Source organism: Deinococcus marmoris DSM 12784 (assembly GCF_000701405.1).
GTDB classification, from domain to species: Bacteria; Deinococcota; Deinococci; order Deinococcales; family Deinococcaceae; genus Deinococcus; species Deinococcus marmoris.
The window spans coordinates 1-57,055 of the sequence record NZ_JNIV01000015.1 but is presented as its reverse complement, the minus strand read 5'-3'; the positions used below and the strand labels follow the sequence as shown (position 1 = coordinate 57,055).

At 64.5% G+C, this 57,055-nt stretch carries 49 protein-coding genes, 1 other RNA gene and 2 pseudogenes (1 of these 52 cut by a window edge); 20 read left to right on the top strand and 32 right to left on the bottom strand.

Annotated features, from left to right (window positions below; genetic code table 11):
* Positions 1 to 170: RNase P RNA component class A (gene rnpB, locus Q319_RS25370), an RNA gene on the top strand (it extends 270 nt beyond the left edge of the window).
* 98 nt (positions 171 to 268) lie between these two features.
* Here the strand turns inward: rnpB and Q319_RS0105395 are convergent.
* Together Q319_RS0105395 and Q319_RS0105390 are read right to left on the bottom strand one after the other, a co-directional pair.
* Positions 269 to 532: pseudogene (locus Q319_RS0105395) on the bottom strand (DMT family transporter); the annotation flags it as partial.
* Positions 529 to 843, bottom strand: a complete 315-nt coding sequence (locus Q319_RS0105390; RefSeq protein WP_029481029.1) for a DMT family transporter — start codon at positions 841 to 843, stop codon at positions 529 to 531. The gene Q319_RS0105390 and the pseudogene Q319_RS0105395, both read right to left, overlap by 4 nt.
* Positions 844 to 942: 99 nt before the next feature.
* On the opposite strand from Q319_RS0105390, the gene Q319_RS0105385 reads away from it, so the two are divergent.
* Positions 943 to 1,539, top strand: a complete 597-nt coding sequence (locus Q319_RS0105385; RefSeq protein WP_029481028.1) for a TetR/AcrR family transcriptional regulator — start codon at positions 943 to 945, stop codon at positions 1,537 to 1,539.
* On the opposite strand, the gene Q319_RS0105380 is transcribed toward Q319_RS0105385, so the two are convergent.
* A complete protein-coding gene (locus tag Q319_RS0105380) occupies positions 1,531 to 1,908 on the bottom strand; it encodes a DUF423 domain-containing protein (protein WP_051655131.1) in 378 nt (125 codons plus the stop codon). The genes Q319_RS0105385 and Q319_RS0105380 overlap by 9 nt on opposite strands.
* A 450-nt stretch (positions 1,909 to 2,358) precedes the next feature.
* On the opposite strand from Q319_RS0105380, the gene mraZ reads away from it, so the two are divergent.
* From mraZ to Q319_RS0105350, 6 genes are all read left to right on the top strand, one after another.
* Complete coding sequence (gene mraZ, locus Q319_RS0105375; RefSeq protein ID WP_029481026.1) at positions 2,359 to 2,787, top strand: division/cell wall cluster transcriptional repressor MraZ; 429 nt, start codon at positions 2,359 to 2,361, stop codon at positions 2,785 to 2,787.
* 3 nt (positions 2,788 to 2,790) lie between these two features.
* Complete coding sequence (gene rsmH, locus Q319_RS0105370) at positions 2,791 to 3,759, top strand: 16S rRNA (cytosine(1402)-N(4))-methyltransferase RsmH (RefSeq protein ID WP_051655130.1); 969 nt, start codon at positions 2,791 to 2,793, stop codon at positions 3,757 to 3,759.
* The gene (locus tag Q319_RS28165; RefSeq protein WP_211252329.1) at positions 3,756 to 4,259 is read left to right on the top strand and encodes a hypothetical protein; all 504 of its coding nucleotides are present in this window, start codon (positions 3,756 to 3,758) and stop codon (positions 4,257 to 4,259) included. The genes rsmH and Q319_RS28165 overlap by 4 nt, the downstream gene beginning before the upstream one ends.
* Entirely contained in the window at positions 4,250 to 5,605 is a 1,356-nt protein-coding gene (locus Q319_RS0105360) for a peptidoglycan D,D-transpeptidase FtsI family protein (RefSeq protein ID WP_029481023.1), read from the top strand. The genes Q319_RS28165 and Q319_RS0105360 overlap by 10 nt, the downstream gene beginning before the upstream one ends.
* A 523-nt stretch (positions 5,606 to 6,128) precedes the next feature.
* Positions 6,129 to 6,776, top strand: a complete 648-nt coding sequence (locus Q319_RS28100) for an RlpA-like double-psi beta-barrel domain-containing protein (RefSeq protein ID WP_029481022.1) — start codon at positions 6,129 to 6,131, stop codon at positions 6,774 to 6,776.
* Positions 6,777 to 7,150: 374 nt separating this feature from the next.
* Entirely contained in the window at positions 7,151 to 8,356 is a 1,206-nt protein-coding gene (locus tag Q319_RS0105350; RefSeq protein ID WP_029481021.1) for an ABC transporter permease, read from the top strand.
* Positions 8,357 to 8,704: 348 nt separating this feature from the next.
* Here the strand turns inward: Q319_RS0105350 and Q319_RS0105345 are convergent, their stop codons facing one another.
* The gene (locus Q319_RS0105345) at positions 8,705 to 9,205 is read right to left on the bottom strand and encodes a DinB family protein (protein WP_029481020.1); all 501 of its coding nucleotides are present in this window, start codon (positions 9,203 to 9,205) and stop codon (positions 8,705 to 8,707) included.
* A 97-nt stretch (positions 9,206 to 9,302) separates the two neighbouring features.
* On the bottom strand, positions 9,303 to 9,761 hold the full coding sequence (locus Q319_RS25365) for a hypothetical protein (protein ID WP_029481019.1): 459 nt from the start codon (positions 9,759 to 9,761) through the stop codon (positions 9,303 to 9,305).
* A 1,053-nt stretch (positions 9,762 to 10,814) separates the two neighbouring features.
* Here Q319_RS25365 and Q319_RS0105335 point away from each other — a divergent pair.
* Positions 10,815 to 12,155, top strand: coding sequence for a hypothetical protein (locus Q319_RS0105335; protein ID WP_029481018.1), 1,341 nt, complete (start codon positions 10,815 to 10,817; stop codon positions 12,153 to 12,155).
* A 418-nt stretch (positions 12,156 to 12,573) separates the two neighbouring features.
* Here Q319_RS0105335 and Q319_RS0105330 read toward each other — a convergent pair whose 3' ends face one another.
* From Q319_RS0105330 to pilC, 18 genes are all read right to left on the bottom strand, one after another.
* A complete protein-coding gene (locus tag Q319_RS0105330) occupies positions 12,574 to 16,080 on the bottom strand; it encodes a tetratricopeptide repeat protein (RefSeq protein WP_162178623.1) in 3,507 nt (1,168 codons plus the stop codon).
* Positions 16,077 to 17,111, bottom strand: a complete 1,035-nt coding sequence (locus tag Q319_RS0105325) for a hypothetical protein (RefSeq protein WP_029481014.1) — start codon at positions 17,109 to 17,111, stop codon at positions 16,077 to 16,079. The genes Q319_RS0105330 and Q319_RS0105325 overlap by 4 nt, the downstream gene beginning before the upstream one ends.
* 210 nt (positions 17,112 to 17,321) lie before the next feature.
* Positions 17,322 to 19,298, bottom strand: a complete 1,977-nt coding sequence (locus Q319_RS0105315) for an AIPR family protein (RefSeq protein WP_029481013.1) — start codon at positions 19,296 to 19,298, stop codon at positions 17,322 to 17,324.
* The gene (locus Q319_RS0105310; RefSeq protein WP_029481012.1) at positions 19,295 to 20,287 is read right to left on the bottom strand and encodes a PD-(D/E)XK motif protein; all 993 of its coding nucleotides are present in this window, start codon (positions 20,285 to 20,287) and stop codon (positions 19,295 to 19,297) included. Before Q319_RS0105310 ends, Q319_RS0105315 begins: the two co-directional genes overlap by 4 nt.
* Positions 20,284 to 22,881 (bottom strand): Z1 domain-containing protein, encoded by a 2,598-nt coding sequence (locus Q319_RS0105305; RefSeq protein ID WP_029481011.1) that lies wholly within the window; start codon positions 22,879 to 22,881, stop codon positions 20,284 to 20,286. Before Q319_RS0105305 ends, Q319_RS0105310 begins: the two co-directional genes overlap by 4 nt.
* The gene (locus Q319_RS0105300; RefSeq protein WP_029481010.1) at positions 22,874 to 24,046 is read right to left on the bottom strand and encodes an ATP-binding protein; all 1,173 of its coding nucleotides are present in this window, start codon (positions 24,044 to 24,046) and stop codon (positions 22,874 to 22,876) included. The genes Q319_RS0105305 and Q319_RS0105300 overlap by 8 nt, the downstream gene beginning before the upstream one ends.
* Positions 24,018 to 25,781: a DNA (cytosine-5-)-methyltransferase gene (gene dcm / locus Q319_RS25360; protein WP_162178622.1), complete on the bottom strand. Its 1,764-nt coding sequence runs from the start codon at positions 25,779 to 25,781 to the stop codon at positions 24,018 to 24,020. The genes Q319_RS0105300 and dcm overlap by 29 nt, the downstream gene beginning before the upstream one ends.
* A gap of 102 nt (positions 25,782 to 25,883) precedes the next feature.
* The gene (locus Q319_RS25355; protein ID WP_156039181.1) at positions 25,884 to 26,684 is read right to left on the bottom strand and encodes an endonuclease III domain-containing protein; all 801 of its coding nucleotides are present in this window, start codon (positions 26,682 to 26,684) and stop codon (positions 25,884 to 25,886) included.
* 229 nt (positions 26,685 to 26,913) lie between these two features.
* On the bottom strand, positions 26,914 to 27,129 hold the full coding sequence (locus Q319_RS0105285; protein ID WP_029481008.1) for a hypothetical protein: 216 nt from the start codon (positions 27,127 to 27,129) through the stop codon (positions 26,914 to 26,916).
* Positions 27,126 to 27,899 (bottom strand): DUF2726 domain-containing protein, encoded by a 774-nt coding sequence (locus tag Q319_RS0105280; RefSeq protein WP_156039179.1) that lies wholly within the window; start codon positions 27,897 to 27,899, stop codon positions 27,126 to 27,128. The genes Q319_RS0105285 and Q319_RS0105280 overlap by 4 nt, the downstream gene beginning before the upstream one ends.
* Entirely contained in the window at positions 27,896 to 28,588 is a 693-nt protein-coding gene (locus Q319_RS0105275) for a LexA family protein (protein ID WP_051655128.1), read from the bottom strand. The genes Q319_RS0105280 and Q319_RS0105275 overlap by 4 nt, the downstream gene beginning before the upstream one ends.
* A gap of 114 nt (positions 28,589 to 28,702) precedes the next feature.
* Positions 28,703 to 29,131, bottom strand: a complete 429-nt coding sequence (locus Q319_RS0105270) for a DUF2511 domain-containing protein (RefSeq protein WP_029481005.1) — start codon at positions 29,129 to 29,131, stop codon at positions 28,703 to 28,705.
* Between the two features lie 62 nt (positions 29,132 to 29,193).
* The gene (locus Q319_RS0105265; protein WP_162178621.1) at positions 29,194 to 29,565 is read right to left on the bottom strand and encodes a DUF2511 domain-containing protein; all 372 of its coding nucleotides are present in this window, start codon (positions 29,563 to 29,565) and stop codon (positions 29,194 to 29,196) included.
* A gap of 126 nt (positions 29,566 to 29,691) precedes the next feature.
* Positions 29,692 to 31,539 (bottom strand): TniQ family protein, encoded by a 1,848-nt coding sequence (locus Q319_RS0105260; protein WP_029481003.1) that lies wholly within the window; start codon positions 31,537 to 31,539, stop codon positions 29,692 to 29,694.
* Positions 31,536 to 32,642, bottom strand: coding sequence for an ATP-binding protein (locus tag Q319_RS0105255; RefSeq protein WP_029481002.1), 1,107 nt, complete (start codon positions 32,640 to 32,642; stop codon positions 31,536 to 31,538). Before Q319_RS0105255 ends, Q319_RS0105260 begins: the two co-directional genes overlap by 4 nt.
* Positions 32,643 to 34,709, bottom strand: a complete 2,067-nt coding sequence (locus Q319_RS0105250; protein WP_029481001.1) for a DDE-type integrase/transposase/recombinase — start codon at positions 34,707 to 34,709, stop codon at positions 32,643 to 32,645. It abuts the gene before it with no gap.
* Entirely contained in the window at positions 34,706 to 35,434 is a 729-nt protein-coding gene (locus Q319_RS0105245; RefSeq protein ID WP_029481000.1) for a TnsA-like heteromeric transposase endonuclease subunit, read from the bottom strand. Before Q319_RS0105245 ends, Q319_RS0105250 begins: the two co-directional genes overlap by 4 nt.
* A gap of 673 nt (positions 35,435 to 36,107) precedes the next feature.
* Positions 36,108 to 37,328, bottom strand: coding sequence for a type IV pilus assembly protein PilC (gene pilC, locus Q319_RS0105240; RefSeq protein ID WP_029480998.1), 1,221 nt, complete (start codon positions 37,326 to 37,328; stop codon positions 36,108 to 36,110).
* A 57-nt stretch (positions 37,329 to 37,385) separates the two neighbouring features.
* Between pilC and Q319_RS0105235 the strand changes: the two genes are divergently transcribed.
* The 4 genes from Q319_RS0105235 (at position 37,386) to aguB (ending at position 40,442) form a co-directional block, all read left to right on the top strand.
* Positions 37,386 to 38,027 carry an L-threonylcarbamoyladenylate synthase gene (locus Q319_RS0105235; protein WP_051655127.1) on the top strand — a complete coding sequence of 214 codons (642 nt, stop codon included), beginning with the start codon at positions 37,386 to 37,388 and terminating at the stop codon, positions 38,025 to 38,027.
* Positions 38,024 to 38,569: an SMC-Scp complex subunit ScpB gene (scpB, locus tag Q319_RS0105230; RefSeq protein WP_156039178.1), complete on the top strand. Its 546-nt coding sequence runs from the start codon at positions 38,024 to 38,026 to the stop codon at positions 38,567 to 38,569. The genes Q319_RS0105235 and scpB overlap by 4 nt, the downstream gene beginning before the upstream one ends.
* 136 nt (positions 38,570 to 38,705) lie before the next feature.
* On the top strand, positions 38,706 to 39,464 hold the full coding sequence (locus Q319_RS0105225) for a DUF4388 domain-containing protein (RefSeq protein WP_029480994.1): 759 nt from the start codon (positions 38,706 to 38,708) through the stop codon (positions 39,462 to 39,464).
* 72 nt (positions 39,465 to 39,536) lie between these two features.
* Entirely contained in the window at positions 39,537 to 40,442 is a 906-nt protein-coding gene (gene aguB / locus Q319_RS0105220; RefSeq protein ID WP_029480992.1) for an N-carbamoylputrescine amidase, read from the top strand.
* A 193-nt stretch (positions 40,443 to 40,635) separates the two neighbouring features.
* On the opposite strand, the gene Q319_RS0105215 is transcribed toward aguB, so the two are convergent.
* Positions 40,636 to 41,700 carry a C40 family peptidase gene (locus Q319_RS0105215; RefSeq protein WP_029480991.1) on the bottom strand — a complete coding sequence of 355 codons (1,065 nt, stop codon included), beginning with the start codon at positions 41,698 to 41,700 and terminating at the stop codon, positions 40,636 to 40,638.
* A gap of 241 nt (positions 41,701 to 41,941) precedes the next feature.
* On the opposite strand from Q319_RS0105215, the gene Q319_RS0105210 reads away from it, so the two are divergent.
* Entirely contained in the window at positions 41,942 to 43,228 is a 1,287-nt protein-coding gene (locus Q319_RS0105210; RefSeq protein WP_029480988.1) for an MFS transporter, read from the top strand.
* Between the two features lie 76 nt (positions 43,229 to 43,304).
* Entirely contained in the window at positions 43,305 to 43,466 is a 162-nt protein-coding gene (locus Q319_RS28095) for a hypothetical protein (RefSeq protein ID WP_169739084.1), read from the top strand.
* Positions 43,467 to 43,527: 61 nt separating this feature from the next.
* Here Q319_RS28095 and Q319_RS0105200 read toward each other — a convergent pair whose 3' ends face one another.
* Entirely contained in the window at positions 43,528 to 45,276 is a 1,749-nt protein-coding gene (locus Q319_RS0105200; protein ID WP_029480987.1) for an SLC13 family permease, read from the bottom strand.
* Between the two features lie 281 nt (positions 45,277 to 45,557).
* Here Q319_RS0105200 and Q319_RS0105195 point away from each other — a divergent pair, with 281 nt between their 5' ends.
* The 4 genes from Q319_RS0105195 (at position 45,558) to Q319_RS0105180 (ending at position 49,290) form a co-directional block, all read left to right on the top strand.
* Positions 45,558 to 46,148, top strand: a complete 591-nt coding sequence (locus Q319_RS0105195; RefSeq protein ID WP_029480986.1) for a 3-isopropylmalate dehydratase small subunit — start codon at positions 45,558 to 45,560, stop codon at positions 46,146 to 46,148.
* On the top strand, positions 46,141 to 47,193 hold the full coding sequence (gene leuB / locus Q319_RS0105190) for a 3-isopropylmalate dehydrogenase (protein ID WP_029480984.1): 1,053 nt from the start codon (positions 46,141 to 46,143) through the stop codon (positions 47,191 to 47,193). The genes Q319_RS0105195 and leuB overlap by 8 nt, the downstream gene beginning before the upstream one ends.
* An 87-nt stretch (positions 47,194 to 47,280) precedes the next feature.
* Positions 47,281 to 48,033: a fumarylacetoacetate hydrolase family protein gene (locus Q319_RS0105185; protein ID WP_029480983.1), complete on the top strand. Its 753-nt coding sequence runs from the start codon at positions 47,281 to 47,283 to the stop codon at positions 48,031 to 48,033.
* Between the two features lie 57 nt (positions 48,034 to 48,090).
* Positions 48,091 to 49,290: a trans-sulfuration enzyme family protein gene (locus tag Q319_RS0105180; protein WP_051655132.1), complete on the top strand. Its 1,200-nt coding sequence runs from the start codon at positions 48,091 to 48,093 to the stop codon at positions 49,288 to 49,290.
* Positions 49,291 to 49,477: 187 nt separating this feature from the next.
* On the opposite strand, the gene Q319_RS0105175 is transcribed toward Q319_RS0105180, so the two are convergent.
* On the bottom strand, positions 49,478 to 50,239 hold the full coding sequence (locus tag Q319_RS0105175) for a hypothetical protein (RefSeq protein WP_029480981.1): 762 nt from the start codon (positions 50,237 to 50,239) through the stop codon (positions 49,478 to 49,480).
* A 215-nt stretch (positions 50,240 to 50,454) separates the two neighbouring features.
* On the opposite strand from Q319_RS0105175, the gene Q319_RS0105170 reads away from it, so the two are divergent.
* On the top strand, positions 50,455 to 52,185 hold the full coding sequence (locus Q319_RS0105170) for a hypothetical protein (RefSeq protein ID WP_029480980.1): 1,731 nt from the start codon (positions 50,455 to 50,457) through the stop codon (positions 52,183 to 52,185).
* A gap of 181 nt (positions 52,186 to 52,366) precedes the next feature.
* Here the strand turns inward: Q319_RS0105170 and Q319_RS0105165 are convergent, their stop codons facing one another.
* From Q319_RS0105165 to Q319_RS0105140, 6 genes and pseudogenes are all read right to left on the bottom strand, one after another.
* Positions 52,367 to 53,200, bottom strand: a complete 834-nt coding sequence (locus Q319_RS0105165) for a phosphatidate cytidylyltransferase (protein WP_029480979.1) — start codon at positions 53,198 to 53,200, stop codon at positions 52,367 to 52,369.
* A gap of 106 nt (positions 53,201 to 53,306) precedes the next feature.
* Positions 53,307 to 53,858 (bottom strand): ribosome recycling factor, encoded by a 552-nt coding sequence (frr, locus tag Q319_RS0105160; protein WP_029480978.1) that lies wholly within the window; start codon positions 53,856 to 53,858, stop codon positions 53,307 to 53,309.
* Positions 53,859 to 53,978: 120 nt separating this feature from the next.
* Positions 53,979 to 54,686, bottom strand: coding sequence for a UMP kinase (pyrH, locus tag Q319_RS0105155; RefSeq protein WP_029480977.1), 708 nt, complete (start codon positions 54,684 to 54,686; stop codon positions 53,979 to 53,981).
* Positions 54,687 to 54,810: 124 nt separating this feature from the next.
* On the bottom strand, positions 54,811 to 55,608 hold the full coding sequence (gene tsf, locus Q319_RS0105150; protein ID WP_029480976.1) for a translation elongation factor Ts: 798 nt from the start codon (positions 55,606 to 55,608) through the stop codon (positions 54,811 to 54,813).
* Between the two features lie 101 nt (positions 55,609 to 55,709).
* The gene (gene rpsB / locus Q319_RS0105145; protein ID WP_029480974.1) at positions 55,710 to 56,504 is read right to left on the bottom strand and encodes a 30S ribosomal protein S2; all 795 of its coding nucleotides are present in this window, start codon (positions 56,502 to 56,504) and stop codon (positions 55,710 to 55,712) included.
* A gap of 224 nt (positions 56,505 to 56,728) precedes the next feature.
* Positions 56,729 to 57,055, bottom strand: a pseudogene (locus tag Q319_RS0105140) (IS4 family transposase); the annotation flags it as partial.

Here is a 57,055-nt window from a genome sequence, read left to right as displayed (position 1 = left end):
GTCTGGTAAACCCCATCCGGTGCAAGACCCGAGAGTGCGCGAGGAACGGCCCGTTCCATTGACCGCCAGGATGGTCGCAACGAGGCGCGGCGGCGACGCCCGCCCCAGAGAGATGGCCGAATAGTCACGCTAGTGATGGACAGAACCCGGCTTACAGTTCCCCCGCACCACCCGCCGCCTCTTCCTTTCCGGGAGGGGCGGTTTCTTTTGCTGGTTTGCTTCCCCCTGCCAGCTTCAGCCCGATCAGTGCGGCGATCAATAGGCCAATCAGGATCAGCCGCGCCGGGCTGAGGCTTTCCCCGAACAGCACCGTTCCCATAAAGACCGCTCCCACGGCTCCGATCCCGGTCCAGATGGCGTAGGCGGTGCCCAGCGGAATGGTCTTCAGCGCCCGCGACAGGAAGTCAAAGCTGAAATAGGCACAGACCAGAAACACGTAGAAGAACGCGGGGCGCGTCTGCTCCAGCTTCAGCGCGGTGACAAAGCCGATTTCCAGAAAGCCTGCCAGAATCAGCCAGTGCCACCCGGTCACGGAATCACCCGCAGGCCGATAATCAGCAGCACCACCGTTGCTAGCAGCCCCAGCCGCAAGGGCGTGGCCGACTCCCGGAAGTAGAAGATGCCCACCAGCGCCGTTCCCACCGCGCCGATCCCGGTCCACACGGCGTACACGGTGCCCAGCGGCAGGGTCTCCAGCGCCATGCTCATCAGTTGAAAGCTGGCAATGGTGAACAGCAGGAAGAAGGCGGTGGGCCATTTCTTCTTGAAGCCGTCGCTGAGTTGCAAGCAGGTGGTAAAGCCGATCTCGCACAGTCCGGCCAGCAGCAGGGCAGTCCATCCCACGGGGGTCTCCTTCGCGTTTTTAGCAGCAGCGTGCTAAATGCGTGCAATAGAAATACCACAATTTCAGGGTTATCGCAAGAGTGTGCTAAAACAGTAGACATGCCCCGCATCGTCAACCACGATCAGCGCCGCGCCGAACTGACGGCAGCGGTCTGGAGCCTGATCCGCGAGGGGGGGCTGGCTGGGGTGACCATCCGCAACCTGTCGGAACGCAGCGGGTGGTCCAGTGGGGCGATTCGCCACTACCTTCCCAACCGCGAGGCCATCCTGAATTTCGCCGCCCAGCAGATCGGTGAGCGTGCGTGGCAGAGGCTCCGGTCCATTCCAGCCAATGACGATCCCTTTCAGGGCTTTCTGAACCGTCTGGAAGTCACCCTGCCACTGGACGAGGAGGGCCGGGTGTGGCTGGAAGTCTGGCTGGCCTTCGTTGGCGCGGCGGTCAGCGATCAGGACTTTGCCGACGCTCAGGGCGTGCTGTACCGCGATCTGAACGCCATTTTTGTGGAGGCGTTCACTGGGTTTGCACGGCACGGCTGGCTGCCCGCGCACACGCCCCAGGCGGCGGCCACCGAGATTCACGCCCTGCTGGACGGCCTGAGCGTGCATCTGCTTTTACACCAGATCACGCCGGAGGGGGCACGCACGACGCTACAAACGGCGCTATCGCGGATGCTGATTGATCCCGGCTCAGCCTGAGCGCCGGAAGTCCACCGCTGCCAGCACGAATCCGGCGATCAGCAGCACGCCGCCAATCGGGGTCACCGCGCCCAGCCACTTCAGGCCCGTCAGCGCCAGGATGTACAACGTGCCGCTGAAGATGACCGCGCCCGCCAGCAGCAGCACGGGTGCGCGTTTCTGTGCGGACTGCGTCCCCAATACCAGCAAGGCCAGCGCGGCGTACATCTGATAGCGCACCCCGGTTTCAAAGTTTGCCAGCAGCCCTGGCTCCAGCGTGGCCTTCAGCCCGTGCGTGGCAAAGGCCCCCAGCGCCACGCCCAGCGCGGCCAGAATGGCCCCGGTTTGAAACGCGGGCAGTGAGGCGGCGGAACTGGCGGAACGGGTCATACGCATGTCGCCAGCTTAGGCGCGTGACGGTGGGGATTTGTCCTGACCGGTGGGGGAGAGGTGGGAACCGGGCGGCCCGTTCCTGACCCACTGCAAAGGTGCCGATCTGCCCTCTGGAGCGGCATTTTCTGGCCTGTGTCGGCCCTAAAGCCGCTGTGTCCCATTTGAACGCTGGGGCGGATGGGTGGGAAAACAGGGGAGGATCGGGGGGAATTCGGGGGAAATTGTGGGAACAGGTGGTAATTCGTGGGTGGGCTTGTTACACTCCTTAAGACAGCCTGAAGCTCTTCACATTGCGCCTTTCAGGTTGGAAGGCTGGCCCTGCCCTTGCGCCTGCCCTGTGGGAGCGGGTGGGAAAAGCCGAACTCGGCTTCTGAGAAGGACGCTTCAGAAGACAGGGTGCAACAAGAAGACCTGTTTGAAAAGAGGGAACAAGGAGAGGAGAAGGATTTGCCGTTCGGAGAATATCCCTACACCATCGACGACAAGGGGCGCGTGGTCATGCCACCGGCCTTTCGTGAATTCGTCGAGGACGGCATGATTCTGACGCGCGGGATGGAGGGCTGCCTGTACGTCTTTCCGCTGGCCAGTTGGCGGCGGGTAGAAGAACAGCTTGAGGGCCTGCCCCTGACCGACGCCGAATCCCGCTCCTTTGTCCGTTTCTTTTACTCCGGGGCCAGTAAGGCGCGGCTGGACAACCAGAGCCGCGTCTCCGTGCCCCAGCCCCTGCGAACCTTCGCGGCCCTGGACGGCGACGTCGTCGTGGCGGGCGCACCGGGCCGTCTGGAACTGTGGACCCCGGCCCGCTGGGACGCCGTCATCAGCGCCGTTCAGGACAATCCCCCCAAACCCGATTTGCTCATCAACTTCGTGGCGTGACCCATGAATAACAATAGTTCTGACCCCTCCCGCAACCCCCCTGACGAAACCGCCTCTGCCACCCTCTCTACACCCCTGACCCACACCCCCGTTCTGGCCGCCGAAGTGCTGGCGGCGCTAGACCCTGCTCCCGGCAAGACCATCGTGGACGGCACGCTGGGCGGCGCGGGCCATACCCGCCTGCTGCTCTCGGCGGGCGCGACCATCTACGGCATCGATCAGGACCCCTTCGCCCTGGCCCGCGCCCGTGAGGCGGGGCTGGATGGCCTGAATGTGCTGGAAGGCAACTACCGCGATATGCAGACGCTGCTGGCTGACGCTGGCGTGGCCCAGGTGGATGGCGTGCTGCTCGACATCGGCGTCAGCTCGTTTCAACTAGACGATACGGACCGGGGCTTCTCGTATCACTCCGAAGCCCCGCTGGACATGCGCATGAGCCAGTCTGGCGAGAGCGCCGCCGAGGTGGTCAACACCTACCCGGAAGAGGAAATTGCCTCGATCATCTACGAATTCGGCGAGGACCGCCTGTCGCGCCGGATCGCGCGCGGTATCGTGTACGCCCGCGAGAAAGCCCCGATTGAGACCACCGTGCAACTGGCCGAGATCGTCAAGCGGGCCTACCCTGGCTTCAGCAAGGGCATCCACCCGGCGCGGCGCACCTTCCAGGCGTTGCGGATTCACGTCAACGACGAACTGGGGGCGTTGCGTGACGGTCTGGCCGCTGCCGAAGCCCTGCTCAGGCCCGGTGGACGGCTGGCCGTGATCAGCTTCCATTCCCTGGAAGACCGCATCGTCAAGCGCTTTCTGCTGGGAAGCTCTAGCCTGCGCCCGCTGACCAAGCGCCCGGAAATCGCCTCCGAGACTGAGCAGGCAGGCAATCCACGCGCCCGCAGCGCCAAGCTCCGCAGCGCCGAGAAACTTGCGCCAGAAGAACTTGGGCCACAAGAAGTGGACCCGGAGGCGGCGGCGTGACCTCACTGCGTCCACCCTCTCTGCACCAACCCACCCTGCATCCACGCCTGGACAGCATGGACCTGACCGAGGCCACCTGGCGGGGCCGGGCCATCCGCTACGTGGCGATCTATCTGGCACTGGCGCTGCTGCTGGTGGGCGCGCGGTCCCTGACCCGGGACATTCGCCCGGAGTTGCGCGTCGCCCAGGACCAGGAGGCCAAACTGCTGATTCAGCGCAACGATCTGGCGGTGGCGGTCCAGACGCTGGAAAACCCGCAGCGCATCCGCGACTGGGCCTTTGCCAACGGCATGGTTCGCTTTGCCGAGGCCGCCCCCAAGGAAAGCCAGGCCATCCTGCCGTTGCCGCCTCCGGGCCAGGGGGACGCCCCGGTCAGCCCAGCCCAGTCCCAGAATGCCCAACCTCGGAATGCTCAGTCCCAGGAGACCCAGCCCGATAACGCCGTGTCCGACAACGCCGTACCCAACAACACCGTGGAGGTGAGAACGCTGTGGAGGTAAAGATTCGTAACCGCTCCCGAGTCATGCAGTTTCTGGCGACGCTGCTGGTCCTGAGCCTGGTGTGGGCCTACGCGCAACTGGAGTGGAACGCGCCGCAGGGCGTCAAGCGCACGCTGGTGCAATCTCGCGGTACGATCACCTCCAGCGACGGCAAGGTGCTGGCCCAGAGCGTGGACGGCAAGCGCGTCTACCCGCAGGGCCACCTGGCTGGACAGGTGCTGGGTATGATGGGCACCACCAACGGTCTCGAAGGGCTGGAGTACGCCTATGACCGCCCGCTGGAATCCGGGCAGAACCTGCGGCTGACCATCAACACTGGCGTGCAGGCCGCCGCCGAGTCCGCGCTGAGCAAGGCGATTCCGGTCCATCAGGCGGATTACGGCTCGGTGGTGGTGATGGAAACCCGCACCGGGCGCGTGCTGGCCGCCGCCAGTTACCCGGCGTTCAATCCCAACAACTGGCGCGACTTTCCGCTGGAGGCCCGGCGCAACCGCCCCTTCCTGGACGTCTACGAGCCGGGTTCGGTGGTCAAGGGTCTGGTGGTGGCCGCCGCGATCAACGAGGGCCTGACCACCCCGAAGACCTCCTACGAGACGCCCATGAACCGGCACATCGGCGGGCGCTGGGGCAGCGTGATCCACGACGCGGTGGACCATCCCGACATCCTGACCACCAGGCAGATTCTGCGCTACAGCAGCAACGTGGGCATGAGTCACATCGTCGAGAACTTCGGGTCCGATAAACTGCGTGACTATTACACGAACTTCGGCTTCGGCAGTTACCCGGACATGCCCGTGGTGCCTGCTGCCACCGGGCAGCTTCAGCCGCTGCGCAAGTGGGACGATCTGGTGCGGGTGACCAGCGCCTTCGGGCAGGGCATGAGTACCACCACCCTGCAACTGGCCTCTGCCTACAACGCCCTGGCCAACGACGGCCTGTACCTGCCGCCCCAGCTTATCGAGGGCGCGGCGGCCAGCGGTCAGCGGCGTGAGGTTCTGCGCCCCGAGGTGGCCCGCACCACCCGCACCATGTTGCAGGCCGTGATCGAGGAGGGCATTCCGTATCAGGCCGGAGTCAAGGGCTACGCGCTGGGCGGCAAGACCGGCACGGCCCAGGTCGTGGTGGACGGGCGCTATTCCTCGACCATCTACAACAGCGTCTTCACGGGTTTCTTCCCGGTCGACGCACCGAAGGTGACGGTGGTGGTGATGGTCCACGGCGCGAAGATCAATCATCATGGGTCCATGCTGGCCGCACCCATCTTTAAGGAAATCTCGACGGAAGTGCTGTCGAGCTGGGGGGCCGCGCCAAAAGTGGAAAAGCCTGAAGCCACCAAGAAGCAATAGTGCTACCGAGCAGCGGGGTGGATGTGCCTAAAGTTACCCACCTCGCTGGTTTCATGGACAGAGGTTGTTGAGAGCCTGATTTTATCGGCAGGTGTAGATGTAGCTGCGTGATATCCCGAACCCTGTCATAAGGCGCTAAAGTGTGGTTTTTTTCATAAAAAAGGCGAGGGGAATCAAAACCCAGCTTGAATCTGATTGAAAATTTATATATCCGTGTCACCAAAAATGAGAGCAACGCGGCTGAATTGATCTCCGGCTCATTGAAGGATTTCTCTCCTGGCCGCCATCCTCCGTCTTTTTTGAACCTGGCAGAAGATTTGTGTTCTGATTTGTGAGACTGAAGACAGGTCAGGCTCATAAGCTGGTGATGTTGGCCCTCTAGGCTCTCTCCTGAGGTCGGGGGTGTCTTGACTGCTGCCCTCAGACTTGTTGATCAACTCCCCCCATTCAGTACCGTGCGTTCTGTCTGCCGGCAGCGCACCGGAGGCGGGCAGCTTTACTGCCCAAGCCTCAAGGAGAACATATGGTTTCAAAACTCAATCGCTGGACCTTTGGCGTTCTGTTCAGCCTCGCGGGCCTGGCCTGCGCCACTCCTGCCCTGCCCGCCAGCTCTGTTGCCAGCGACGCCGTTCGTCTGGCGATGGTGGTCACCCCGCCGCCTGCCCCCGTGGTGGTGCGCGCCCCGGTGCAGGCGGCCCGTCCGCAGCCCGCGCAGAACACGGTAGCCCAGAATGCTGCTGCCCAGCAGGCCCAGGCCGCGCAGGCCCGCGCCGCCGCCGTCGCCCAGACGCAGCGGCAGCAGGCCCAGCAGGCTGCCGCGCCCGTGGCCGCCATCACCGCGCGGGGCAGAACGGCGGTCGTGCGCGCCACGGCTTACAACAGTCTGGCCGCCCAGACCGACAGTACGCCGTTCATCACGGCCACCGGCACCCGGACCCGCCCCGGCGTGGTGGCCCTGAGCCGCGACATGCTGCGTTCCTTTCCCTACGGCACCCGGATTACCATCGAGGATCTCAGCGGGCGCTACAACAACCTGCTGCGGGGCCGGACCTTTATCGTCGAGGACACCATGGCCGCCCGCAAGACCGGCAGCCTGGACATCTGGATGGGCAGCCGCCGCGACGCCCTCAACTTCGGCGCACGTCAGGTGCGGATCACGGCCCTTCGCTAAAACTCTTCTCCAGATTTGAAAGCCGTCCATCTGGGCGGCTCTTTTTTGCCCTGACCAAGGACGCAATTTACGCGCTGATGCAGAACTTCGTCTGTCATCCTGTGCGGCTGCGACGGTGCATTGTCTGCCAACTTAGGGCTGGTGGGATACTGCGCTCGTGCGGCTGGCCTGGGCAACGCAAAGTGCTGAGTCCAGGCGGTCCTCTGCCCTTCACTGCTTTGACGGGTCCGCAAAAACGTGCCGGTCTATCCCAGTCTCAACCGGGCTGAACGCAGGCGGCACCACGCGCACAGACTCCGAATCTCGGTTCGTGCGTGTTTCGCTGGCCCGCCGTGCCCCGCCCTTCAGCCCCGGTCTGCTATCCTCCGCTCCACATGGCTTCCGTCCGCCCCACACCGCCGCCTCCCGCTGCTCCGCGTTCGGCGGGTCTGGCGTGGTCCATAGCGCGGGCGCACCTGTCGCGGCGGCGGACCCAGAACATCCTGACCATCGGCGGCATTGCCGTGGGCGTGATGGCCCTGATCGCCGCCCTGAGCCTGACCAACGGCTTTACCCGCGCGCTGGTGGACGCCACCCTGCGCGCCAGCCCGCACCTGAGCCTGTCGTCATTCAGCCCCGAGGGCCGTGACCCCGAGATGGAACAGGCCCTGAAGGCGGACGGGCGCGTGGCGGCGTCCACCCCCTTCCTGGCCGACAAGGGGCTGATCACCCGCCCGGCGGGCCTGGGCAACCGCGCAGGCGTTGACTTTGCCACCCTGTTCGGCGTGACGCCGCAGGCCGCCAAGGTACTGCAACTGCCGCCGGGGCAAAGCGAGTTGCTGGAAACGCTGGGACCGGGTGAGATTCTGCTCGGCTCGGCGCTGGCCCGCAGCATCGGCGGCTTTACCGGCGACGAGGTCCGGCTGCTGAACAGCACCCAGCGCCGGGGCAGCTTCAGGGTCAAGGGAATCTTTACCACCGGCAACTACCTGATCGACAGCGCCTACGCCTTTACCAGTCTGGGAACGTTGCAGCAGTTGCAGGGCACGGACAACATCACCGGCTATCAGGTGCGCCTGACCGATCCCAATCTGGCCCCCGTCGTCGGTACGGACCTGACCCGCACCCGCGCCTACAGCCCCCTGCCGTGGCAGAGCATTTACGGCACGCTGCTGGATCAACTGGCGCTGCAAAAAAAGGTGATCGGTTTCGTGGTTTTCCTGATCGTGATCGTTGCCGCTTTCGGGATTGCCAACGTGCTGACCCTGGCCGTGTTCGAGAAGACGCAGGAAATCGCCATCCTGCGCGCCATCGGGGCCACGCGTGGGCTGATCACGCGCATCTTCTTGTTGGAGGGCCTGGTGCTGGGGCTGGGCGGTCTGCTGGTGGGCAACCTGCTGGGTCTGGGCATCAGCGCGTATTTCACCGTCAGGCCCTTTCAGATTCCCGGCGATCTGTACTTCATCACCTCGCTGCCCGTGGAAGTGCGCTGGACGGACCTGCTGGGCGTCAATGCGGTGGGCCTGATCACCACCCTGCTGGCTGCACTGATCCCCGCGCGCCGCGCCGCCAGCATCGAACCGGCGCGCATTATTCGCTGAGCGCTGATCCAATGGTGGCGGTGTCGATTCAGGTTGAATGTGTCGGCGGTGGCTGCGTCCAGCACGGGCTTTTGCTGATGTGCGAAGCAGAATATCAGTGGGTATCGTAAAGCTGAGAATGTCATCTTTTCCGAGCGGAAGCGTCACGTGTCGATCTCAGGTGAGCATGTCAGTGGCGTTCGCGTGCGGCACGGTCTCTGGCCAATGTATAGAGCTGCGTGTCAGTAGGTCTTGCGCAGTTGAGCATGTCATCTTTTGTGACCTGCTTGCCGGCGATGGACAGCCTCGAGCAGCCGCAGTCCCGGCTGAACACGGCGCCTGCAGACATGGGTGATTGCATCCAGCAGGTCAGGCTCCGGTGGTGTGTTGCTCCCAGCTCAGCGCGTCCCCCTCGATCACGTCCTTCACGCCCAGCTTGCGGAGAATGTCGATGAGCTGGGCCCGGTGATGCATGGAGTGCGTGATGACATGGGTGATCGCCCCGCCGTACGTCTTGCGGCAAGGCGGCTCGTCTAGGAAGTCCACCCAAGTGTCGTTCATTCGCCCTTCGACCTGCACGCGCCGTGCGACGACCGCGAGGTCATGGCTCGCCTGCGTCAGGCGTTCGGAGAGGCCGCCCAATGTCAGCCAGTACGCGGTTGGCTCCGGGTGCTTGCGGAGGGGACCACCATTCATCAGGTCCACCCAGGTTTCTATGTTGTCGATGATGTGCTCGAGGGTGGCACGCACCGTGCGCCAGCCGAGGTCGAACTCGTGATCGAGTTGCTCGTCCGTCAGGGCACGACTCTGCTGTAACAGGCAGGCGGTCGTCCAGGCGTCGTGCCCCAGAAAGCGGTCAAGGAGGTCCATGGCCACAATGTACCAGGCGCGCCAGGCAAGGCATTGAGCCAGAGTGTCGGCGCACAAGAGACTTCTCCCTTCGGAGGGTCAAAGAAGGGCTTTCTAATCAACTGACCTTCTGGGCTATTTTCTGACATGCTCGCTTGAGATTGACAACCACCCGGGGACGGCCGGCGCGCACGATCAGCAGGTCAGGGGTGTAGCGGTAGACCTTGTCACCCTCTGTCCACTCCAGGGTGAAGGGCTGCGAGGCGAAGGTGGCGACCTCGGGGTCGAAGTCCAGGAACTGCATGCGCAGCCGCTCCAGACCCGATTCGAAGCGCAGATGGGTGCCGGCCTTGGTCGAGGCGTACCAGCCGATCCGGTTCGGCTGGCCGTGGTAGTTGGGGATGTCGCGGGCGGGTTCGAGGTCAAAAAGCGTCAGGCTGCGCAGCAGCGCCACGTCGGCGCGCAGCAGCTCCAGGGCGCCGGAGGGACGGTAGAGCAGGCTGAAGACGCGTTCCGGTGGTGGCGGGGGTGTCGTGGAAGTGGAGGGAGGTGGGGTAGCGTCCCGGGCGGCAGTCATGGCAGGCCTCCTCTGGCCCGGGGCGCGGAGCACGTCAGGCCGCCCCTTGGATCGAGATCAAGGGAACGACGCAGCGCGGCGCCCAGGTGTCAGGCTCAGTATGTGACAGGTGCAATAGGATGGTCAAGATGCTGTCCTACACAGGATAGAGATTGACCTGCCCGGCGCACAGCGCACATGCGGATGCCCCCGACGGGGAGTGACATGCAGGTGATGAACTGACATGCCAATTGCGACGGGTGTGGTGTTCGTGCTGAACGCAACTTTCGGCGGTCATTCCATACGATCTGCGCAGTTGAGAATGTCAGTTTTTTGGAAAATACGGCAACATTGCTGATATCACGCGTGCTGGACAGTCTTTTGGGACTGACATGCCAAATGCGCAACTGACAGACTCAGTTGAGCAAGGAAATCCAGTGCCCAGACGGAATTTTCCCGAATTTGGTGGTTGCTTTTGCGCAACTGAGCATGTCAATGCAGCGATTTATGCAGGAAAAGAGCGAGCGCCGGCAGCAAGCTGCGGCGGCTTTTTGCCGCCCAGGACATGAAAAATGCCCTTCTGTGGAAGGGCATTTGGGTCTACTGACATGCTGGGCTATTTTCTGACATTCTCGCTTGAGATTGACATCACGGGAGTATGTCAGGGACTTGAGGTGACGTCTTTGAAGCAAAAGCCCGCCATTGCGGCGGGTCTGCGAGAGGGTACTGACATGCTGAGCTATTTTATGACATTCTCGCTTGAGATTTGTCGATTTAATTTGAGAATGTCATCACCTCCGTGTCCAGGACGGGGATTTTCGACTGCATAAAGCAGCATGTCAGCGGTGGTTGTAAAGCTCAGAATGTCATCTTTTTTACTAAATGTAGAAATGCTGGATTTGTCGCTTCTTCTTTCTTAGCGCCGATTGAGGCGTGCTGCGCTATTCCCGAATCTTGCGAAGTGCTTGTTTTTCTTTGTACTGGGTCTTGTCTCCTCGCGTTAGCAGTTTTGAGCACCGTAAAATGTTACCCTAATCACGGTACAGAAAATCCTGATTCTGGGCCGGGGGGTAAATGATGCAGATCCTACGTGTGGTTGCACTGTCGGTGGTGCTCGCTGTTTCACATGCTGGCGCCCAATTGGAGGCCGCTCTGGGGGCTTCTTCCGTAGGTAGCGTCGTTGAGGATATTCGGGGGGGGCTCGAGTCGACCCTGAACACTGGTTCGGCCCGGCTCAACGGGAACATCATCATGGCCCAGGGGTCGGTGTCGGCTCTGCTCAACCAGCTTGACCTGATTGCTGAGGCTCGGCAGGGCAAGCTGGTCCGGGACTTGAGCGTGGCGGAGCAAAACCTTTTTGCCAGCGCATACAGTCTGATGAAGAGTGGGCAGAACTGGACGGCGACTACCACCAAGGACGCGGGCGCACTGGTCCGCAACGCCTCGAATCTAATTTTGTTGTTACCGGGGGGCAGAAGCACGCCGATTTTGCAGGAGACTGTTCCCTCGTATGTAGCGCGCAGCGGCGCGGACGCGGAGTCGTTTGATCTGACGTTCAAGGGACTTAACATCGGGTTGTCCACTCCTTTCATGAAACTGGGTGGCCGTGATTGTAAGCCCAAGACGGTGACTAACAATGAGGTGACGTTTGACTGTCCACTGATTGGCTTGGTGGAAAAACCCACGGTTCTCGATGGACAAGTGTCTTTTTTCAAGACGGTATCGCCCTGGGATAAGCTTAAGGATTTTTTCTTTAAGGACGCCCCCAAGTTACAGACTTACGTGACGCGTATTACGGTACTGCCCGCAGTGATGGGTAATGTGGACGCAGTAATGGTGGTTCCCCGGACTCGGGTGGAGCGCCAAGTGATCAGCGACGCCCGTTCGGACCAGAATGAGCATTGCGCCGGTGAACGTCGTACTGACTTCCTCTTTGTGGTCCCAGCGGGCTGGAAGCTCGATCCGGCCCAGCAGCCGGTGGTGGCTCCAGATACGCGTGAGAGTTCAACATACATCGGCGTGACTAGCCGTACTGATACGTCTTTTACCTTGAGCGGTACGGTGAAGAACAGCGGACAGTGTATCCGGGTTCCGGTGCCGTTTAGCGGCTCTAAAATCATCGCTTACGACGCGCGCGGCAAGGTCAGTGTGGGCGTCCAGTACACCGTGATGCGCGAAGTGCCCGAGAACGCCGAGGTTCCGCTGCCCAGCCAGCCGCTGTTGTGGGGCAAGGACGTGACAATTAGTTTCCCGGCGGACGCCACCCAGATGCGCGTGACTGTCTCGCAGATCAATGGCGTCCAGAAGACCACGGTGCTGTCTGAAACCATCGGTTGGACCGAGGTCCTGATGGATAAAGCTAATCACACGGTGATTCTGCGCCCGCTGACGCCAGATAAGGCGCTGCGCCAATAGTGGTGTCTCACTTGTGAGTCCACCGAAAAACCCCACCGTGAGGTGGGGTTTTGAGAAAATTTCTGTCGACTCAACTTGAGAAAGTCATCTTTCCGGGAAGGCGCGTGATTTGTCCACCAGATCAGCGATAATGCTCTCTCATACGGACTCCGATTGAATCGTTTGCAAAACGATGGAAATCCGAGCGGAGCGAGCAAGAGAAGAACGGATTCCGGGCGTGGAGTCGGCAAACTGGCGCTTTCCCGGTTTGTTAACGAAACAGACGGAATCCGTATCAGTGAGTGAGCATCGGCCTGTTTTTTTGCTTCTTCGACAGCAACTGACCTACTGTCACGAACTTCATGCCCAGTCTCTGGGTCAGTTGTGGACGTGGAGGACCTTGTGTTTCGCGCAGCGTTCTTGCTGCTGTGCTGGTGGTTCAGCGCAACATGGCTGAAACCACGTCGCGAGAGAAGTCTGTGTTTTTATCAGTGTTGATGCCCCATGAGTTTGCCAGCAGCAGGGTAAGGTCGATTCCCATCTGAATGTAGCCGCCACTGCGCTGATCTGTCCCGCCAGTGTTCCAGATCGGCTGAGTGTCGTCGATCATGCACAGGAAGTTGTTGGGTTTACCCGGGGTCAGGCTGGTGATGAAAGCGCGCTGATAGATGGCCGCTGAGACAGCTGGGCTCGTCGGTGCAATGGCTTCCTGCGCTGAACGCGTCGTAAGCATGATGGTGAAGTCCTGCGCTGTCGTGATGCTGTAGGTTTGCTGCATCTGCGAAAGCAGGGTCTCGTTCCCAGCGAGTAACATCGCGATTGCGAGCCCTAGGCCATGTAACTGTGTGCCCGAGCCGACCAGGATGAGCTGCACGATGAACGGCGAAGGTGCCTGCACTCCTACCGTGTAGAGCCGGGCTTCCTCCTCATCGTGTGAGTGAAAATTCTGTCGCCCCAGAATCAGCGTCTGCTCAACCTCTTGCAAATGCTGGCCGCTCAGGGCATTCTCGGCCAGCACGGCGGCGAGCACGTTGTTGTGCTGCACCGAACCCTCTGCAGTTTGTTCTGCCAGGTAAGTGACCAGCAGGTCCAGCGGTCCATCCTCGCCGCTGATCACACTTGAGCGCACGACACAGCGCGCGGCCAGACCCAGGAAGTATCTCTCGTCATCCACGGTGCTGAGTGACAGCAGCAGGGGTTTCAGTTCCTCTGCGCTCTGTATCTCGGGCAGGATAGGCGCGCTTTCAGCTAAAAACGTCTTGCAGGCGGCTGCCACTGCCTGGAGCGCCCGTGTCAGGTTCCCGGTTTCGGCCCAGGCGAGCGCCGCCTGCACCCAGGCATTCCCGGAGTTGTCTACCAAGCTGGGCATGAAGGCGCGTGCGCTTTCCTCGAGGACCGTGGCGGCGTCTGACCAGCGCCCGAGTTGACCGTAGGCCTTCCCCAGCTTCTCGCCAGTGGTTGCCACCCGAACGTTGTCGCCGTACCTCCGCTGAATCTCCATCGCCTGCTCGGCCAGCTCGCGTGCGCCCCCGGGGTCTCCCGCGTCAAGAGGCAAACGGCTGAGAAGTTCGAGGGCGTGCCCCTCCTGGTGGATGTCCCCCACCCGGCGTGCGATGGTCAGGGCTTCCCGGTAAGCCGCTTCCGCCTCGTTTCGGCGTTCCTGGTCGATTAATGTGTTTCCCAGGGTGTTAAGGTTCATCACCTCAAGCTCCGGCGAGCCGAGCTGCTGAGATAGACGGACTGCCTCACGTGCGTGCACCTCTGCCTGCTCTGGCTCGTCGCGCTTGCGGTAGATCTTTGTCAGGATGTTCTGCCGGGCGGCCTCCAGACGTGGGCGCTGCCGGGCGGTCTCTCGCAGTCTCTCGGTGAGCTCGAACGCGCGGTCGAGGTCGCCCAGCTCCGCCGCTGTCGCGGCGGCATTAATAACGGCGGTGTGTTCACCCTCCTGATGTCCGCTCCGTGCAAACACCTCGGCAGCACGCTCGGCGGCGGCTCGAGCTTCCTCCAGGCGTCCCACGTACTTGTAGGCGTAGCTCAGATTTACCTCGCAGGCCGCGAGCATCTGGGAATCTACTTCAGGCAGGGTCATGATGTGGTCTCGCGCCGCCTCCAGCTCGGTAATGCCTTCGGGGGCGCGGCCGTTTTTCACCCACAGCACGCTGCGGAAGATCCGGGAGGAGAGCGCATGTTGGGGGGATTTGCTCTCCTCGAAGCGCTCGACAGCCCGGTCGATGGCTGCCTGGGCTCCCTTTTCGTCTGTCATCTGGCTTAAGACGTCAGCGAGCTGGTTGGCGGCCAGGCCCGCCTCGACCAAGTCAGCTTTCTCCAGCGCCCGCGTTTCGGCACGCTGGAGCAGGTCCGCCGCCAGGTTCCAGTCGCCCATCAGGAAGGCCGCGCGTCCCCCCTCCATCAAGTGCTTGTCCAGGCGGGGGTCCCCTGCCTCGCGCAGGTGGAAAGCGGTGGCCGCCGCCTGCCGGTGGGTTAGGGCGACGTCGGCGAGTAGCCGGTGAAAGGAGCGCGCCGTCCCGTTGCCTTCTAGCTGTTCCGCTACAGACCCCGCGAAGTGTGGGTGGAACACCTGGATCGTCTGGTCCTCGATCTTCAACAGACCGCGCGAGGCCTCAACTGACCGGACGACTGACATCGGGGTCACCGTGTGGCCACCTGCGCTCAGGAGCGGGGCGAGATCCTCTGCGTCGAGGGGGCGGCGCGAAAGCGCGACCAGGCCGGTGAGTTCCTGAAGGACCGGGTCCATCTGCGACCACAGCAGATCCTCGAAGGCGCTCAGGTCGAGAGGCAGATCCCCGCTCCCGGTCGCCAGGTAGTAGCGCAGGTACAGCGGGTTGCCCTGCGAGGCGTTGGTGAGCGCGATCAGCTCCCCGGGTGGCAGGGTCCTGCCCTCCTGAGCAAGAACCGCTTCTACTTCTTCCTGGGAGAGCGGCGGGACGCTCAGTGCGGGCAGGCTGCCGAAGAGGTCGCGTGCGACCGCGTTGGCGGCGTATACCGCCTGCCCGTTCCCCAGGGTGATCCCCAGCAGCGCTCGCACGGCGGCTGGCGACGCATCGGCCTGGTCCACCAACAAGGTGATGGGGCCACGCAGCAGTTGGGCTTGTAAGGCGGCTGTGGCCGCGTCCTCTGTGGTCACGAACTCGGGGTGCTCGCCCCGCAGGGCGGCCACGGCCGCCCCTGCAGTCAGCAACGCTTGCAGGGGCGTCTTGTGCTCGAGGGACACGTAGGCTGCGCCCTGCTCCCGCGCAAATTGCTTCAGCAGGGTGGTTTTGCCGCTGCCAGGCTGGCCGGTCAGGACGAGGCTGCGCCCTGGGGTCAGAAGTGAGGTGAGCTGCGCCAGCACCCCGGGGCGTTCGATGGCACCCAGGTCGGGGACAGGCACTGGATAATCTGCGGGTGCCGCGCCTGGGGTTACTTTGAGTGCACTGGGGGGCAGTGGGACGTTGAGGAAGCGCTCGCTCAGAAGTGCCATCAGGTCCTGCTTGACTTGTTTGGCCAGGTCCTCGGCACCCCGGAACTGATGGTACTTTGCCACTTCGCCGACCTCTGCCAGCAGGCGACTGAGCTCCGGCTGGCGCTCGCCTGGGGGGATCTCCTTGTGGATCTCCTTGACGTAGGCGAGCCGTGGAAGGTGGGCGGAGCGCTGCCACTCGTCTTCCAGCCCACTGATGGTCATGCCCGGTCCCACCCAGCCGTAGCTTTTGAGGTAAATGCCAACGAAGACGTCGCTCTGAGCCAGCCAGTCGCGGTAGGTGGTCTGTGCGGAATGGGGGCGGGCGCCCGCCTCGAAGTAGATCGGGGTGAGTTCAAGATCACTGACGGCTTGCATCACCGCCTGCCGTTCTTCCTGCGCCTCCCCCAGGGTTGAGCTGATGAAGACCCGGACGCGGCGGTCGGGCATGAGCACGGGGGGTGCATCGGCTGCCGGGAGGGTCATGTGCACTCTCCGAGGTCGCCGCGCTGACGCAGCCATTCCTGACATTCCGCCAGGCTGGCCTCAGCTCGCTCTGGAGCGAGCCAGCCGATGAGTTCCCGGACATCGCGCTCCAACTGGGTCCGCAGACTCTCCAGGTTCCACCGCGGTTCCGGCTGTGAAAGTTCTTCGGGAGAGTTTTCTAGCTCGATTAAAACGCTCACTGCGTCCCGCTGGTCGGCGGGCAGGTCACCCAACCGCTCCGGCAGAGTGAGGTTGCAGGCGGCCTGCTGGACCTGCCAGTCGGCGTATCCCTCGTCCGCCAGTTGCCGCAGATCACCCTGGAAGGCGGTGTTGAAGCGCAGTCGCTCAAGCGTGACCGGGAAGTAGCGGGACAACAGGGTCTGTCGCCGGCGGGTGAGTATTTCCGGGCGGTGGTCGTCGGGTTCGGCGGGGGACCTAGAGGGCTCTACTCCGTGGAGCAGGGCATATTCGAAGCCGGAGGGGTTCAGTTCAGCCTCTTCTAGAAAGCGAACCGGAACGCCGATGATCGCCAGGCCTGGGGCCAGGGCGCCGTCTTTGAGACCTGGCAGGATCGCCACCGTCTGATCCTGGGCGGCGTCGCGAAAGGCGGCGAGGTTCTGGCTGGGCCCAGGGAAGGTTTTTATGTGGGCAGGCGTCACAACCTGCGTGTTGAGGTGGGCAGCGAGCGGACCGGGCGCGAATCGGGCCTGTAATTGAACGGCATCCGGGTAAACGCACAGAACGTAGTCGCCCGTGACGCGGGCTACTAGCGAGAGGCCGATAGCTACGCCTGTTTCCTGACCTCCTACCCATTTCTGGAAGATGGCGAAGACCTCCTCGGCCGCTTTCTGCGCGTCGAAGATAAACGCGAGGGACGGACCGGGGACCCCGTGCGCCGGACCAGGTGGGCTGTAGCTAAGTGCATGGAGATGTTCGCGGATAGGCGTCATGAAGTCGTCGAAGCTCGCAAACACTGCGGTGTAGCGCACAGCATAGTCAACGGCAAATGGGAGGGAGGGGTTCTGGATCAACTTGGGTTTCCTCACGTGGGAAGGCGGGCTGAGGATGAGCGGCGTTCCGGGCCCGTGAAGGTGTCAGTAATACTCGCGGATATAGCCGTAGGCGCGGTCGAACAGCTCCTCGTCGTCGTGCAACTTGTACTTGAGTAGTGCGCGGCGCATCGCCCGGTCGCCGTCGGGGCCAGGAAATGAGCTGCCCGGCCTCCTGCGGATGGCGAGTGGTCACACCGCCACCCTGCTGAGGTCGATCTTGAAGCCGCCGTCGATGGCTTCCTGCATCACACTGACCAGAAACTCTCGCTTCTGCAACGACTGGCCGATCTGCACGATCTTCCTGGCACGCATGATCTTCTCCCGCAGGACCTTGTTGCGCTTGCCCTGCGCCCAGACCAGCGCTGCTTGCCAGTCCTGCCGGGTAAAGTCGCGGCGGCCGTCGGTGCTCTGCACCGACCCATCTAGGATGATCACCCGGACGGCATTCCAGCAGTCGGCCCTCTTGGGGCGCTCTCCCTCGTGTGGCACGCTCGCTGGCTCCGAGCGCATGACCCTGGAGATCCGGGGCGTGATCTGCTGGATGACACCCAGCAGGCGCTCGGGCAGCACGCCAGTTCGGGCGATCTGGTTCAGATCGGTCTCATTTCCCTGATGCTCCGCGAGCCATGCCAGGAGATAAAACCCCAGCGGGGGCTTGAGTGTGCCCTCGGCTGCGATGGGTCCGTCGGCCTCGCGGCGGATGATGGCAAGGGCCACCAGATGATCAAAGTCCTGTTCGGTGGCCTCTGGAAGGGTGCGGCTCCCCGCCTTCCGTTTGAGCTCCTTCTTGTAGACGGCCAGGGCCTTTTCCCCACCCAGGGAGGACAGGTAAGGCTCGCGATCCCAGGCCATGGCGAGCTGCGCCGCGTAAGTCTTGGTGATCACCTGATCTGAGGGATAGCTCTTTGCGTCCTTATCCTCAGCCGCCAGCATGCCCGCATACTGACCACGGATGCGCTCGTAGAACCAGCCAGTTTCCACACCCTGACTGACGTAGCGCCGCTCGCGTGAAATGCGCTGCAGGCTGCGCTCATGGGGATCACCGGACAGCAGGTCGCTCGCCGTGATCTTGTTCTGGCTGTTTGCGGCGAGAGCGATGCTCTGGGCCAGCTCGTCGCTCGCGTCTGTGTCAGGGGGGATGATGGTGATCTTGGCCTGCACGCTGAGACCGGCCAGATCGCTGGGCTGGCGCCGGTCACTCCAGACCTCGTGCAGGGTGGCGGTGGTCTGCCCGCCGTTAACGATCTGGAGGTCGTTGATGGTCTCGATGTGACGGCCGTCGGCGCTGAGACTGACGCTGGCCGCCACCGCCGAGATGCCGTTGTTCAGCGCCACGAAACGGCGTGGATCGGTGCGCGCCGACAGCGCCATCTCACGGTTGACCTTGCGGGTCTGACGCAGGTAGATGCGGACGTTGCGCCGCAGCAGCTCGTCGCGGCGGACGTCGTACAGTTCGGCCAGCAGGCCGCCTGGAATCACGGTGAGCAGCACGTTGGGTTCTCCGTCCACGTGCTCGCTGGCCACCAGACAGGGCAGGCCGCCGCCGGGGAGCTGACGGAAATCAAGTTGCTCGCTGGGTTCATCGCGGGTGATCTTCCAGAACCAGGCGATGTCGTGCACGCGCGGCGTCACGATCAGACCAGGCAGACTGACGCGCGGCAACGTGCTGCGGTAGTGCCCCGGGGTGATCAGGTGCAGCACGACTTCCGGGGCATCATCATCAAGAATCCGGCGGCCCTGCCGCGCGAATTCCGCAACAGCAGGGTGGGTCTCGTCGCTCAGCGTCTTCCCGTCCCGCAGATAACTCGCCAGGTTGAGCATTCTCTGCAAGACGTCGCCTACTTCCTTCTTGCTGAAGACATAGGGCAGATTCTCGTCGGAGACGCCGTCACGCGTCAGCACCCCGGCCAGGTGCAGGCGGTCGAGCTCGTCAACCGCCCAGGCATGGGCGAGCAGCCCGGGCTGGGTCCGGCTGCCGGCGACGCGGACGTCAACCCAGAGCAGTTCAGGGGCCTGGGACAGCTCCTGGAGGCTCTCGCTGCATGACTGAACAAGCGCCCGCTCGATGGAGAAGCCGTCCTGGTCGGCCTGCCGCTCAAGCGACTCGAGCATGCCTCTGGTGTATTCGTTGAGATTTCCGGTGGCGTCAGTGGGAATCGCGGTCATGAATTTTTACCTGAATGGGTCCGCCCAAGCAGGTCGGGCAGTTCGCTGAGATCTGCTGGCTGTGCTGTTGAGCGCGAGAGGTCGATGCGGTAGGTGGCGTTGATGACCCCGTCGGGCAGTGCGGCGCGCCGCAGGGCAGGAAAACCAGGATCGTCGGCGCGGTGCAGCGTCCAGCTCTGGACCTGCATCGGCTGTTCAGGGAGGTCGTCAAGCGCCTGTGTGGTCACGCCCACCTGGGTCAGGCGCGCGGCAAACATGGTGTCCGCCCCGCTGGCTGCGGCCAGGGTTTGCAGGCGGCTGACCAGGGCCTGCAAGCTCTCGCCGGAACCCTCGCTGAGCTGGGCCTGAAGCAGCCGGACCGCCCGCGTCCCGGGCGGGTCAAGCTGTTCAACGCTGCTGATCGTGACCACATGGTCCTCCACCTGGGTGGCCTTGACGTCCAGAGCCAGGTGATCGGTCATGACGTCCTGTGCGCTGCCAGCCGGCCCGCTCCAGACGCCCAGCGAGGTTTCCCAGCCCAGCGCCGGCACCAGAAAACGCTCCAGAACGCACAGCTCGGCAAACAGCCCCCGGACCGTCCGTCCATCCAGCAGCGACGTGCTGCGCTTCAGGAACCCTCCCCAGAGTCGCAGGCGCGCCAGCACGACGCGCACGGCGGCTCCCGCACCGCCGGCGCCCAGCAGGTGGTCATGCAGGTCGTCGGCCAGGTGGGTGTACAGGTCGCGGTAGCCCGCGTCGGCGGGGGCGATGCGGATCACCTGTTGCCCTGGAAAGGCCTCTCCAGCGCTGCGGGTGAGGATCAACCCGTCCCAGGGGTCCAGCAGACGCTGGACGTCAGTATCGAGTGGCAGCCGCAGCGCAAGTTCGCCGTCGCCGCAGTCACCACCACGCAGGCAAAGCAGCGTGGAATCACCGCTGATTCTGATGGCCGCCCGCATCACAGGGACCTCTCCACGCTCCATCCGGGACCACAGCTCACTGGGCTTCATGCGCGCATCTCCTCAGCCTGGGCCACCGGGTTCAGGGTGTAGTTGTGACGACGCATCTCAGCGTCCCCGGGGAAGGAAAGGGCAAAGCCGCTGGTGCGCACATCCGTCCTGATGGTGATGATCGGATAGATGATCAGGAGTCCCTCGTCCCGGGGGCGGGTGGACTTCACGGCCTGGCGTGTCTTGCCCTCCGAGGTACCACGGGCCAGCCGCTCATCGCTGGGGTTACTGATGGCCCCGAAGTTCAGCACCCCGTCCTCATCCCGGGCACTTCGGGTGACCCTCACCACGCTGATATCGCCGTAAGGTTCGGGGGTGCCCTGGCGTCCGGCCAGCACCACCGTCCAGCGCCGCAGGCGAGGCGGGCTGGCGTCCTGCGCCGAGCGCACATACGCCAGTGAGCGGGCGAGCTTGCCGTTCAGACCCAGGGTGCTGGATAGCTCCCGGAACGCCTCCAGCGGGCCTTGCAGCGTTTCCCAGGGCACGTCATCCCAGACGTGTTCACTCCCGGGGCGCTGCTGGCCCTGTCCATTCATCAGCTCGCTCACCAGCCCCTGCATCAGCTCATCGTTGAAGGCCGCATCTGTCAGTGCAGTGCGGGTGACTTCCAGGGTCCGGCCCGCCAGGGAGAGGGGAATGGTTATGGCATGTTTGAGCTTGTTGCGCCCCGTGACGGTCATGCCCGGCGAGGTGCGGATGCGGAGGCCAAAGTCCAGCGGCGTGGCACCCATGCTCGCCATCTCTTCAAGTTCGGCCCGCAGCTCCTCGTCAGACTCCATGATCCCGGAAAAGGCATGCAGCAGGTCTCCCGGGGCGTGCAGGCGGCACAGGTCCTCATAGCCCATGCGGTACCCGAACCAGCGGCACATCTGCATCAGCGTGTCGTGTTGCAGGCTGGCGCGCAGGTGATAGCTGGTGGTCAGCCCCTCAAGGGTCAGGCCGCGGCTGAGTTTGGTGCCGCCGATGGCGATCACCGTGAGTGGACCGCTGCGGGCGCGGCGGTAATCCAGGCCCTTCTTGGTCACCCCGTTGATGGTCTCGGTGGTCAGGCGTTCAAACACGTCGGTGATGTGGGGGCATAGCTCGTTCCAGGTCACGGTCTGCCCTGGATCCTGCCGGTCTTTGAGGCTGTCCCAGGTCTCGCCGAACTCGGTCTCCACCTGCGGAACCTTTCCTGGCTCTGCCACGGGAAAGTCCCATCCAGCTTGCAGGCGATCAACCTCGCGCTGCACCTGCGTGTGGATCTTCCCGTGTGCGCCAGTGCGGACGCTGGAGTGGATCAGCATGCTCTCGTGCTGCCGGTCGAGGCCCAGCCGCGCGCGGCGCACCCGGCGCACCGCGCTGACCAGCACAAATTCACGGATGGCCTGACTCAGGCTGGGGGGCATGTCGCTCACGACACTCCCCTTGCTGATCCAGTTCCCGGCGTCCTCCACTTTCACGGTGTGACTCAGGCCGTCCTCCTCTTCCAGAAAACGGCGGGCCCCGAAGTAGTTCGGGGACGGTTTGAGCAGCGCGATGAAATCACGCGGGAACAGGTCGTCACCGTGCTTCTCACCCCGCGCCTCCGGGTCGATCATCACGTTGGCATACGGCGTGGCGGTGTAGGCCACGTAGGTGCTGCGGCCTGCGCGCTGAAGCAGCAGGCGGATCGCCCCGTTGATGGACGTGGGAGACTGATCAGGATCGTTGGTGTCGATGGACGCGTCGTCGGCCTCGTCGTCGATGAGCAGCAGGGGCTCGGCGGCCAGTTCACCGTTGGACTGCAACCAGTCGGCCACGTGACCGATCATGGTGGCGTGCTTCTTGATCACGGCGATTCGCACCGCCGAGCCCGCGATGTTGTTGTGGTTGGCCCGGCGCTTGTCGAAGTCCCCGCCCTTCTTGCCCTTTCCGTTGCCAGCGACATGGTCCTGGCTGGTCAGGGACAGCATGGTCAGCCCGGGGATCTGACCGATCAGGCCCACCCCGATGCGCGTCTTTGCGACGTTGAGACCGCTGCTCTCGATGCCCGTTACGCCCAGGTCGATGCGCTCCTGGGTCTGGTGGCGCAGGTCGTTGGTGCGCCCTCCCAGCACCACGATGTTGCGGTAGCCAGCGTCGATGGCCGCACAGATCAGGCTGACGTAACTGGTTGTTTTGCCCGACTGCACGTCTCCCACCACCATGCCCCGCCGGTTCCAGGTTCCCGCCACCCGGGGGTTGCCGCAGAGGCCCAGGATGCGCCGGGTGACCTGTTTCAGATTCGTCCGCGCCCCGGCGGACCAGCCTTCACGCTCCAGTTGCTGGAGGTAGCGTTGAAGCAGCGGCGAGGTGGGCGGGAGCTGCCACACGGCGGTGTCCTCAGCTTCTCCAACGTCCGGAGACACGATGAACACCCCCTCGAGTGCAACATCCTGATAGCGCTCGATCTCGCACACCACCTCGTCCAGCAGTTCACTTTCATACCCCAGGGTGTCCAGCGTCTGGGTGGCCTGCTGGCGAACAAACGCAGGCCCGGCGGGGCGGCCAGCAGTCTGCCGGAACGCTGTCAGCATATTTCCCGTGATCTCGGCGGCATGCTCGATTCTGGTCTGGCGCGTGTTTTCAGCCATGCTGGCGTTCCTCCTCAAGCTGGGCCAGCAGTTGTGCCACACCCTCAGGTGCGCGGCTGTTCCCCATCACATCCTGCACCAGGGGGTGATCGCGCCAGATGGCGTTTCCCTGCCACAGGGCGTTCGCAGGCGCTGGAGGGGAAACACCCCGGTCCTGCGGCCCACGTTGACGTCCAGCCCGGTCCAGCACGTCATCCAGGAGGTCACGCAGGCGCGGCTTGAGACGCGGCGGGAGGGTGCACCCCGACTTGGACAGGTTGACGCGCCAGTCATGGTCCAGCTCCGGGCTGATGTCCACCAGCACACGCACACGGTCACTGGCGGCACGGTGCTGCCTGCCGATGCCCAGTCCCAGCCAGCCGCCCAGGGTCAGGGCGCGTCCGGCGCGGTGGACGTGAAAGCCGGCATGATCGCGGCGACCCAGGGGTCCCTCAACCTCAGGGTCATCCGTGTGGGTTGGAAGAATGAAGGGGGTGATCCGGACCCGGCCGTCGTCGAGCCTCACACGGCTGAGGCTGCTGACTTCCGGCAGCTCGGGACTGCACAGTGACCAGGGGCGCAGCGGGTTGCCCTGCACGCAGATTCTCAGCCCATCGGCCAGGTGGGTGGCAAAGGTGCAGCGCAGGTGGGCAGCCAGTTTCTGCATCTCCGCCGAGGCCAGCTCCGGGGACAGTGCCAGGAGCGGCGCAGCGATCCGCACCGTGGTGCCGACAGGCAGATCAACGTCGTCCTGGACACCGATGAGCCAGCGGCCCGTCTGTGCCATGCGGTCCGTGTCCAGCGTGGCGACAGTTCCCCGCTCCCCGGGCCGGGCGCTGCCCAGCGTGAAGTGGCCGGATTTTGAGAGAAAGAGAGATGCGGCCTTCAGGCCGGTCCCGAAACGGCCCAGGTCACGCGCGTTCCTCGCCTCCCCGTGCATGTAGCCGATTTTCATGGCCTGGATTAGCACATCGCCGTCCATACCGTGACCGTCATCCTGGAGGGTCAGCGTGCCCTCGCCGCCGAGGTCAAGGCTCAGGCTGATCTCCCGGGCACCTGCGCTGACCGCGTTGTCGATCAGATCGGCGACCGCGCTGTGGACGGTGTAACCCGCGCCCGTCAGGGCCGCGAGCGTGCCCGCAGGGCTGGGGGCGATCTCAACCTCGCGCGTCACGGTCCAGTTCATCCAGGTGGTTTCTGATGTGCTTGCCGATGGCCCGGGCCAGCAGGGGCGGCACGGCGTTGCCCACCTGCTTGAAGACCTTCGTCAGGGGGCCGGTGAACAGGTAGTCATCCTCGAAGCTCTGCAAGCGCGCCGCTTCGCGCGGTGTGATGGACCGGACCTGATCCGGGTGAATGTAGCCGTTGCCGTCGCGTTGCAGGTGGGCCACGATGGTACGCGCGGGGCGATCCGCACGCATCTTGTAATACTTGTCGGGAAAACTTTCGTCGCCATAGCACTTCAGGTCTGGTAGTCGGGCGATCAACTTGCGGTAGGACTCACCCGGATGCAGCGCCTCAAAGCGTTCGAGATCGGCGGGGTTGTTGAACCGCGAGACGTGTCCGGTGAGCAGCCTGCCGTTCAGGGCAGTGATGTTCTGCCCCTCATCGACACCCAGCGGCGGGAGGCCAGTCAGGCACTCGCCCAGGGTGATGGCCCGTTGCTGCAACCCGTCTTTCAGGCTGTCCACCGCGTGCTGTGAGGTGGGTGCGTGGTGGGTGGGCTCAGGCGGCCTGTCCGGCGCCGGACCACCACGGATGCCCACGATGATGCGCCGGATGCGGTCCTGGGCCACGCCGTAGGCCGCCGCGTTGAGCAGCCAGGTGGTGGTCTGGTAACCCGCTGACTCCATCGCCCCACGCGCGGCATCGACGAAGGTGGTGCCGTCCTGATACTTGACCTCGCTCATGCCGGGGACGTTTTCCATGACCATGGCGCGTGGCCGGAGGACCTCGAGCAGATCGACCAGCTCGTGAAACAGGTGGTTGCGCTCATCCTCGGTGGCGGGTCCCGCGCCGTGGGCGCTCTTGGCGCGCAGGCCGGCCCGCGAGAATCCCTGACACGGCGGACCACCGACCAGCACGTCGATGGGAGTCTCGCCGACGATTTCCCGGATGGCCTCCGCCTCCCCCCGGAAGTCGCGGATGTCACGGCACAGCATGGCGCCGGCGTCGACCTCGGGGTGGTTCAGGCGGTACGTGCGCATGGCGTGCTCGTCGGCGTCGACAGCCAGGACCGTGCGGTAGCCCGCGCGGCGGAAACCCTCAGAGAGACCGCCGGCCCCGCAGAACATATCCACCAGGGTCAGGCGTTCCTCGGCGTGGGACTGCTCGCGCAGGTGTTCACGCCCGGTGGCGCAGAGCAGGCGCAGGGGGCAGGAGGCGCAAAGGGGAACGGGTGCCTGGCAGACGGCCTCGCCGTGCAGGGCGGCGCCGGCGCAGAAAGCGTCCCGCAGTGAGGGGGGCAGGGCAGCCAGCACCTCAGTTTCCATGGTCTGTACATCCAGGCTCTCAACGCTGACGCCGAGCGGCTCAAGCAGCCGGGTGCGGCGCAGCACCCGTTCCAGATGGGTGACGGCGAACAGGTGTGGGGTGGCCGGCGCGTTGCCTGTCCCGGGAAGCCGATCTGCGTACAGTGCGCTGAGCGCCGAGGTCAGGGTCTGCGTCTGTTCCTCAACGGCCTGCCGCACGCCCCTCGCTTCCTGGAGATTACCGCCGCGCTGTTTTTGCAGCTTGCGGTCCATGGCGTCACGCCAGCGGTGGTCAGCCCTGGAGACCACACGGCCCCTGGGACCGTCGTGGAGCCCCCGTCCATTCGCTGCGGGCGCTGATGTGAACACGTCCTCAGCGGCCTGCGCTGGCGAGAGAATGGCATCCTGCGGGTATGCAGAAGCCGAATCGGGGGAAAGCGCGGCTGACATTACCCCCAGCATAGCGGGTCAGCCTCTTACTGCTCCCTCACACAGCGCAGATCTATCCCTGCCAGCAGGACCGGGAGACAGATCAGTGGCATTTGCCGTGGATCAGGTGGGGTGAATGGAATCACCACTTCTCTGAAGCTGCGTGGTGCGGTAAAAATCGCACAGATGATTCACTGCACACCCGTTGCAGCGCGGCCGTGCCTGGCAAACTTCCCGGCCGTGCAGCACCAGACTGACGTGCAGGGAGTGGCGCAGCCCCGGGGCGATCAGGTCAGCGAGGACGGCCTGACCACGCTTGTGGTCAAAGCGCATGAGGTCCAGCCCGGCCTCACGGAAAACACCGACGCGGGCGAGGACGCGCAGGTTGTGGACATCCACCGGGAAGGCGGCGCGTCCCAGCGCGTACATCAGCACGCAGTAGGCCGTCTTGGGGCCGACTCCCGGCAGGGTGGTCAGGAAAGCCTCGACACGGTCGTCGGTCCAGTCATGCAACTCGTCCAGGCTGTAAAGTCCGAACTGGTCGTGGATGAGGCCCATGACCTGCTTCAGGTCGGCAGCACGCTGGCTCCCCATGCCGGCGGTCCCGATGACCGCGTGAATCACCTCCGTCTCCGCCCCTGCTAGCTGTCCCCAGTCGGGGAAACGGGCCTTCAGGCGGCGGAAGACATTCTGATAGGCCCCCTCGCGTGTGCGGCGCGAGATCATGATGTAGATCAGCTCGTCGAGGGGATCAGTGTGGTTGCCCAGATCCCGGTCCGGGTACCTCTCCTGCAAGATGCGGGTCAACACCTGCTGTTTGCTGGCCTCCCTGTTGATCAGGTTGCGGACCCTGGCAGGGACGTTCCCGGTGCGCTGCTCCATGAGCGGAAAGAGACCCTGATTCTCCAGCAAGTGAGTCATCATGCGGCGGCGCCAGCGGTTGTGCTGAGCAGCCAGGTCTTTTTGCAGGGTTTTCTGTGGCCAGACGTCGGGAATGACGGGGGGACATGCGCTGATCGCCACAGGAAGATGAGGTTTCCAGCCAGCCACGACTTCACTCTTTCACTGATCTGCCTGCCAGACTGGATCATCCGCCCGCCATGCTGCAAAGCACCCCAGCTCCAGCGTGAAAGCTGTTCGCCAGCGCGGCCCCTTATCCACCGCCGGTGCCAGCTCCCTCAAACGAGTCCAGCCACGCCAGCGTCGCGGGGCGGTCACTCTCCAGACCCATGATCACGCAGGTCTCGCCGTCCACCAGTGCCTGCGTGATGACGCGGTTGCCGGGCATGGCGGGTTCTGCGGGCAGGCGGAACACGGGCACGGCGATCACGGGTTGAAGCAGCAGTCGGGAGTCCCTGATCACCTTCACAGCCCCGCTCCCAGCAGGGCCGGCGAGCACAGGCCACGGACCTCCGGCGCGGCCAGCGCGCCGCGCAAACGCCAGTCCAGCAGCGTGCGCAGCAGGCCTTCTCTGGGCGGCTCGGTCTGATCGGTCCACACGCGCAGCAGGGGCAGACCGGCGACGCGCAGGATGCGGTCCTTGCGCAGGTCCCGTTCACGCTGTGGACTCTCCCGGTGCTGCGGGCCGTCGAGTTCCAGGGCCAGCAGCGGCTCTCCGGTCCGGGCGTGTTCCACCAGGACATCGAGATGGGCGCTGCCGTGGCCCAGGAAGGCGCGGTCCTGATCGTCGAGGAGCGCGCCCACCCCTTGCAGGTCCAGCACCTGGCGCAGCGGAACATGCGTGGTGACCACGTGTGGTGCAAAAACTTCCCAGCACAGCCGGGCGAGAACCCGCTCGCCGGCGGTGAGGCCCGAGCCCCGCAGACGCTGCGCGCAGGCCACCACCAGCCGGGCGCCCACGGCAGCGTTGAGGTCCTGCCGCACCCGGACCCGCAGCTCCTCAGCCAGTGCCCAGCCCTCAGGACAGGCCTCCACCATGCCCAGGGCGGCCAGACCACGCAGCCGCCCTTGCAGGGCCTCTGGGGTGTCATCTAGGGCCAGACAGAGCCCATCCACTGAGCAGGCGCCAGCGCTGGCCCCCAGAACCAGCAGCACGCGGCGGTCCCCCGGGGTCAGTTCGGCGTAGCGCACCACTGGTGGGGGCTGTGGGGGGACTTCGCTCCGGGGGACTGCGGTCACGAGCGGTCCCCGGAAACGTCAGTGCTGGAGCTGCGCCGTGAACGGCCCGTGCCGATGTGGCCAACCAGGCATCCCTGGATTTGCACGTTCTCCACGGAAAAGTCCATCGGCCCGCAGGTGGGGTTCTCGCTGATCAGCGTGACGGTGCCGTTGTCGCGGCGCCAGCGTTTGAGGGTGGCCGTATTCTCCCCGGGCACGAGCACCAGCACGATCTCTCCGCTGTTGGGCTCCTCCTCGCTGGGGTGAATCGCCACCAGGTCGCCGGAGTAGATGCCGATGCCGGTCATCGAGTCGCCGCGCACGCGCAGCAGAAAGTCGCCCTCCCGCAGGTCCAGCACGTCCTGCAAGCGGGTGGCGTAGGCCTCCACCTGATCGTCGGCCAGGATGGGTTGCCCGGCGGCGACCAGGCCCAGGATCGGAAAGCGCAGGTCGCGCGTTGCCGTGCTCTTTACCCCGGACACCCGCCAGCCTTCCTCGCTCAGACGGATCGGGGTGGTGAAGCGCTCGGTGGGGGTGTAGACAACCAGGCCGCGTTCTTGCAGGGCGCGGACATAGTTCCAGATGTTCTGCCGGGGCAGGCCCAGCTCAGCTGCGACGCGCTGCAAGGTCACCAGCTCCCCCGTGTTCTCCAGCTTTGCGACGGTTTGAAGGACATCCAGCGGCCGCCCGGTCAGTTCTTTTTCAGTCATATGACACCTGTCATAGTTTAGACATAGACGCGGCGGGAAGGCAAGTGGCGGTCTGGATCCGTCAGGCGGCTGTCGGATGTCATGGCGTGGCGTGGCGCGCCCACCTGCGTAGCTTCAAGTCCGCCTGGGAGGGCAGAGTTTCAGGCCACGTCGAAGGAGTTCAGGGATGATTTCATCTGAAGCGCCGGGACGCAAAAGAGTTTGATACGGATACCACCCTCCCCCAAAGTCTGAGGCGGCCTGACTCAACGCATAGGTCTCCATGGTTGCCGAGTTGTAAAGAATCACCCTGTCTGGTGACGGACAGGCCAGAATCACCTCCTCGAGCTGGAACGGCCAGCGGTCACCGTAATCTTCGACGCCAACACTGGTCTGACCTCCTGGTCTGTGGTCGTTGATCCCTGAAAATCTGGTAAATAAAATTCCCACTATGGCAACCATCAACATCATGTTGATGATGGTCCGGGATTTATTTTTGTCGTGCATGAACACCTCGAGCGTGGTTGAGTAGCCCCGCGTTACCCATCCCCGGTTGAGCGGCATACTGGGTTTCCTGATGCATTTTGATCGGTTCCAGGGAAGACAAAATCGGCAGCAGGTTTGCCTCAGTCTCGGCGGGGTGGACAAAGTTTCAGGCCACGCCGAAGAAGTTCGGGCAGCAGTTCATCTGGGGTGCCGGGGCGCAGCAGGGTTTGATACGCCCCCCAACCGCCGCCAAAGTTTATGGCCGTCTGACTCAGTGCGTAGACTTTTCTCGTTTCTGGATGGACGAGTGTCACGGTGTCGGCGGAGTGGCAGGCCAGGATGACGGTGTCTGGTTGAAAGGGCCAGCGGTCGCCGAAATCTCTGGCGCTGATGTTGGTAGAACCTCCAGGGTTGTAGACGTTGTTTCCTGAAAGTCTGGCCCACAGGATCCCCACAACAGACAGCGTGATCACAACGTTGAGAATGATTTGAAGCTTGCGCTTGTTTTCCACGAATACCTCAGGTCTGGTCTTGACCGCCCGGCACTTTTGATCTGCGGGCTGATCTGTGACCACACGCCCCGTTCGGTTTCTTGCCTCTCAGTCTAGGTGCTGGAGGCGGACCGGAAAATGTCGGCGTCAGGGGCTCGAGGAAGGTGGTGCCAGGCCCAGTTCTTCCTCCATCCAGCGGGCCTGCACTGTCAGTGCCTCTCTCAGGGTGTTCAGATGCGTTGCCTCAAAGCGGCGGTACATCTCCCGCGCTGAAGCCTGTGCCGACGCCCTTGATCTCAGCGCCGGCGAGAAGTTGGGATGGCTGCTCAGGATCTGCGCCCAGATCCAGGCGGCGGCGTTGCGCTGCAGCGCGGCGGACTTGGTTGGTTGCAGTCCGGCGGCGTTGCGGCAGTTTTCCCAGGCGTCCGCGTCCAGTTCCACGAAGTCCTCGAGGGCCTGTTGCGCCGCGCGGTAGTCCCGGTGGGGCCCCGGACCCTCCAGCCGTGTGGCCAGAGTATGAAGGGCCCGTGCGAAGGCGTCCTTGTCCCCGGTCTGTCCCAGGTGGATCATCATCGGGTTGGTGCTCGCGCCCTTGAACAGGCCGCCCAGTCCCAGGGGGAAGGCGCTGTCCGCGACGCTGTACTGGCCAGTCAGGCGCACCAGCGCCATGCTGACGGCCACGCGCGCTGAGAGTTCCTCGATGCTTAGCCCCTCCAGCAGTGGCCGGAAGTCGCGGTCATAGTCTTCTTGCCAGATCAGCTGGGGAACATGCTCGGTTTTGAAGGTCCGGTACTCTCCCGTGCCCGAGGCTGCGAGGTGGCCGACGGTGCGGTGGGTCAGCGCCCGGTGGGCCATCACCTCATTCAGCGCGGCGGCCAGCGGCCCGTCCAGGTGAAAGTCCCGGCCCAGGGCGCGCACAGCGCTGCCCCGGATGGTGCGGGAGCGCTCAACCAGTGGGCGCAGCCCCTCAGTGATGCCGGCCTGATCCGGGGAGGCCAGCAACTCCACGGCCCAGGGGAGGATGGCGGCCACCAGGCGGGGATCGTCAGGGGCGGCCTTGTAGGCGTGGAACGCGGTGCCGCGTTTCCCCGCCTCCACTTCCCGCAGATCGTCGCGCCCCTCGCAGGCTTGTTGCCAGGCCTGTTCGAGGAACAGCGGCAGCGTTCCCAGGTCGCCGGGTTGTCCGGCGTGCCGCGCCAGGGCCAGCAGGGACCGCAGGTGCCCGAAGTAGGCCACAGGGGTCACGGGTTCACCGAGCACTGCTGGTGCCGCGCCGTCCAGCACCGCGTTGATCTTGTGCTGCGCTTCAAGCAGCCGACTCTCACTGGAGAGGTCCGCCGTTTCGACCTCGCGCAGGTCACAGCCGCAGGGTCTGGAGGCCCGGCCGGTTCCAGCCACGCCCTTGCCCAGCGGGTTGGCGCACAGCCCCGGGACAGGCACGTGGGTGATGAAGCGCGGCTGGTTGCCCAGATCGGGACGGTAGTTGCCCGTGCGGCGCTCACAGCGGGGGCAGCGAGCCACCAGCAGAAGTCCGTGGGTCAGGCAGACAAACGAGGTCCACAGTTTCCAGCGCAGCCGCCAGGCGCCGTTCTCCTCCAGGCAGGCTGGACAGCAGGCTGAGCCGCTGGCTCCGGACCACTCGTTGCGCGTCACGGTCATGATGCTGTTGATGTCTTGGAGGTTCAGGCCCGTCAGGTCAAAGACCACCCCGTCGAGGTCGCGCAGCAGCATCTGCTGGATGTTTTCGGGCGTCAGGCGGCAGGCGCGCGCGAAGGCCAGGCGCTGCCCCGGGCTCAGGTCGATGCCGTAGCCCACGGGCATCCGGGCGTCATGCGCGTCTTCTGAAATCAGTCCGGTGTGATACATGATCGTCGAGACCGGAACGGGAATGAGCTGTCCGGCCGCCAGACGGTCCACGTAGCTGGCAAAGGCCTCCGGCCCCTCGGGGCCTTCCAGGGGTCTGATGGCGGTGGACAGGGGGCGCAGCCGGTTCATGGCGTCTCGCCGGGTGTTTCGTCGGGCGGAGGGACGTCATCCAGACTGCCTTCCATGGTGGAGCGGTAGTCTGTCAGGGCGCTGCGCAGGCTTGCGGCGTCGATTTTCTCGCCCTTCCCCACGGCTTTCACGGCAAGTGTGCGCAGCAGGTTCATCAGCGGCCCCACGCTGCCGTTGGTGCGGTTGTAGAGCAGGGCGGCGCACCGCTTCAGGGTGCCAGGCTCGTGATCCAGCAGGGGGAGGTGTTTCTCCACGCTCTCCAGCAGCTTCACCCAGGTGTCGGTGCCTTTCTTGAAAGGGGGAATGGGCAGGTGAATGAAGCGCGAGGCGGTTTGACTGGAGGCCAGCGAACTCTCGTCCTGTTCCTTGAAGATGCCCATCTTCTCGACGTCCACGCCGATGTAGACAAAGGTAGCCCCGGTCAGGCTCATCAGCGACTTGAGGAACTTTGAGGTTTCCTGGCCGCTCTGCGAGTGCACCCGCAGGAAGTGGATGTCGTCGATCACGAACATCAGGATGGTGTGGCGCTCGATGGCCGCGTAGATGGCCTTGACGAGCGTACTCTCGGTCGGGCGGCCACGCGTCGGGGCATGCAGATATTCGCAGATCGCCTGTGCCATGTCCTTGGGGGTCGTGTCGCGCAGCAGCGTGACGTGCACCACGGGGATGAACTGGTGCTCCGAGTCTTTGTCCGGGAAGGTGGCTCTGGACCGGATATCCAGCTCGAACTGCCGTGCGATGGCCTTGGCCATGGTGGTCTTGCCCAGGTTGGCGTCGCCGTCGATCACCACGCCAGGTTTGACCTGGTCGCGCGGGGCCCGCATGTTGGCGTCAGTCTGTTCCTTGATGCATTTTTTGGCCATGTCCAGCATGGGCGTGTTGAGCGGGCCAAACTGCATGATGTAGTTCTTGCGGGCCTCGTCGTGGGCGAGCTGATCCGCGCTGGAGAGCGCCCCGTACTCCTCCCGTGAGAGCCGCGCTGGCTGGGTGGCCGCCTTGCGGTTCACATAGGCGCGCCAGCCCTCGTAGGTGTAGATGCTGTCGTCCATGGCGTTGCCATCAGCGTCGGCGGGGGAGCCGAAGGGGAGGATGACTTTGGCCATCTAAAATTCATCCCCGACAACTTCAAAGAGGTGGTCATCGGTGTCTGGGTTTTGAGCTTCGGGGGCCGCGCTGGCCTTGATTTTCTTGACCCTGGTTTTCCCGGTCATGGCCTGACGCTGGGCGTCGGCGGCCTCACGGCGGGAGATTTCCTGTTTCTGCTTCCCGCTCAGGACCTGTTTGGCGGTTTGCGCGGCGCGTTTGCTGGTCTGGGCCACCCGGGTGGCGTAGGCGTCGTCCATGTCCTGGCGCACGGCGCGCAGGGGGTCTTTTTCAGTTTGAGCGCTGCGCTCCTCGATCACCACCTTGACCTGATCAGCCAGCCCGTCCTGGAAGGGGCGCGAACGCCAGTCGGCGTCGCGTTCGGTGATCTCGTGCCAGGCCAGGGTCTGGGGATGCTGGAAGTGGATCACGGTGGGATCACGGCCGTCGATCTTGAAGGGCCAGCGCCGGCCCAGTTCCAGGTAGGGGGACTCCTGGCCCCGGAAGTCGTTGAGCACGGCCGAGTCGTACTGCCAGCCGTCGATGCGCACGCCGGTGTCCGAGATGGTGCGCAGCTCGGTCCGCAGGGCCAGGTAGTAGGCGTCACGGCCCAGCGGCACGGTCAGGTGTCCAGCGTGCGAGACGCCGAAGGCGAACATTTCCGACGGGGTGAGCTTGACCCTGGGGGTGCGCGGGTGACACAGCCCGTCGTGGGGCCGGTGGTTGTAGTAGCGAGCCACCCACTGGATCAGCTCGAACTGGAGCTCCCACTGAAAGTGGAAGGGCTTGACCCGGCGCCCGCGTGCCAGAACGTGCGGGCCGACATAGCTTTTCAGGCGCTCGGCCAGCGCCTGGCGGATGTGCCTGAAAAGGCGCTCGATGTGCGCCTTGTCGCTGCCTGTTCCGGGGCGGGCCAGCAGAATGTCGGTGCCCAGACGCAGGCACAGCTCACGGAGTTCCCGGCTGATGAAGACCTTGCCGTTGTCGACCATGATCGACTCAGGCAGGACCGGGGGGACGTTGAGCAGTGGTTCACCCTCGGGCATCTCGTGAGAGGCGAGCATGACGCCCTCGGGAACGCCCAGGTAGGGCAGCCGCGCGTCTTCGGGGAGCGTGGGCCACGAGGGATGGGCGCGCACTGGATGGACGATGTCCAGCATCAGCGTGGTGATGTCCACGCCCCGGGGTTCGGTCTCGACCAGGCGGACGGCCACGATGGCGCGCGAGTACAGGTCCATCGCCACGATCATGCTCAGTTTCAACTCGTGGCCGTCGACCTCGCTGCGGGCCAGCACATCGAAAGGGGTAATGTCAAGCAGCACGTACTGGCCGGGCCGCACGCAGACGATCTTGCCGAAGGGGCGTTTTTTCCCCCGGCTGGCGTCGCTTTGCCGGCGCTTGGCGGAGTGGGTCAGCTCCGGGGCGTAGCGCTTGATCAGCTTGTTAAAGGTGGGCTGGCTGGGCAGGGGCGTGTCTTGCCCCCGGGCTTTGAGATCTTTCTCGACCAGGTCACGCATGGTGATAAAGGAGAGGTCACTGTCGTCCTGGCGTTGTTTGGCCAGCCGCAGAATGGCGTCACCGAGCACCACCTCTGCGTCTCCGAGCCGGGAGGACACCTGGATGGCCTTGCGGTTGATCAGTCCCGAGGGGTGCTGGCCTGCTGCGCGGTAGCTCTGGATCCAGCGGGAGACCTGCCGGGTGGTGATGCTGAGTTCAGCGGCCTTGGCAGACACCCGCTGGCGCTGGCTGGTGCCGTCGTAGGCCGCGCGCGGCTCGCCGGGGAAGCGCGCGTCGGGCTGGCCCAGCCGGTGGCCTGTAAGAACTTCCTGGACGTGTTCCTCACGTTCAAGCGCGTCGGCCCTGACATCGCCTTTGAGGTGGTCCCAGGCCAGTTGCTGGGGAGAGAGCGGCGTGGTTTCCACGCCTTCAAAGCCGAAGGAGGGGTCGCCCACCAGATCACCCGGGTCCATCACATGCAGGGCGCTGTTCTCGCCTCGCAGTTGAACCTGCCCGGCGGCGTCGAAGCCAAGAACCAGGTAGTCCTTGCCCTGAAAGTGAACGGCGGCGCCGGCGGCCAGGCGGCTCACGCGGCCTCGCCGGGTAGGCGTGTGGCCGTCAGCACGGTGGTGTGCGAGAGCGGCCGGGTGAGGTCGAGTTCGATGCGGTGGTCCCAGATCAGGTGGTAGATCGCCGGGCGGGTCAGCGCCGGCGGCCCGGCACGCTTAGCCAGTTCGGCCAGCGTGTGCGGGCGCTCGCGCAGCAGGGTCAGCAGTGGAGAAAGGTAAGTCATCAGCCCCGCGGGCCGGTGTCGGTAGCCCGCCAGGTACTGGATGTTGCGCACCATGCTGGGGGGAGGCGGTGCCCACAGTTCGAACTCCACGCCGATGGGCCCCAGGGCATCGCGGGCAGCCTCAAGGGCGGGTTGCAGTCTGGGGGAGTTGTGGAATTTCAGGGGTTTGACATCCTCGACCAGTCGGGTGCGTCCGGGACGGATGATCAGCAGGTCCGGGGTATAGCGACGTATTTTGTGTCCTTCCGACCACTCCAGCGTGAAGGGCTGCGCGGCGAAGGTGGCAACGCCGGCGTCGAAGTCCAGGAACTGCATGCGCAGCCGCTCAAGACCGGACTCGAAGCGCTGGTGGTTGCCAGTTTTGGTGGAGGCGTACCAGCCGATCCTGTTGACCTGGCCGTGGTAGTTCGGGATGTCACGTACGGGCTCCAGGTTGGAGGTGATCAGGCTGCGGAGCAGGCTGACGTCACCGCGCAGGGCTGTCAGGGCGCCCACTGGTCTGTACAGCAGGGTGAAGGTCACGGCGTCACCTGCACTGAGGGCGGGTTGGGTTCTGGAGCAGCAGTCATGGCAGTTCTCCCTGGACACCAGTTCCCGGCATACGGCGAAAGCCGACCCATCAGCCAGAGGCCAGGGCAGACGCTGCACCAGGGGTGCCAACGTCAGTATGTAACAGGTGTCATAGGACGGTCAAGGTGTCGCTCAGAAGGATAAAGGTCGGCGGCCCTGTGATGTGGCTCATGGACTGACCCCCAAATGGGTGATGACATTTTAGCTTTATAGATGACACATTTATTTTATACAGCAACACATCGTTCCAGACGGTGAATTCTAGATTTCCTCAAAAATTTTGTAAAGCTCAAGATGTCATCTTTTTTATCATTATGTTCGTCTTTGTCGCAAAAACAACGTGTTGGACGGCGCTTTGTGGTGATGACATGTTTGTTTTATAGATGACATCTGAGCTTTATGTCGTTTTATACCGTTCTGGACGGCATCCAGGTAATTGAATTCTTCAAATCCATAAAGCTCAAGATGTCCATACAGTGGTTTATGCAGTTTTTGAGGCTACCACGCGTGCGTGTAAAATGTGATTTTTGTCGATCTGGACGCACAAAACCCGCCTTATCGGCGGGTTAGGAGGGGGTGCTGACATTTTGATCTTTATAGTGACATCTCCAGCTTAATTCGACAGCTACTGGCTGAGCGTACCGATGATGCTGAACATGGGCAAAAACATCCCCGCCACGATGGTCCCGACGATGCCGCCCAGGAAGACGATCATGATCGGCTCGATGGCCGCCGTCATGCTTTCGACGGCCTCATCAACTTCACGGTCATAGAAGTCGCCCACCTTGGAGAGCATCGAGTCCAGCGCGCCGGTTTCCTCTCCAATGGCGATCATGCTGACCACCATCGGCGGAAAGACCTTGCTGGTCGCCAGACTGGAACTCATCTGCTCGCCGACCATCACCACGTTCTTGGCGTTCTCGATGGTCTCCTCGATGATGGCGTTGTCTGCCGTGCCCTTGGTGATTTCCAGCGCCTCGATGATGTTCACGCCGCTGCTGATCAGCAGGCCGAAGGTGCGCGCGAAGGACGCGATGGCGCTTTTCTGGGTCAGGTTGCCGAAAACGGGCAGCTTGAGCTTGATGTCGTCGATGACCATCCGGCCCTTGGGCATCTTGTACACCCAGCGGTAAATAAACGTGATGATCACCCCGAAAACCACCAGCAGCCAGGCCGAATTTTGCAGGAATTCCGACACCGCCATCAGCATCTTGGTGATGAAGGGCAGCGGCGCGTTGAGCTGCGCCAGGATGTTTGCGAACTGCGGCACGATGGTGGTCAGCAGGAAGTAGGTGATCAGGACGGCGAAGCCCAGCACCACCACCGGGTAGGTCAACGCGCTCTTGATCTTGCCGCGCAGCGCGAGTTCTTTTTCCTGAAAGGCGGCGACACGCTCCAGCACGGTATCCAGGGTGCCGCTGGTTTCCCCGGCGCGCACCAGATTGACATACAGGCGGTTAAAGACCTTGGGATACTTGGCGAGGGCCTCGCTCAGGGGGGTGCCCGCCTCCACCTCGCTGCGCAGGGCTTTCACGGTCTTCTGAAAACCCTTGTGTTCGATCTGACCCTGCAACACCGCCAGCGACTGCACCAGCGGCACCCCGGCGTTGATCAGTGTGGCAAGCTGTTTGCTGAAGATGGACACCTGCTTGAGGCTGGGCGGGCGGTCATCCAGAAAGGGAATCTTGAGGTCCGCGTTCAGGCCAGACTTGGGGGCCTTGATCTCGACGATCATCAGGTTCTTGGCCCGCAGGGTGTCGCGGACCTGGGCCTCCGTTTCGGCCTCCATCTGGGATTTCAGGACTTTGCCGGAGCGGTCGCGCACGCGGTATTCGAAGACGGCCATATTGGGGCCAGTATAATCTGGAGCGGTCTTGCGCTGGCCTTACAAGCGCCGCATCCTATGCCTGAATCCCAGACCTTTTTTGCCCCAAATGACGCCGCTCCTGCGGTGGACGCTGCCTGGGCTGTCCTTCAGCGGGGCGGTGTGGTGGCCTATCCCAGCGAGACGGTCTGGGGGCTGGCCATTCTCCCGGATCACCCGGAAGGTGTGGAGCGTCTGTACGCGGTCAAGGGCCGCGCCGCCAGTCGCCCGGTGCAGGTGTCGTGTCAGGACGCCCTCGCCGCGCTGGAACTGGCCCAGCCGGACGCGGCTCTCTCGGCCCTGTCCACGCTGTGGCCCGGCCCATTGACCCTGGTGACCCCGGCCCTGCCAGGCACGCCGTCCACGCTGGCCCCCGGTGGTCTGGTGGGGCTGCGGGTGCCGTCCCATCCACTGGCGCTGGCCTTGCTGCGGCGCTGCGGCGGACGGCTGCTGACCACCAGTTGCAATCCCAGCGGCCAGCCCCCGGCCCTGTCGGCGGCCCAGGCGCAGGACATGGCGCTGGCGGATTTCGTGCTGCCTGACCTGCAATACGGGAATGTGGACGGGCGGCCAGTTGGTGGGCAGGCCAGCACCGTGGTCCAGTTGCCCGCAGGTGTGGTGCTGCGCTCCGGTCCATTGGACGGCGCAGTGGCCGCGCTGCTGGCCGGACTGCGAACGTGACGGAGGCCAGTTCCCCGCCCCGGTTGTCCGCCCTGATCGGTGCAGCGCTGCTGGCTGCCGGGCGGCCCGTGACCGCGCGTGAACTGGCCGAGACGCTGGACATTCCCGAGGCCACCGCCGTGCGGGAACTGGAGGCGTTCGCGCATACCCTGGCGGCGGCCCATCTGGGCTTCGTGGCCGAGGCCGTGGCGGGAGGCTGGCGTTTGATCGTGCCGCCCGCGCTGGCTGCCCGTCTGTCGCCGCTGCTGGCCCCGCCGCCGCTGCCCGCGCTGAGCAGCGCCGCGCTGGAGGTGCTGGCGGTGATCGCCTACCGCCAGCCCGTGACCCGCGCCGAGATCGAGGCCATGCGCGGCGGCAGCGCAGGCACAGTGGTGACCTTGCAGGAACGTGAACTGGTCAAGGTGGTGGGCCGCTCGGACGCAGTGGGCGGCCCGCTGCTGTACGGGACCACCGCGCGCTTCCTGCTGGACTTCGGCCTGGGTGGGCTGGAAGACCTTCCGGCGTTGCAGGACGGCGGGTTCTCCCACCTGTTGCGCGGCTAGGAAGTGGCTGGAGTGGGCGTCGGGGGTATCCGGGTGGAGTCCCCCCCCGGAGGGCGCGTTGACTTCTGGCCTTTGCCGTTACACTCACTGTGCAAATAGACCCACTGTACAAACGCGACCTGCCCCCAACACCCCCATGAATAACACCACCAGCCTCGAAACCTTTGATTTCCTGCAATTGATGTACCTGCTGAGCGAGCAGGGCCGCACGGGCGTGCTGACCGTTCACCGCGCGGACGGGCCGTTTCAGGCGTTTCTGGAAGGCCAGCGGGTCCGGCACTTCCAGTTCGCGGCCCAGACCGGGGTGCCCGCCCTGCTGCGCCTGCTGCGTGATCCGCAGGGCCGCTTTCAGTTCGACGAGGGCGTGGTGCATCCCAATCCGCTGCTGAACGTCAATCTGGACGACGTGGCGCTGGAGGTGCTGGACGGTCTGCCGGAAAAACCGCTGCCCTACACCGGCCCGGCCAAGCTCACCTCGCCGGAACGGGTGGCGCGCATCCGCTGGGGCCTCAAGGAACAGGCGATTCTCAAGCAGATCGAGGTCCAGCGGCCTGTGTCCGTGCTGTCGCAGGACCCCGACGCCCGCAAGCTGCTGCAAAAGATGCACCAGATCAAGCTGATCGCGCCGCGCAAGTCCCGCGTGGCCCGCCTGAGCGTGGCCGTGACCCGCGAGGTCCGGGGCGTGGCTGTTATCGACGAACTGATTCTCAAGCGCTGGAAGGAGGACATGCTGCGCCCGCCACAGGACATCGCCATCAGAACCGACGACGGGCAGGTCCATACCCTGCCGGTGCGCGGCGGCCCGAACCTGTCCAACTCTTTGCTGATTCCTGCCGAACTGCTGATGAGAACCGGCCTGCGCGCCGGGGACAGCGTGCTGGTGCGCCCCGCGTGAGCTGGGCCGGGTGAACTGACTCGGGTGATCTGGGTCCCGTTGCCCGGAACCGCAATCGGGTAGCCTCGGCGCATGACCCGGACTTCCCACCTTCCCGCCCAGACCGTGAAACTGGCCGTGATCCAGATGCACGTCACTGACACGCTGGACGACAACGTGGCCCGCGCCCAGGCGCATGTGCGCGACGCTGCCGCTCAGGGCGCGCAGGTGATCCTGCTGCCCGAACTGTTCGAGAACCTGTATTTCTGTCAGGTGGAGCGCGAGGACTACTTCGCCCTGGCCCACCCGCAGGAGGCCCATCCCTTTATCGGGCGCTTCCAGAATCTGGCGCGTGAATTGGGCGTGGTGCTGCCCCTGAGCTATTTCGAGCGGGCCGGGCAGGCGCATTACAACAGTCTGGTCTGCATCGATGCGGACGGCAGCGTGCTGGGCAACTACCGCAAGACCCACATTCCCGACGGCCCCGGCTACGAGGAAAAGTATTACTTCAACCCCGGCGACACCGGCTTCAAGGTCTGGCCCACCCGCTTCGGGCGCGTCGGCGTGGGTATCTGCTGGGACCAGTGGTATCCCGAAACCGCCCGCGTGATGATGCTTCAGGGCGCGGACTTTCTGCTGTACCCCACCGCCATCGGCAGCGAACCCGCCGAGGTGGACACGCCAAACACCCACCACATGTGGCAGCGCGCGATGGTGGGCCACGCGGTCAGTAATTCCAGCTACGTGGCTGCGGCCAACCGCATCGGCACCGAAGTCGTTGGCGGGCTGAGTCAGACGTACTACGGGCACTCGTTCATCAGCGACTACACCGGAGAACTGATGGCCGAATTCGGCGACACCGACGAGGGCGCGCTGACCCATACCCTGAATCTGGCCGAGGCCCGTAAATTCCGCGCGGGCATGGGCTTTTTCCGGGACCGACGCCCGGAGCTGTACGGTCCGCTGCTGACCGTGGACGGGGTGACGCGGCGGGGCTGAATCTGGAGAGAAGGCCCCTCAAACTTTCTGGCCTGCAATGGAGATCATGCAAGGGAGGTCAGATCAGAGTGGGATGGGGGAGTCCACAGGCCAGCTTGGTTTTCCTGCGCTTTTGCTCAGGAGGCCCCATCTTTCTGTCGCTGATCAGGCCAGAATCTCAGAGTGAGGCGAATTTTCAGCCTCCACGCTGATATCAGGGCTTCTGAACCGCGTAGGGACTGTTCAGCACGCGCCTGGCTCCCCGGTAGCGCGGTGCCCAGTAGCGGTCCGCCATCAGGGTGTCCAGCGAGACCTTGCCCTGGTAGCTGTTGGCGCTGACGAAGGTGTCGGCCCCCAGGTAGATGCCCACGTGTGAAATGCGTCCGCCGCCCGCCGTATCGAAGAACACCAGATCGCCGGGTTGCAGTTGGTCTGCCGCCACCGGCTGACCCACCCGCGCCTGATCGGCGCTGACGCGGGGCAGCCGCACGCCCAGCGGCGTGAAGACCTGCAACACGAAGCCGCTGCAATCCAGTCCGCTGCGGGTGGTGCCGCCGTAGCGGTACGGCGTGCCCAGCAGCGCCATCGCCATGCCCCGCCAGTCGCCGGGCAGCGTGGCGACAGAGGGAACGTCCGGTTCTGCTGGGTTGGGAATGGCTGGCCCTTCTTCTGCGGGCAGGGGCTGGCCGGAGAGTGGCTCGCTCGGCAGCGGTTGACTGGGCAGCGTTTGGCTGGGCAGTGGCGCGGGTGGCTGGGCGGCGCTCAGAACGGGCGGCGCAGTCAGGGTGGAGGACAGCGAGAGGACCGGCACCATAACCAGTGGCCCTGAAGCAAGAGGCCCTGGCGTGGGGGCCAGGGCGACGGGTGCGGACTGTGTGGGGGGCAGCGTGGCGTTGGCGGGCAACAGCAGCACCTGACCCACCTCCAGAATCGCGCCTTCCGGCAGGGCGTTCTCGGCCAGAATCGCGTCCACGCTGACGCTATAGCGCCTGGAAAGGGCGTACAGCGTTTCTTTGGCCGCGACGATATGGCGCGCCGTTCTGGAGACCCGTAGAATCTGGCCGATTTTCAGGTCAGGGCTTCGCAGGCCGTTCAGCGCCAGCAAGGCCTCCACGCTGATGCCCGCGCGCTTTGCGACGGCGTACGCGGTGTCTTTGGCCTGAATGGTGACGGTCACGCCCTGGAATCCGCTGGCCTGTGCCCCGGCCAGCCCTCCCAGGGACAGCAGGGCGCTGAGCATCAGGGCGGAAAGGGGCAGGACGGTGGACTTTGGACGCATCGGATTCAGGCTCGCAGGGGGCGATGACAGGGACTGACGGGGATGTGTTGGAGATAAGATTGTGCGTACCGTAACACATCATGAAGGATTGAAAAAGGAGAGAGAGATGAGAAACGTCATCCAAAAGATGTTTGACAGGTGGCCAATCATGCGGTGTGTGAAGAATTCCGAAGTCCTCATCGCCCCTTTAATCGGCTGTCCAGGCTGACATTCTTCCGGGCGGCGGGCGTATGGTGGGCGGGTGTTTGCGCGTGTCGGCGAGTGGCGGATCAATACCTTCAGGGCGCTCCAGCATCCCAACTACCGCCGCTACTGGTTCTCGCAGTTGCTGTCGCTGGTGGGATCGTGGATGCAGGCCACCGCGCAGCAGTATCTGGTGCTGGAGTTGTCTGGAGGCAGCAGCGCGGCGCTGGGCTACGTGACCGTGGCGCAGTTCATGCCCAGCCTGCTGCTGTCGCTGTTTGCCGGGGCGGTCGTGGACCGCGTTCCCCGGCGGCGGGTGCTGCTGACCACCCAGATCGTTTTGCTTGTGACTGGGCTGATCCTGGCAGTCACCACCCATCTGGGCGTCGTGTCGCTGCCGCTGGTCATGGTTCTGGCCTTCATCTCGGGTTGTGCTAACGCCTTCGACATGCCCGCCCGCCAGAGCATGGTGGTGGACTTCGTCCCGCGCGAGGCCGTGACCAACGCGGTGGCCCTGAACAGCCTGTCGTTCAACGTCAGCCGCACGCTGGGGCAGGCGCTGTTCGGGGTGGTGGCGGTGCTGGGGATTCGGCTGCTGGCGGGCGGGGACGCCACGAACATCGCCCGGCTGGCCTTTCCTTTTTACCTGAACGTGGTGTCGTTCGGGGCGGTGATCTACGTCCTCTCGACCCTGCCGTTCCCTGCCCGTCCGGGTCTGGAGCGCAGCAAGGTGTCCGACGACATCCGCGAGGGTCTGCGCTACGTCCGCGCCACGCCGCCGGTCCGCAACGTGATGCTGCTGGTAGGGCTGATGAGCCTGACCGTCATCAATTTCAACATCATCATTCCCTACTTTGCCCGTGTGGTCTACGGCGAGCGCGAGGCGGCCTTCGGCCTGCTGTCGGCCTTTTTTGGGGTGGGGGCGATGGGCGGCGCGCTGTGGCAGGCCAGCAAGCCCAATCCGGTGCGGAACCTGCGTTACGGCGCGGTGATTCTGATTGCCTCTACCGTCGCGCTGGCACTGACGCCTGGCTCGGTGCTGGCCGCGCCCGTGCTGGCCGCCTGCGGTTTCGGGATGCTCACGTTGCTGGTCAGCGCCAACAGCACCGTGCAACTGACCATTCCCGATCACCTGCGCGGGCGCGTGATGAGCCTGTATTCCTTCGTGCTGGTGGGGATGGGGCCGCCCGGCGCGCTGCTGTCCAGCGCACTGATCAACAAGGACGGTCCGCTCGGCTCGCGCTGGGGTCTGATCGTGCTGGCCGCGCTGGGGCTGATCTCTCTGCTGGCGCTGTGGCGCAGGCTGCCGCGCAAATTGGAAGAGCCGAAAGTGGCAGCGGACTGACCGGGCCGCCAGCTTGCCCCCTCTTTCTCAACCCGGTTCAAATCCTGCCCCGCGCGCAGACTGTTATGCTTGACACATGGTTTCAGACCGCACCCACGAACATTCGCAAGTGCTGATCACCTGGACGCTGATCGTGATCGGCATCGGCGCGGTGATCGGCATCGGCACCGCCGCCGCCCTGATGGCGCGCAAGGACCGGCCCCTGCTCGACGATCCCGACGCGCCGCTGTTCATCTGAGTGGCCATGATGTTCCACGCAACCCTCTTCCCAGTGGAGAGGGGTTTGTCATCTCTGCCGTCTAGAACGGCCAGACGCGCGGAATGATCAGCAGGGACACTGCGAAGGTCACCAGCGTCAGGCCGGAGCCGACGCGCACGAAATCCATGAAGGTGTAGCGTCCGGGGCCGTAGACCAGCATGCACGACGGCTCCAGCGGCGTGATGAACGAGTTGCTGGCCGCAATCGTGATCCCGATGATGAAGGGGCGCGGGTCATAGCCCAGCGTCTTGGCGGTGCCGATCGCCAGCGGCAGCATCACCAGCGCCGCCGCCTGATTGCTCATCGGCTGGGTCAGCGCCACCGTGACCACGAACAGCGCGGCCAGCAGGCCATAGGGTCCCAGCGGCTCCAGCACGCCCGACAGCGCCCCGGTCAGGACGCTCGCCGCCCCGGTGGCTTCAAAGGCCGCGCCGAAGGCCAGCATGGAGGCGATCAGCACGATGATCGGCCACTCCACCGCGCCGTAGGCTTCCTCCGGCGAGATCAGGCGGAAGGCCAGACTCAGGGCGACGGCCACCACCACGGCCACCGCCAGCGGCACGACGCCGAATGCGCCCAGACCAATTGCGCCGGCGAACAGGGCCACCGCCAGCGGCGCGCGGCGCGGGTCACGCACGCGCTCGGTCAGGTCACCCATGACGGCCAGATAATCGCCCAGTGAGTCGATGCGTGCAGCATTCCCCTGGATCAGCAGCAGGTCGCCCACGGCCAGCCGCACACCTCCCAGCCGCTCGAAGTGCTGCGCGCGGCGGTGCAGGGCCAGCACCGAGACGCCGTAGCGTTCGCGGAAGCGGCCCTCCTTGAGCGTGCGCCCCAGCAGCGGTGAACCGGGCAGCACCACAGCTTCGATCAGTCTCACGTCCCCGGCCTCTCCTGGCTCGGCGCGCAGCTTCTGCTCGGACTTGCTGACCACCCCCAGCGTGCTTTTCCCGGCCAGGATGCGTTCGGTCTGGCCCTCTACCGCCAGCGTGTCGCCGGACTGGACCATGAAATCCGGCCCCGGCGCATAAAAGGTCTGGTTGTCCCGCCGCACGGCCACCACCGTCAGCCCGTGATCGCGCCCCAGCCCGCTGTCCCGCAGCGCCTGATCCGCCAGCGGACTGCCGGGGGCCACCGTCAGGTCCGCCAGATAGGCGCGCAGCGAGTCTTCCAGCGCGGCCTCTCGGTCCGGCAGCAGGCGGGGGGCCACGAAGAACAGGTACAGCAGCCCCACCACGGCCACCGGCAGCCCCACCCAGGCCAGCTCGAAAAAGCCCAGCGGCGGCTGCCCGGTGGTGGGCAGCGCCCCCGAGACCACCAGATTGGTGCTGGTGCCGATGATCGTGATGGTTCCGCCCAGGATGCTGGCAAAGGCCAGCGGCATCAGCGCCCGCCCCGCGCCCATGCCCGCGCGCCTGGCCAGCCCCGCCACCACCGGCAGAAAGACGGCAGTGGTGGCGGTGTTGCTGGTAAAGGCGCTGATCCCGGCCACCGTGCCCAGCAGCCCGCGCAGCATGGCCGGGGCGTTGCGCGCGCGTCGGGCCAGCGACACCCCGATCCACTCGATCACCCCCGCCCGCAGCAGCACCCGCGTCAGGATGAACAGTGAGGCGATAGTCAGTACCGTGTCGCTGCCAAAGCCCGCGAACGCCTGTTTGGGCGTGACCAGCCCGGTCAGCATCAGGGCCGAAAGCAGGCCCAGGGCGGTGACGTCCACCGGCAGCCATTCGGTGGCAAACAGCACCAGCGCGGCCACGAAGAGAATCAGAATCAGGGTTACGGGGTCCATGAATTCACCTGTGGATCATCGGAAGTGGGGGAGGAGCAGAGAAGGGGGGCAAAGGGGGTCTGGAACTGTCCAGAGTGTGCGCGGGGCCAGGGTCGGTCAGATGAGACGGTCTAGATCATGTCCAGAGACGGTTTTCAAAGTCGGCGCACAGGCCCTGGCGGGACGTGCCGGTGCCACTCCTCTCGACAACCGCCGCCCGCGCGGTGGTACGGATACGGCGGCGCTGATACTGTGATCTGGCACCGGCTTTCGCCCCATGCCTCATTCCTCAAGGAGTTTCCATGCCCACCGTTCACGTCTTTGCCCGCGATCACATCAACACCGACGAGATCATTCCCGCCCGCCACCTGACCACCGATGTGGAGGCCGAGCTGGCGAAATTTGCGATGGAGGATTACGACAAGACCTTCGTGAAGCGCGTCCAGCCCGGCGATCTCATCGTGGCTGGGGCGGACTTCGGCTGTGGCAGCAGCCGCGAACACGCCGTCTGGGCCTTGCGCGGTGCAGGTGTGAGCGCAGTCATTGCCCCCAACTTCGCGCGCATCTATTACCGCAATTCCATCAACAACGGTTTTCTGGCGCTGGAATGTGACGGCATCGTGGAAGCCTTTCAGGACGGTGACAATGCCGATCTGGACTTGCAGGCGGGCACGGTGACCAACACGCGCACCGGGCAGGCCCTGACCTTCGTGCCGGTGCCGCAGTTTGCGCTGGACGTGCAGAAGGCGGGCGGCTGGCTGGAATACATGAAAGAACACGACGCCGCCGATCTGGCTGCTGAATTAGAGGGCGAGACGTTGAAGGCAAAGAGTACCGAGGCAGGCCACGGCCACCCCGGCGAGCGTTCAGAAGAGGAGAAAACCCATGCCTAAGATTGTTACGTTGCCCGGCGACGGAATCGGCCCTGAAGTCACCGCCGCCGCCGTGGAAGTGCTGCGCGAGGTGGCCCCGGACCTGACCTTCGAGGAACACGCCATCGGCGGGATGGCCTATGACGCGCACGGCGATCCCTTTCCGCAGATTACCCGCGACGCGCTGGCCGACGCCGACGCCGTACTGCTGGGCACCGTGGGCGGCCCGCAGAACAGCCCCTGGAACAGCCTGCCGCGCCCAATGCGCCCCGAGAGCGGATTGCTGGCCCTCCGCAAGGCGCTGGGCTGCTACGCCAACCTGCGTCCGGTGCGCGTGCAGCCGGGCCTGGAACACCTGTCGCCCCTGAAGCCCGAACTGGCGCGCGGCGTGGACATCCTGATCGTGCGCGAGCTGCTGGGCGGCGTGTATTTCGATCAGGACCGCAAGATCGACGGTGACACCGCCTACAACACCATGCGCTACACCACCCCCGAGGTGGAGCGCGTGGCGAGAATGGCCTTCTGGGCCGCCGAGCAGCGCAAGGGCCGCGTGACCAGCGTGGACAAGGCCAACGTGCTGGAAGTCAGCGAGTTGTGGCGGCGCGACGTGCAGGCGCTGCGTGACCGCGAGTACCGTAACATCCACCTGAACCACGAGTACGTGGACAGCGTCGCCATGCTGATCGTCTCCGATCCCAGCCGCTACGACGTGATCGTCACGGAAAACCTGTTCGGCGACATCCTGAGCGATCTGGCCGCCGTGATCCCCGGCAGCCTGGGCCTGATGCCCAGCGCGAGCTTAGGCGACGGTGCGGGCCTGTTCGAGCCGATTCACGGCAGCGCCCCCGACATCGCCGGGAAAGGGATCGCCAATCCCGCCGCCGCCATCATGAGCGCCGCCATGCTGCTGCGCCACGGCCTGGGGCGCAGCGACGCCGCCAACCAGATCGAGCGCGCCGTGGCCCTGGCCCTGCGCGAGGAACCTACCCGCGATCTGGGCGGCAAGGCGGATACCAGAACCTTCACTAACGCCGTGCTGGAAGCGATGGGCACGCCCGTCGGCTGATCGACTGGGGCTGGGGAGAGGCGGGGCCATCCAGCGCCCCGCCTCTTTCCCGTTTTTCCTGTGCCAGCCAGACGCTATCCTGCCCGTATGCGACTGGTCAGAATGCAGCACGGCGGCGGGGCTTCCTGGGGAGAAGTGGAGGGCGAAACGGTGCAGTTCACCGACGGTATGGGCGGGCCGCGCACAGGCCAGAGCGCTCCGCTGGACACGGCGGCGCTGCTGGCCCCCGCCGAGCCGTCCAAGATCGTCTGCGTGGGCCGCAATTACCTGGACCACATCCGCGAACTGGGCAACGACACGGGCGACCTGCCCACCGAACCCGGCATCTTTTTAAAAGGCCCCAACACCCTGGCTGAACCGGGCGGCACGGTGAACGCCCCAGACTGGAGCGACAACTTTCACTTCGAGGGTGAGCTGGCGCTGGTGATCGGCACGCGGGCGCAGGGGCTGACGCCGGAGAATGCGCTGGCCGCTGTCGCCGGGTACACCTGCGGGCTGGATCTGACCGCGCGGGACCGCCAGAAGACGGACCTGCAATGGTTCCGGGCCAAGGCGGCGGACCGTTTCTGCCCGCTGGGGCCGTGGCTGGAGACCGAACTGGACCCGGCGGACCTACGCGTGCAGACCCGCGTGAACGGCGACACGCTGCAAGACAGCCGCACCAGTCTGATGATCTTCGACGTGCCCGCGATCCTGGCCTACGTGACCCGCTTCGTGACGCTGGAGCCGGGTGACGTGGTGTTGACCGGCACACCCTCGGGCGTTGGTCCCCTGAAGTCGGGCGACACGGTGGAGGTGGAGGTGGAGGGCGTCGGGGTGCTGGTCACGCAGATCGGCTGAGGTCTGGCCCCACGCGTATCTCGGCTCTTTCCCCAGCCCAGGCGCTAGCCTGTGCGCGTGACTCCCGCCGACAAGCACGCCGCCCACCCTACAAACTATGACCTGACCACCCTGGCTGCCCGCGCGGGCGAGGAGGCCCGACCCAACGCGTCCGCGCCGCTCGTCGAGCCGATCTACCAGTCCACCGTCTACGCTTTTGCCGATCTGGACGCGCTGGACGGGGCCATGAGCGGCGCGGAACCTGCCGCCTTTTACTACCGCAACGGCACCCCCAACGGCGCGAGTCTGGAACGCGCCCTGGCCGTACTGGAAGGCACTGAGGCCGCATTGGTGGCCGCTAGCGGCATGGCCGCAATCAGCGCCGCCTTTCTGGGCGTCCTGAAAACAGGCGATCACGTCATCACCGACGCCCGCGTGTACGGCGTGACCTATGCCCTGCTGGCCGAGGAATTCCCGCGTCTGGGCATTGAGGTTTCCTTCGTGGACGCCTGCGATCTGAACGAGGTGGAGGCGGCCTTCCGTCCCAACACCAGACTTGTGCATGTCGAGAGCCTGACCAATCCGCTGCTGACCGTGCCGGACGTGCCCGCCCTGGCAAAGCTGGCGCACGAGCGTGACGCGCTCCTGAGCGTGGACAACACCTTCGCCAGCCCCGCCGTCTTCCGCCCGGCCCTGCACGGCGCGGACCTGATCACCCACAGTGTCAGCAAGTACCTCAGTGGGCATAGCACCGCGTTCGGCGGCGTGCTGTGTGCCCGCGCCGATCTGGTGGCGCTGGCCCGCACGCGGCTGCTGCGGCTGGGCGGCACCATGTCCGCCTTCGATGCCTGGATGACCATGCAGGGCCTCAAGACGCTGGGCCTGCGGATGCGGGCGCATTCCGGCAACGCGCAGGCCGTGGCCGACGTGCTGGTCAACCACCCGCGCGTGGGGGCGGTCTACCACCCCGGCCTGTCCGATCACCCGCAGTTTCATCTGGCGATGGACCTGTATCCCAACGGCTTCGGCGGGATGCTGGCCGCCGACATCGAGGACGCCCCCGCGTTTGTCAAGGCGCTGGCTGGGCGCATTCCCCTGGCCCCCAGTCTGGCCGACGTGATCACCACCCTGTCTTGGCCGTGGGGCACCTCGCACCGTGCGTTGCCCGAGGCCGAACGCCGCCGCCTGGGCATCACGCCGGGGCTGCTGCGGATCAGCGTGGGCATCGAGGACATCGGCGACCTGCTGGGCGATTTCGAGAGCGCGCTGGAAGGCTGAAGTTAGAGCAGTTCTCCAAATTGCGCCACCGGAAGAGAAGACTTCCGGTGACTCCATTCTCTGCTTTGCACTCGTCGTGAACAGTCGCCCCTGGGGACGCCACTCCTCAGCTTTGCAAGTCCGTCCTGCTCGGTAAAAGTCACTCGCTTCGCTCGGTCATCAAAATGGTCTTTTTATAACAACTGCTCTAAGGCAGCGGCAGCCGCGTGGGAACGGGGGCCGCATATTCGGGCTTGAGTGGAGAAATCTGCTGTCTCAGGGGCCGGAGCGTTGGGGAATAGCAGCGGTCTGTGCCCCGCTCGTCCGCTCTGAAGGCGGGCGTCTGGCCCGGTTTGACCCACAACTGGTACTGCCGGATGCTTGCCAGGCCCGCCCCCTCGGGTTGACCGGGTTCGCACCTCTGCGTCGCCGCCGTGAAGCGGTGGGGCGTGGTGGGCAGGCCCCCGGCAGCCACCCGCCTGAAATCCCAGACGTTCAGCCATTTCAGGCCCACGCCCGCGTCTCCAAAGTTTTCCAGCATCGCCAGTTCGCGCAGGCCGTCGCGGTTGATGTCCAGCACGCTGTAGACCTCGCTGATCGCGCTGGCCTCGAAGGCGACGTGCAGCACGGGTGTTCCGGCGCGCGTGATCAGCAGACCCACCGTGTCTCCCATGTAGATCAGGCAAGTCTGATAAACCAGGGCCGTTTCCTGCGCGCCCGCTTTCAGGAACGGTCCCGGCGCACGCCCAATCAGTTTCGGCGCGGCAAAACGTTCTCCCAGCGCGCAATCTTCCCCTCCGCGCAGAGCGGCGGCCCGTCCGATCAGCGCGCGTTCTTGGGGAGTGGCCTGCGGCGGCGTGAGTGTCCGCTCCGCGCTATACAGCACGCGCCAGCCTGCCTGGGCATCTGCTCCGCTTCCCATCACCATCAAGGAGGCCAAGCCCGCCATCACCCTGCTCAGGAGATTCATGCTCCAGCGTAACAGGTGTGGGCCAACGGTCAGTCGGGGCGAGTGGTGGCGCGGACGGTTCTGCACGAAACAGACGGAATCCGTATGAGGCCACCACCCGGCTCTTCAAAGCCCTGGAGAGCCGGGTCCGCGCCTGAACGGTTGAAGCCGCCCTTCCGCTCTGCCCCACTTTCCTGGCCCGCCAATTCAGAATCGGGCCGTCTATACTGGGCCGTGTGAAGCCCATTGGCCCCTACGTGGCAGTTCAGGCCCTGCCTCCCCCGGCGAATGGGGTGGCGGCGGCTGACAGCCCCATTCAGACCTTTCGGGCCACGGACCGGCTGACTGGAATCCCTGTTCTGCTGCACGTCTTACCCTATGCACAGGGGCTGCCGGATGTGCCGTTCTCGCCCCATCTGTTGCCGGTGGTAGACAGCGGTGTGGACGGCGAACAGGCGTATCTGGTGACCGAACTGCCGCTTCAGGCCCACCCCGCCCAGGACCCGGAACTGGCCGCGCGCGGCGCACTGGCGGCCCTGGGTGCGCTGCACGGGAGCGGCATGGCACACGGCGGCGTCAGCGGGGCACAGCTCTGGAACCATGATGGTGGGGTGGCCCTGGCCGGGGCGGGCCTGCCCTGGCGCGAGGACGCCACCCCGCAGGGTGACCTGAGCGATCTGGCCCTGACCTTACAGGCGCTGGGCGCGCTACCGGAGGCCCTGCGGCCCCTGCTTGAGCAGCCCGGTTCCCTGAGCGCGCACGGAGCGCTGGCGCTGCTCGGCGGTGATGTGGCAGAGCAGGCGCGGAAAACGGCGGGGCAGCATGAAGCCGCAGTGGAGTTGCCGCTGGATCAGCCCGCCGCGCTGGGTCAGCCGTCGGAAGAAAAGGCCGCAGCCATCCTGTCCGGGGCTTCTGGCTCCGAGGTGTCGGAAGGCCAACCTGTTGATCCGCCGCCCTCCCCTGTGCCTCCTGGAAAGGATGCGGCCTCCAGCCCGTCTGGGACCGGAGGTCGGGGAATCGACAGCGAGGGGAGTGCCGTTGAGGGGAGTGTCGTTGGGTCTGCCCAGACCGAGACTGCAAGGCCCGCGTCTGACCAGGGACAGATTTCGGTGGTCTCTCCCTTTTCCAACGCGCCGACGGGGCAGTCGGAAACACCGCAGGAGCGCCGCAGACGCCAGAACGACGAGCGTCAGGAGCAGGCCGCATTGGACAGCCAGGCCGCCGCCGAGCGCCGGGCCGCGCACCTGAGAGAACAGAGCGAACAGGAAACGCGTGAGATTGCACAGGCCGCTGAATTGGCCGCGCTGGGTGTGCCGGTGCCCGAGCCGTTTCAGATGGGCTTCACGGCTGACAGCGCAGATGATGCAGGTGGCGCTGTCCCTGGTGTGCCACCGCGTCAGGTCGAGCGCCTGCCCGCCTCTCTGCGGCGTCCGGGCGGGGAAGCCGTAGACGGCGCGGGGAAGGTGCAGCGGCTGCCAGAGGTGGGCGGCATTGCCGGAACTCCGGCGCGGCGTGATCTTCCGCCGATCCGTATCGGCTGGGATGAGGACGACTCCTGGCGGGTGGTCCGAACCGCCCCCAAGAGTAGTCAGCCCTCGCCACTGCTGCGCTGGGTGCCGCTGGTACTGGTGGTCATCGTGTTGCTGGGCGCGGCCCTGCTGTGGGCGCTACGCCCCTCCGGCGTGGCCTCTACAACCGCTGGCAGCACTGCCCTGGGCGCACCGTGCTGCAACGTGGACTTTACCCTGCGCGGTGCGGCGGGCGTCACAGCCCAGTTAAACGTCGTCTCAGCTCCGGCCAGCGCCAGACTGGCGTCGAACCAGACCCTGGGTCTTGCGCCTGGGAAGGTGAACTTTCCAGTTCAGGGAACGTATAAGTTGAACGTGGTCGCCGAGGGCTACCAGTCTGCGCCGCTGACCGTCGTCGTTCCACGCACGCAGCCCGTGACCATCGATCTGGGCAATTGATCTGCGGCATTAGAGATCTGGCACACTTTCTGTTCCACGAAGTCCCGGAGATGTTCGGCGCAGGTGGTGCGGATTCTGTCTCGCGTTCCGAGCCGCCCTGACAGTTGTGGCCTCAAGAAGAGAAAGAGGAGACGGGCATTACTGCCGCCTCCTCTTTCTGTCGTCCTAATTTGTGTACCGACTACCGTGAGAATACGCTGATCTGCAAGAACAGGTAAGTGGCAGGTACGGCGAACAGCAGGCTGTCGATGCGGTCCAGAAAACCGCCGTGGCCGGGCAGGCTGGTGCCGCTGTCCTTGGTTTTCAGGGCGCGTTTGACCAGGCTCTCGGCCAGATCGCCGAGCTGGCTGGCGCTGGCCACTAGAATGGAGTACAGCAGCGATTCCAGCGGGGACCAGATGCCAGTCAGGCTGGCAATCGCCAGCACGATCAGAAAGCCCGCCAGCAGCCCGCCGATGGCCCCCTCCACGGTCTTACCGGGGCTGACCTCCGGGGCCAGTTTGCGGCGTCCGAAGTAATAACCGCCGAAAAAGCCCCCGATGTCGGCGGCGAACGTCGCCAGCAGCGGCAGCGCGAAGTACAGCAGGCCCGCCGTGGCGTCCGGGCTGTAGCGCAGCAGTAGAAAGTAGCCCAGCAGCCACGGAATGTACAGCAGCCCGAACACGCTGTAGACCACCCGTTCCAGCGGGCGTTCGCCGGGGCGTACCACCTCCATGACCAGCAGGTAGGCCACCGCCACCGTCAGAACCACCTCGCGCCAGGAACCGCCGGGCCAGGGTGGGGTCTGTGCCCACACCGGTAGGCTGGCGACGATGATGGCGGCGGCAAACACGCCCAGACTGCCCCGCCGTACGTCGATGTCGTTGCGGTCCAGCATGCGGATGTACTCGTACAGGCTCATCACCGAGACGAACACCAGCGCCGGAAGCATGGCCCACCAGCCGATCCACACGATGCCGCTCACGATGGCGAAGCCCACCACAGAGGTCAGGACGCGGGTACTCAGCGTTTCCATGACCCTTCCTGACGGCGCGTCTTCTGACGGCGGGGCGCAATGGAAAACGTGGAGCGTGGTGACCTTTCACGGTCCACGCTCCACAGGCCACGTCCGGGCGCAGCTTTCACCCGAGGATTTCCTGCTCCTTCTTCTGGAAGGTGCTGTCCACGCGTGCGATGAATTCGTCGGTGATCTTCTGCACGTCGGCCTCGCCGCGCTTGATGTCGTCGTCGCCGATGCCTTCGAGCTTCTTGACGTCGTCCAGCGAGTGCTTGCGCAGGTTGCGCACGGCGATGCGGGCGTCCTCGGCGTAGGTCCGGGCGTTCTTGACCAGATCCTTGCGGCGTTCCTCGGTCAGCACGGGCATGCTTAGGAAGATGGTGTCGCCCTTGTTGTTGGGATTCAGCCCCAGATCGCTGTCGCGGATGGCCTTCTCGATGGGGGCCAGTGCGCCCCGGTCCCAGGGCGTGATGACCAGCGTGCGCGCGTCGGGGGTGCTGACGCTGGCGACCTGATCGATGGGCATGGACTGGCCGTAGTAGTCCACCACGATGCGCTTGAGGATGCCGGGATTGGCTCGGCCCGTGCGCAGGACGCTCAGGCTGTTTTCCAGCGACTCGATGGCCTTGCCCATCTTCTCGCGGGTCTCGGCCTGGATGGTTTTCATGTCGGACATGGGGAAACACTCCTTTGAATGATTGGAGGCGAATGTGTGATGGGCCAGAGTTTAGCGTGTAGAAGCGGCGGGGACGAGGCGCGGTTCTTCATCTTCGCCTGTCCCAAGTGGTCCACACGCCTAGCTCTGGATCAGCGTGCCGACCCGTTCGCCCCGGAACAGCCGTTCCAGATTGCCCGGCTCGAACAGATCGAAGACCACGATGGGCAGGCCCTTGTCCATGCACAGGGTGATGGCGGTGGCGTCCATGACGGCCAGACGACGCTCCACGACCTCATGGTGGGTCAGGGTGTCGTATTTGACCGCCCCTGGATTTTTCTGCGGATCGCTGTCGTACACGCCGTCCACCTTGTTCTTGGCCATCAGCACCACTTCCGCGCCTATTTCCAGGGCGCGCAGGGTGCTGGTGGTGTCGGTGGTGAAGAACGGTGCGCCGTTGCCCCCGCCGAAGATGACCACGCGGCCCTTTTCCAGGTGACGCATGGCCCGGCGGCGGATGTACGGCTCGGCCACCGCCGCCATCGGAATGGCGCTCATGACGCGGGTGGGGCGTCCGGCGGTTTCCATCGCGTCTTGCAGGGCCATCGCGTTCATTACGGTGCCCAGCATCCCGATGTAGTCGGCGGTGGCCGGGTCCATGCCCACGCCGTTGCGCGCCCCGCGCCAGAAGTTGCCGCCGCCGATCACGATGGCCAGTTCCACATCGCTGCCCTCCAGTGAAGTGGAGATCAGCCGGGCGAGGCGGGCGGTGGTGTCGGGACTGATGCCGAAGCCCTCCTCTCCGGCCAGGAATTCACCGGAGAGTTTGAGCAGAACGCGCTTGAACATGGGCATGGGATACCACCTCGCAGACAGGAAAAAGTGTCAGAGAAAAGCCCGGCAGCCGCTGGGGCCACCGGGGAACGAAAGGCCCGAAAAAAGGGACGGTCATTTCTGCCGCCCCTCTTTTAAATTACGAACCGATCTCGAAGCGGACGAAGTTGCTGACCGTGGCGTCACCCAGGTACTTGCCCACCGTCATGGAGTTGTCCTTGACGAACTTCTGCTCGGGCAGCACTTTTTCCTCGTAGAACTTGCCGATCTGACCGCTCACGATCTTCTCGACGATCTGCTGGGGCTTGCCCTCGTTGAGCGCTTTATTGGTCAGGATCTCGCGCTCCTTCTCGATGTCGTCGCTGTTGACCTGCTCGCGCTTCAGGTACTGCGGGTTCTCGGCGGCCACGTGCAGGGCCACGTCCTTGGCCTGGGCCGCGTCGCCGCCGTCCAGATCCACCAGCACGCCGATCTTGCCGTTGCTGTGAACATAGCCGGCGATCTGCTGGCCTTCCATATAGGTCACCCGGTTCAGCACCAGATTCTCGCCGATGCGGCCAGCGGCGGCGGCCAGCACGGTGCCCACCATTTCGCCGTCGTCCATCTTGAAGTTCTTGAACTCCTCGACGTCGCTGGTTTTGGCCTGGAGTGCGGCTGCGGCCAGTCTTTCCACGAGCTTCTGGAAGTCGGCGTTGCGGGCCACGAAGTCGGTCTCGCTGTTGATTTCCACCATCGCGGCGGTCTTGCCGTCCACCACAAAGCGCACCAGACCCTCGCGGGCTTCACGGTCCGACTTCTTGGCAGCCTTGACGATGCCGCGTTCGCGCAGCAGGGCCACTGCCTTGTCCTCGTCGTTGCCCGCGTCGGCCAGGGCCTTCTTGACGTCCATCATGCCCGCGCCCGTCATTTCGCGCAGTTTCTTGATTGATTGCAGCATAGTGATTCCTCCTGAAAAGTGTTTAGAGCAGGGTATTGAGAGCAAAAATAGGGGGCGCGGCCCGCTCACCGCGCAGCGACGCCCCCCACCAATGAGCGGGTTTAGCTGCGGCCCTGGGTGCTGGTGACCTGGGCAGTGTCGCCCTCGGTACCCTGCTCAGCGTTCTTCATGTCGGCGTTTTCGCCTTCCACGCGCTCGCCGGACACGTCCTCACCGCCGCCACGCGCCTCGACCAGCAGGTCACCGATGCGGTGCGTGATGAGCTGGATGCTGCGGATGGCGTCGTCGTTGCCGGGCACGATGTAGTCGATCACGTCGGGATCGCTGTCGGTGTCGGCCAGCGCGATCACGGGAATGCCCAGCTTGTTGGCTTCCTTGACGGCGATGACTTCCTTGGTGGGGTCCACCACGAAGATCGCGTCGGGCAGGCGGTTCATCTTGCGGATGCCGCCCACGAAGCGCAGCAGACGCTCGCGCTCGGTGGACAGCGCAATGCGCTCGGCCTTACCACGGTCATTGATGCGCTCGGACTCGAACAGATCGTCCAGTTCGTTCAGACGGTCAATGCGGGTGCGCATGGTCTTGAAGTTGGTGAGCATTCCGCCCAGCCAGCGGCTGGTCACAAACGGCATCCCGGTGCGGCGCGCTTCCAGCTCCACGATCTCCTGCGCCTGCTTCTTGGTGCCGACGAACAGGATGACGCCACCGCGCTCCGCGAGTTCCTTGATGAAATCGAAGCTGCGGTCCACCTGCTTGAGGGTCTTTTGCAGGTCGATGATGAAAATACCGTTGCGTTCGGCGAAGATGAACCGCTTGAACTTGGGGTTCCAGCGCTTGGTTTCGTGACCGAAGTGAACTCCGGCTTCCAGCAGTTGCTTCATGCTGATGTAGGACATGTGGCTCCGTAAGCGTTGAGTGGGAAGAGTTTGCCAGTTTCGTGCCAGCCCAGCGTCTGTTCTCGCTCTGTTTGTCGTGAACGCTGTGGGCCAGGCCGATGCGCGACGCTTGAGCGCGCACGGCGGGTCACGGGGGCACCCAACCGAGGAGTATAGCGCGTCTGGAGATGGGAGGGAAGTCTTGAATTCGCCTGTTCCAATGGTTCGGACAGTTTTGACCACCCTCAAGCCGCTTTGACCCCCAAATCCAGCGGCCTGGACGGATGTTTTCCTAATTCGGCAAATCGTGCCTGGAGACCTAGATTGCTCAGTATTCGCCACGCAAAGAGCCGGTTGAAGGCCCGCCGCTTGATGTCTTCGTAGGAAAACACCAGTGAAGTGGCCGGGCGACCCTGGAGGCCAGCGGCCTCCAGCAGCACTTCTGCCCGTCCCAGACTGAGCGCGAAGAACGCAGTATTCCAATGGTTCTCCAGAGCCTGCGTCTGACGAAGCTGGCAGGTGGTCAGCCCTGCAAACTGTTTTGCATCGCGGAACACGAACTCCAACTGGAA

Excerpts from the sequence above, each read along its gene's own strand:
- Q319_RS0105335 (WP_029481018.1), top strand. The coding sequence starts at position 10,815 with ATGATGCAGATCCTACGTGTGGTTGCACTGTCGGTGGTGCTCGCTGTT.
- tsf (WP_029480976.1), bottom strand. The coding sequence starts at position 55,608 with ATGCTGCAATCAATCAAGAAACTGCGCGAAATGACGGGCGCGGGCATG.
- Q319_RS0105270 (WP_029481005.1), bottom strand. The coding sequence starts at position 29,131 with ATGCCGCTCAACCGGGGATGGGTAACGCGGGGCTACTCAACCACGCTC.
- pyrH (WP_029480977.1), bottom strand. The coding sequence starts at position 54,686 with ATGTTCAAGCGCGTTCTGCTCAAACTCTCCGGTGAATTCCTGGCCGGA.
- pilC (WP_029480998.1), bottom strand. The coding sequence starts at position 37,328 with ATGGCCGTCTTCGAATACCGCGTGCGCGACCGCTCCGGCAAAGTCCTG.
- Q319_RS28095 (WP_169739084.1), top strand. The coding sequence starts at position 43,305 with ATGGTTTCAGACCGCACCCACGAACATTCGCAAGTGCTGATCACCTGG.
- Q319_RS0105260 (WP_029481003.1), bottom strand. The coding sequence starts at position 31,539 with ATGAACCGGCTGCGCCCCCTGTCCACCGCCATCAGACCCCTGGAAGGC.
- frr (WP_029480978.1), bottom strand. The coding sequence starts at position 53,858 with ATGTCCGACATGAAAACCATCCAGGCCGAGACCCGCGAGAAGATGGGC.
- rsmH (WP_051655130.1), top strand. The coding sequence starts at position 2,791 with ATGAATAACAATAGTTCTGACCCCTCCCGCAACCCCCCTGACGAAACC.
- Q319_RS0105195 (WP_029480986.1), top strand. The coding sequence starts at position 45,558 with ATGCCCACCGTTCACGTCTTTGCCCGCGATCACATCAACACCGACGAG.
- Q319_RS0105235 (WP_051655127.1), top strand. The coding sequence starts at position 37,386 with ATGCCTGAATCCCAGACCTTTTTTGCCCCAAATGACGCCGCTCCTGCG.
- Q319_RS0105380 (WP_051655131.1), bottom strand. The coding sequence starts at position 1,908 with ATGACCCGTTCCGCCAGTTCCGCCGCCTCACTGCCCGCGTTTCAAACC.
- Q319_RS0105255 (WP_029481002.1), bottom strand. The coding sequence starts at position 32,642 with ATGGCCAAAGTCATCCTCCCCTTCGGCTCCCCCGCCGACGCTGATGGC.
- Q319_RS0105165 (WP_029480979.1), bottom strand. The coding sequence starts at position 53,200 with ATGGAAACGCTGAGTACCCGCGTCCTGACCTCTGTGGTGGGCTTCGCC.
- Q319_RS0105315 (WP_029481013.1), bottom strand. The coding sequence starts at position 19,298 with ATGACCGCGATTCCCACTGACGCCACCGGAAATCTCAACGAATACACC.
- Q319_RS0105385 (WP_029481028.1), top strand. The coding sequence starts at position 943 with ATGCCCCGCATCGTCAACCACGATCAGCGCCGCGCCGAACTGACGGCA.
- dcm (WP_162178622.1), bottom strand. The coding sequence starts at position 25,781 with ATGTCAGCCGCGCTTTCCCCCGATTCGGCTTCTGCATACCCGCAGGAT.
- Q319_RS0105175 (WP_029480981.1), bottom strand. The coding sequence starts at position 50,239 with ATGAATCTCCTGAGCAGGGTGATGGCGGGCTTGGCCTCCTTGATGGTG.
- Q319_RS0105305 (WP_029481011.1), bottom strand. The coding sequence starts at position 22,881 with ATGGCTGAAAACACGCGCCAGACCAGAATCGAGCATGCCGCCGAGATC.
- Q319_RS0105350 (WP_029481021.1), top strand. The coding sequence starts at position 7,151 with ATGGCTTCCGTCCGCCCCACACCGCCGCCTCCCGCTGCTCCGCGTTCG.
- Q319_RS0105215 (WP_029480991.1), bottom strand. The coding sequence starts at position 41,700 with ATGCGTCCAAAGTCCACCGTCCTGCCCCTTTCCGCCCTGATGCTCAGC.
- Q319_RS28100 (WP_029481022.1), top strand. The coding sequence starts at position 6,129 with ATGGTTTCAAAACTCAATCGCTGGACCTTTGGCGTTCTGTTCAGCCTC.
- Q319_RS0105275 (WP_051655128.1), bottom strand. The coding sequence starts at position 28,588 with ATGACTGAAAAAGAACTGACCGGGCGGCCGCTGGATGTCCTTCAAACC.
- Q319_RS0105200 (WP_029480987.1), bottom strand. The coding sequence starts at position 45,276 with ATGGACCCCGTAACCCTGATTCTGATTCTCTTCGTGGCCGCGCTGGTG.
- Q319_RS0105225 (WP_029480994.1), top strand. The coding sequence starts at position 38,706 with ATGAATAACACCACCAGCCTCGAAACCTTTGATTTCCTGCAATTGATG.
- Q319_RS0105330 (WP_162178623.1), bottom strand. The coding sequence starts at position 16,080 with ATGACCCTCCCGGCAGCCGATGCACCCCCCGTGCTCATGCCCGACCGC.
- aguB (WP_029480992.1), top strand. The coding sequence starts at position 39,537 with ATGACCCGGACTTCCCACCTTCCCGCCCAGACCGTGAAACTGGCCGTG.
- Q319_RS0105345 (WP_029481020.1), bottom strand. The coding sequence starts at position 9,205 with ATGGACCTCCTTGACCGCTTTCTGGGGCACGACGCCTGGACGACCGCC.
- Q319_RS25355 (WP_156039181.1), bottom strand. The coding sequence starts at position 26,684 with ATGATGACTCACTTGCTGGAGAATCAGGGTCTCTTTCCGCTCATGGAG.
- Q319_RS0105300 (WP_029481010.1), bottom strand. The coding sequence starts at position 24,046 with ATGAACTGGACCGTGACGCGCGAGGTTGAGATCGCCCCCAGCCCTGCG.
- rpsB (WP_029480974.1), bottom strand. The coding sequence starts at position 56,504 with ATGTCCTACATCAGCATGAAGCAACTGCTGGAAGCCGGAGTTCACTTC.
- Q319_RS0105185 (WP_029480983.1), top strand. The coding sequence starts at position 47,281 with ATGCGACTGGTCAGAATGCAGCACGGCGGCGGGGCTTCCTGGGGAGAA.
- Q319_RS0105310 (WP_029481012.1), bottom strand. The coding sequence starts at position 20,287 with ATGAAGCCCAGTGAGCTGTGGTCCCGGATGGAGCGTGGAGAGGTCCCT.
- Q319_RS25365 (WP_029481019.1), bottom strand. The coding sequence starts at position 9,761 with ATGACTGCCGCCCGGGACGCTACCCCACCTCCCTCCACTTCCACGACA.
- leuB (WP_029480984.1), top strand. The coding sequence starts at position 46,141 with ATGCCTAAGATTGTTACGTTGCCCGGCGACGGAATCGGCCCTGAAGTC.